General features: G+C 73.5%; 49 protein-coding genes, 1 tRNA gene, 2 rRNA genes and 3 pseudogenes (1 of these 55 running past the window's edge). 16 read left to right on the top strand and 39 right to left on the bottom strand.

Annotated elements, in window-relative coordinates; genetic code table 11:
• Together GA0070560_RS11100 and GA0070560_RS11095 are read left to right on the top strand one after the other, a co-directional pair.
• Positions 1-378, top strand: partial view of a hypothetical protein gene (locus GA0070560_RS11100; RefSeq protein ID WP_139131477.1) — the 3' end only. The gene continues 627 nt to the left of window position 1, outside the view; only the last 378 of its 1,005 coding nucleotides appear in the window; the start codon falls outside the window, past its left edge; the stop codon is at positions 376-378.
• 287 nt (positions 379-665) lie between these two features.
• Positions 666-2,344, top strand: a pseudogene (locus GA0070560_RS11095) (long-chain-fatty-acid--CoA ligase).
• A gap of 188 nt (positions 2,345-2,532) precedes the next feature.
• On the opposite strand, the gene GA0070560_RS11090 reads toward GA0070560_RS11095, so the two are convergent.
• Both GA0070560_RS11090 and GA0070560_RS11085 read right to left on the bottom strand, forming a co-directional pair.
• The gene (locus GA0070560_RS11090; protein ID WP_091294985.1) at positions 2,533-3,120 is read right to left on the bottom strand and encodes a DinB family protein; all 588 of its coding nucleotides are present in this window, start codon (positions 3,118-3,120) and stop codon (positions 2,533-2,535) included.
• The gene (locus tag GA0070560_RS11085) at positions 3,111-4,919 is read right to left on the bottom strand and encodes an acyl-CoA dehydrogenase (RefSeq protein ID WP_245675468.1); all 1,809 of its coding nucleotides are present in this window, start codon (positions 4,917-4,919) and stop codon (positions 3,111-3,113) included. Before GA0070560_RS11085 ends, GA0070560_RS11090 begins: the two co-directional genes overlap by 10 nt.
• A 211-nt stretch (positions 4,920-5,130) precedes the next feature.
• On the opposite strand from GA0070560_RS11085, the gene GA0070560_RS11080 reads away from it, so the two are divergent.
• Together GA0070560_RS11080 and GA0070560_RS11075 are read left to right on the top strand one after the other, a co-directional pair.
• Positions 5,131-5,709, top strand: coding sequence for a dienelactone hydrolase family protein (locus GA0070560_RS11080; protein WP_091294585.1), 579 nt, complete (start codon positions 5,131-5,133; stop codon positions 5,707-5,709).
• A 99-nt stretch (positions 5,710-5,808) separates the two neighbouring features.
• Positions 5,809-6,804, top strand: a complete 996-nt coding sequence (locus tag GA0070560_RS11075; protein ID WP_091294583.1) for an Acg family FMN-binding oxidoreductase — start codon at positions 5,809-5,811, stop codon at positions 6,802-6,804.
• Between the two features lie 18 nt (positions 6,805-6,822).
• On the opposite strand, the gene GA0070560_RS11070 is transcribed toward GA0070560_RS11075, so the two are convergent.
• The 3 genes from GA0070560_RS11070 to GA0070560_RS11060 form a co-directional block, all read right to left on the bottom strand.
• Positions 6,823-7,995 carry an alanine--tRNA ligase-related protein gene (locus GA0070560_RS11070; protein ID WP_091294581.1) on the bottom strand — a complete coding sequence of 391 codons (1,173 nt, stop codon included), beginning with the start codon at positions 7,993-7,995 and terminating at the stop codon, positions 6,823-6,825.
• A 254-nt stretch (positions 7,996-8,249) separates the two neighbouring features.
• Entirely contained in the window at positions 8,250-9,392 is a 1,143-nt protein-coding gene (locus GA0070560_RS11065) for a fatty acid desaturase family protein (RefSeq protein WP_091294578.1), read from the bottom strand.
• A gap of 15 nt (positions 9,393-9,407) precedes the next feature.
• Positions 9,408-10,499, bottom strand: coding sequence for a ferredoxin reductase (locus tag GA0070560_RS11060; protein ID WP_091294575.1), 1,092 nt, complete (start codon positions 10,497-10,499; stop codon positions 9,408-9,410).
• Between the two features lie 83 nt (positions 10,500-10,582).
• On the opposite strand from GA0070560_RS11060, the gene GA0070560_RS11055 reads away from it, so the two are divergent.
• Positions 10,583-11,803: a PucR family transcriptional regulator gene (locus GA0070560_RS11055; protein WP_091294573.1), complete on the top strand. Its 1,221-nt coding sequence runs from the start codon at positions 10,583-10,585 to the stop codon at positions 11,801-11,803.
• A gap of 139 nt (positions 11,804-11,942) precedes the next feature.
• Positions 11,943-12,602 (top strand): HNH endonuclease family protein, encoded by a 660-nt coding sequence (locus GA0070560_RS11050; protein WP_091294570.1) that lies wholly within the window; start codon positions 11,943-11,945, stop codon positions 12,600-12,602.
• A 141-nt stretch (positions 12,603-12,743) separates the two neighbouring features.
• On the opposite strand, the gene GA0070560_RS11045 is transcribed toward GA0070560_RS11050, so the two are convergent.
• The 4 genes from GA0070560_RS11045 to GA0070560_RS11030 form a co-directional block, all read right to left on the bottom strand.
• Entirely contained in the window at positions 12,744-13,643 is a 900-nt protein-coding gene (locus tag GA0070560_RS11045; RefSeq protein ID WP_091294567.1) for a sulfite exporter TauE/SafE family protein, read from the bottom strand.
• On the bottom strand, positions 13,640-14,233 hold the full coding sequence (locus GA0070560_RS11040; protein WP_091294565.1) for a rhodanese-like domain-containing protein: 594 nt from the start codon (positions 14,231-14,233) through the stop codon (positions 13,640-13,642). The genes GA0070560_RS11045 and GA0070560_RS11040 overlap by 4 nt, the downstream gene beginning before the upstream one ends.
• A gap of 69 nt (positions 14,234-14,302) precedes the next feature.
• Entirely contained in the window at positions 14,303-15,697 is a 1,395-nt protein-coding gene (locus GA0070560_RS11035) for an MBL fold metallo-hydrolase (protein WP_091294562.1), read from the bottom strand.
• A gap of 127 nt (positions 15,698-15,824) precedes the next feature.
• Positions 15,825-16,094 carry a metal-sensitive transcriptional regulator gene (locus tag GA0070560_RS11030; protein ID WP_091294559.1) on the bottom strand — a complete coding sequence of 90 codons (270 nt, stop codon included), beginning with the start codon at positions 16,092-16,094 and terminating at the stop codon, positions 15,825-15,827.
• A 306-nt stretch (positions 16,095-16,400) separates the two neighbouring features.
• On the opposite strand from GA0070560_RS11030, the gene GA0070560_RS11025 reads away from it, so the two are divergent.
• The 3 genes from GA0070560_RS11025 (at position 16,401) to GA0070560_RS11010 (ending at position 19,524) form a co-directional block, all read left to right on the top strand.
• Complete coding sequence (locus tag GA0070560_RS11025; protein WP_091294556.1) at positions 16,401-17,780, top strand: MBL fold metallo-hydrolase; 1,380 nt, start codon at positions 16,401-16,403, stop codon at positions 17,778-17,780.
• A gap of 65 nt (positions 17,781-17,845) precedes the next feature.
• Positions 17,846-18,832 (top strand): LacI family DNA-binding transcriptional regulator, encoded by a 987-nt coding sequence (locus GA0070560_RS28120; protein ID WP_170839360.1) that lies wholly within the window; start codon positions 17,846-17,848, stop codon positions 18,830-18,832.
• Between the two features lie 44 nt (positions 18,833-18,876).
• Positions 18,877-19,524: a GNAT family N-acetyltransferase gene (locus tag GA0070560_RS11010; protein WP_091294552.1), complete on the top strand. Its 648-nt coding sequence runs from the start codon at positions 18,877-18,879 to the stop codon at positions 19,522-19,524.
• A 239-nt stretch (positions 19,525-19,763) separates the two neighbouring features.
• Here GA0070560_RS11010 and GA0070560_RS11005 read toward each other — a convergent pair.
• Positions 19,764-19,930, bottom strand: a pseudogene (locus GA0070560_RS11005) (uS14 family ribosomal protein); the annotation flags it as partial.
• A gap of 44 nt (positions 19,931-19,974) precedes the next feature.
• Between GA0070560_RS11005 and GA0070560_RS11000 the strand changes: the two are divergent.
• A pseudogene (locus GA0070560_RS11000) lies at positions 19,975-20,184 on the top strand (GTP-binding protein); the annotation flags it as partial.
• A 125-nt stretch (positions 20,185-20,309) separates the two neighbouring features.
• On the opposite strand, the gene GA0070560_RS10995 reads toward GA0070560_RS11000, so the two are convergent.
• From GA0070560_RS10995 to GA0070560_RS10985, 3 genes are read right to left on the bottom strand one after another with little or no spacing between them, the layout of a single operon-like run.
• Positions 20,310-20,978 carry a response regulator transcription factor gene (locus GA0070560_RS10995; protein WP_211565805.1) on the bottom strand — a complete coding sequence of 223 codons (669 nt, stop codon included), beginning with the start codon at positions 20,976-20,978 and terminating at the stop codon, positions 20,310-20,312.
• Positions 20,975-22,243, bottom strand: a complete 1,269-nt coding sequence (locus tag GA0070560_RS10990) for a sensor histidine kinase (protein ID WP_091294547.1) — start codon at positions 22,241-22,243, stop codon at positions 20,975-20,977. Before GA0070560_RS10990 ends, GA0070560_RS10995 begins: the two co-directional genes overlap by 4 nt.
• 52 nt (positions 22,244-22,295) lie before the next feature.
• A complete protein-coding gene (locus GA0070560_RS10985) occupies positions 22,296-22,883 on the bottom strand; it encodes a class I SAM-dependent methyltransferase (RefSeq protein WP_245675467.1) in 588 nt (195 codons plus the stop codon).
• A gap of 857 nt (positions 22,884-23,740) precedes the next feature.
• Between GA0070560_RS10985 and GA0070560_RS10980 the strand changes: the two genes are divergently transcribed.
• The 3 genes from GA0070560_RS10980 to GA0070560_RS10970 all read left to right on the top strand — a co-directional run bounded on the left by GA0070560_RS10980 (position 23,741) and on the right by GA0070560_RS10970 (position 25,531).
• Positions 23,741-24,682 (top strand): permease, encoded by a 942-nt coding sequence (locus GA0070560_RS10980; RefSeq protein WP_091294976.1) that lies wholly within the window; start codon positions 23,741-23,743, stop codon positions 24,680-24,682.
• Positions 24,679-25,359, top strand: coding sequence for a TIGR03943 family putative permease subunit (locus tag GA0070560_RS10975; RefSeq protein WP_091294544.1), 681 nt, complete (start codon positions 24,679-24,681; stop codon positions 25,357-25,359). Before GA0070560_RS10980 ends, GA0070560_RS10975 begins: the two co-directional genes overlap by 4 nt.
• Before the next feature lie 98 nt (positions 25,360-25,457).
• A tRNA-Pro gene (locus tag GA0070560_RS10970) sits at positions 25,458-25,531 on the top strand.
• 259 nt (positions 25,532-25,790) lie between these two features.
• Here the strand turns inward: GA0070560_RS10970 and GA0070560_RS10965 are convergent.
• The 9 genes from GA0070560_RS10965 to ald form a co-directional block, all read right to left on the bottom strand.
• The gene (locus tag GA0070560_RS10965; protein WP_091294542.1) at positions 25,791-26,618 is read right to left on the bottom strand and encodes a M55 family metallopeptidase; all 828 of its coding nucleotides are present in this window, start codon (positions 26,616-26,618) and stop codon (positions 25,791-25,793) included.
• Positions 26,619-27,536: 918 nt separating this feature from the next.
• On the bottom strand, positions 27,537-28,943 hold the full coding sequence (der, locus tag GA0070560_RS10955) for a ribosome biogenesis GTPase Der (protein WP_091294538.1): 1,407 nt from the start codon (positions 28,941-28,943) through the stop codon (positions 27,537-27,539).
• Positions 28,940-29,620 (bottom strand): (d)CMP kinase, encoded by a 681-nt coding sequence (cmk, locus tag GA0070560_RS10950; RefSeq protein ID WP_091294535.1) that lies wholly within the window; start codon positions 29,618-29,620, stop codon positions 28,940-28,942. The genes der and cmk overlap by 4 nt, the downstream gene beginning before the upstream one ends.
• 195 nt (positions 29,621-29,815) lie before the next feature.
• On the bottom strand, positions 29,816-30,586 hold the full coding sequence (locus GA0070560_RS10945) for a pseudouridine synthase (protein ID WP_091294533.1): 771 nt from the start codon (positions 30,584-30,586) through the stop codon (positions 29,816-29,818).
• The gene (gene scpB / locus GA0070560_RS10940) at positions 30,573-31,355 is read right to left on the bottom strand and encodes an SMC-Scp complex subunit ScpB (RefSeq protein WP_425412636.1); all 783 of its coding nucleotides are present in this window, start codon (positions 31,353-31,355) and stop codon (positions 30,573-30,575) included. The genes GA0070560_RS10945 and scpB overlap by 14 nt, the downstream gene beginning before the upstream one ends.
• 598 nt (positions 31,356-31,953) lie before the next feature.
• Positions 31,954-33,033: a segregation and condensation protein A gene (locus tag GA0070560_RS10935; RefSeq protein ID WP_091294972.1), complete on the bottom strand. Its 1,080-nt coding sequence runs from the start codon at positions 33,031-33,033 to the stop codon at positions 31,954-31,956.
• Between the two features lie 41 nt (positions 33,034-33,074).
• The gene (locus GA0070560_RS10930) at positions 33,075-33,998 is read right to left on the bottom strand and encodes a ParA family protein (protein ID WP_091294527.1); all 924 of its coding nucleotides are present in this window, start codon (positions 33,996-33,998) and stop codon (positions 33,075-33,077) included.
• A gap of 179 nt (positions 33,999-34,177) precedes the next feature.
• Positions 34,178-35,176, bottom strand: a complete 999-nt coding sequence (locus GA0070560_RS10925; RefSeq protein WP_091294969.1) for a site-specific tyrosine recombinase XerD — start codon at positions 35,174-35,176, stop codon at positions 34,178-34,180.
• On the bottom strand, positions 35,173-36,288 hold the full coding sequence (gene ald / locus GA0070560_RS10920) for an alanine dehydrogenase (RefSeq protein WP_091294525.1): 1,116 nt from the start codon (positions 36,286-36,288) through the stop codon (positions 35,173-35,175). Before ald ends, GA0070560_RS10925 begins: the two co-directional genes overlap by 4 nt.
• 226 nt (positions 36,289-36,514) lie before the next feature.
• Between ald and GA0070560_RS10915 the strand changes: the two genes are divergently transcribed.
• Positions 36,515-36,835 (top strand): TM2 domain-containing protein, encoded by a 321-nt coding sequence (locus GA0070560_RS10915; protein ID WP_245675481.1) that lies wholly within the window; start codon positions 36,515-36,517, stop codon positions 36,833-36,835.
• 66 nt (positions 36,836-36,901) lie between these two features.
• On the opposite strand, the gene GA0070560_RS10910 is transcribed toward GA0070560_RS10915, so the two are convergent.
• From GA0070560_RS10910 to GA0070560_RS10850, 13 genes are all read right to left on the bottom strand, one after another.
• The gene (locus GA0070560_RS10910) at positions 36,902-37,543 is read right to left on the bottom strand and encodes an NUDIX domain-containing protein (protein ID WP_091294520.1); all 642 of its coding nucleotides are present in this window, start codon (positions 37,541-37,543) and stop codon (positions 36,902-36,904) included.
• A complete protein-coding gene (locus GA0070560_RS10905; protein WP_091294518.1) occupies positions 37,540-39,300 on the bottom strand; it encodes a CTP synthase in 1,761 nt (586 codons plus the stop codon). The genes GA0070560_RS10910 and GA0070560_RS10905 overlap by 4 nt, the downstream gene beginning before the upstream one ends.
• A 148-nt stretch (positions 39,301-39,448) precedes the next feature.
• Positions 39,449-41,908 (bottom strand): hypothetical protein, encoded by a 2,460-nt coding sequence (locus GA0070560_RS10900; protein ID WP_245675466.1) that lies wholly within the window; start codon positions 41,906-41,908, stop codon positions 39,449-39,451.
• Positions 41,908-43,074 carry a glycosyltransferase family 4 protein gene (locus GA0070560_RS10895; RefSeq protein WP_091294515.1) on the bottom strand — a complete coding sequence of 389 codons (1,167 nt, stop codon included), beginning with the start codon at positions 43,072-43,074 and terminating at the stop codon, positions 41,908-41,910. The genes GA0070560_RS10900 and GA0070560_RS10895 overlap by 1 nt, the downstream gene beginning before the upstream one ends.
• Positions 43,075-43,191: 117 nt before the next feature.
• Positions 43,192-44,880, bottom strand: coding sequence for a murein biosynthesis integral membrane protein MurJ (murJ, locus tag GA0070560_RS10890; protein ID WP_091294513.1), 1,689 nt, complete (start codon positions 44,878-44,880; stop codon positions 43,192-43,194).
• A gap of 1 nt (position 44,881) precedes the next feature.
• Positions 44,882-45,748: a hypothetical protein gene (locus GA0070560_RS10885; RefSeq protein WP_091294511.1), complete on the bottom strand. Its 867-nt coding sequence runs from the start codon at positions 45,746-45,748 to the stop codon at positions 44,882-44,884.
• A gap of 58 nt (positions 45,749-45,806) precedes the next feature.
• Positions 45,807-46,745, bottom strand: coding sequence for a copper transporter (locus GA0070560_RS10880; protein WP_091294508.1), 939 nt, complete (start codon positions 46,743-46,745; stop codon positions 45,807-45,809).
• 27 nt (positions 46,746-46,772) lie between these two features.
• Positions 46,773-47,951 carry a putative cytokinetic ring protein SteA gene (gene steA / locus GA0070560_RS10875; protein WP_091294506.1) on the bottom strand — a complete coding sequence of 393 codons (1,179 nt, stop codon included), beginning with the start codon at positions 47,949-47,951 and terminating at the stop codon, positions 46,773-46,775.
• Between the two features lie 119 nt (positions 47,952-48,070).
• Positions 48,071-49,828, bottom strand: coding sequence for a DNA repair protein RecN (recN, locus tag GA0070560_RS10870; RefSeq protein WP_091294504.1), 1,758 nt, complete (start codon positions 49,826-49,828; stop codon positions 48,071-48,073).
• A gap of 94 nt (positions 49,829-49,922) precedes the next feature.
• Positions 49,923-50,807: an NAD kinase gene (locus GA0070560_RS10865; RefSeq protein ID WP_091294502.1), complete on the bottom strand. Its 885-nt coding sequence runs from the start codon at positions 50,805-50,807 to the stop codon at positions 49,923-49,925.
• A 97-nt stretch (positions 50,808-50,904) separates the two neighbouring features.
• Entirely contained in the window at positions 50,905-51,765 is an 861-nt protein-coding gene (locus GA0070560_RS10860; protein ID WP_091294500.1) for a TlyA family RNA methyltransferase, read from the bottom strand.
• A gap of 19 nt (positions 51,766-51,784) precedes the next feature.
• On the bottom strand, positions 51,785-52,030 hold the full coding sequence (locus tag GA0070560_RS10855) for a hypothetical protein (RefSeq protein WP_091294497.1): 246 nt from the start codon (positions 52,028-52,030) through the stop codon (positions 51,785-51,787).
• Positions 52,031-52,052: 22 nt separating this feature from the next.
• Positions 52,053-52,673: a phasin family protein gene (locus GA0070560_RS10850; protein WP_091294495.1), complete on the bottom strand. Its 621-nt coding sequence runs from the start codon at positions 52,671-52,673 to the stop codon at positions 52,053-52,055.
• Positions 52,674-52,785: 112 nt separating this feature from the next.
• On the opposite strand from GA0070560_RS10850, the gene GA0070560_RS10845 reads away from it, so the two are divergent.
• Positions 52,786-53,121 (top strand): SCP2 sterol-binding domain-containing protein, encoded by a 336-nt coding sequence (locus tag GA0070560_RS10845; RefSeq protein WP_091294493.1) that lies wholly within the window; start codon positions 52,786-52,788, stop codon positions 53,119-53,121.
• A gap of 4 nt (positions 53,122-53,125) precedes the next feature.
• On the opposite strand, the gene GA0070560_RS10840 is transcribed toward GA0070560_RS10845, so the two are convergent.
• The gene (locus GA0070560_RS10840) at positions 53,126-54,145 is read right to left on the bottom strand and encodes an HAD-IIA family hydrolase (protein WP_091294491.1); all 1,020 of its coding nucleotides are present in this window, start codon (positions 54,143-54,145) and stop codon (positions 53,126-53,128) included.
• The gene (locus tag GA0070560_RS10835; RefSeq protein WP_245675480.1) at positions 54,142-55,023 is read right to left on the bottom strand and encodes a tetratricopeptide repeat protein; all 882 of its coding nucleotides are present in this window, start codon (positions 55,021-55,023) and stop codon (positions 54,142-54,144) included. The genes GA0070560_RS10840 and GA0070560_RS10835 overlap by 4 nt, the downstream gene beginning before the upstream one ends.
• Before the next feature lie 3 nt (positions 55,024-55,026).
• Here GA0070560_RS10835 and GA0070560_RS29780 point away from each other — a divergent pair, with 3 nt between their 5' ends.
• Positions 55,027-57,237, top strand: coding sequence for a hypothetical protein (locus tag GA0070560_RS29780; protein ID WP_281183914.1), 2,211 nt, complete (start codon positions 55,027-55,029; stop codon positions 57,235-57,237).
• Between the two features lie 90 nt (positions 57,238-57,327).
• Here the strand turns inward: GA0070560_RS29780 and rrf are convergent.
• Positions 57,328-57,444 (bottom strand): 5S ribosomal RNA (gene rrf, locus GA0070560_RS10830).
• Between the two features lie 83 nt (positions 57,445-57,527).
• A 23S ribosomal RNA gene (locus tag GA0070560_RS10825) occupies positions 57,528-57,671 on the bottom strand; the annotation flags it as partial.

Below are 57,671 nucleotides of genomic sequence, written 5' to 3'. Positions count from 1 at the left end.
TGGGTGCGGTACCCGGACGGCCGGGTGGAGGAGCTGACCGTGCCGGGCGCACGATCGTCGGTCGTCCATGCCGCGGAGGGGCACTGGGCGGTCGGTCGGGTCGACCTCGGTGAGGCGAACACCGTGAAGGTGCGGTGGAACCTGCGGGACCGTTCCTGGTCGCGGCTGGCCGACGAGTTGCCCTGGGTGGTGGACGTCAACGCCCGCGGGGTTGTGGTCGGTGGTGACCGCGTCGTCCGGGGTACCTCCTCCCGGGTCCTGCCCGGCGGTGGTGACCGGGTGGGTGTCGGCACGCGCGCCATCGCCGACACCGGCGCGATCGTCGGGTTCCGCAACGACGACGGCCGGGTGACGCCGGTGCGCTGGACCGGCTGCTGACGCCGGCCTGACGGGCGGCACCGGGCCGGGCATCGCCGACCAGCGACGCCCGGCCCGGTGCGCACCCCGAGGGGTCACCCTCCGCACCGGTGCGGCGACTTGCGGTACGGGCGGTGACGCGCCTCCGGCGCCGTGCGGTGCTGCACCACCGCACGGCGCCGGGGGGCGGGCGACGAGCGCCGACTCGCCGCACCTACGCCACCGTAGGTTACCGGCCCGTAAGTTACGCTGGGAGTACGGCGCCGGTGCACCGGCCGGCGCGGCCACCACCGGCGACAGGAGACCCGATGGACCTGACCGAGCGGCCCTGGCTGCGCAGTTACGCCCCGGACGTCCCGGCCACCATCGCGCCGTCGGACGAGTCGCTGGTCGATCTGCTGCGCTCCGCGGCCCGTCGGTTCGGTCCCCGGGTCGCTCTCGACTTCTTCGGCGCCACCACCACGTACACCGAACTGGACGCCCAGGTGGCGCGCGCCGCCGAGGCGTTGCGCCGGCTCGGGGTGGGCGCGGGCGACCGGGTGGCGCTGGTGCTGCCGAACTGCCCGCAGCACGTGGTGGCCTTCTACGCCGCGCTGCGCCTCGGCGCGGTGGTGGTCGAACACAACCCGCTCTACACCGCGCAGGAGCTGGCCCACCAGCTCGCCGACCACGGCGCCCGCGTCGCCGTGGTCTGGGACAAGGTCGCGCCGCTGGTGCGCGGGGCGGGCGCGGTGCAGACGGTCGTCGCGGTGGACCTGAGCCGGGCACTGCCCCGGCTCAAGCGGTGGGCGCTGCGGCTGCCGCTGCCGAAGGCCCGCGCCGCCCGGTCGGCGATGACCGCCCCAGCGCCGGGCGCGCTGAGCTGGGACACGCTGCTGGCCGACGCCGCACCGCTCGCCGCCGACCATCCCGCGCCGGGTCCGGACGACACGGCGCTGCTGCAGTACACCGGTGGCACCACCGGCACCCCGAAGGGCGCCATCCTCACCCACCGCAACCTGCGGGCCAACGCCGCGCAGGGCCGCGCCTGGGTGCCGGGCCTGCGCGACGGCGAGGAGACGGTGTACGCCGTGCTGCCGCTGTTCCACGCGTACGGGCTGACGCTCTGCCTGACCTTCTCGGTGGACATCGGCGCGACCCTGGTGCTGCTGCCCCGCTTCGACGTCGACCAGGTGCTCGACGCGGTCCGCCGCCGCCCGCCGACGTTCCTGCCCGCCGTCCCGCCGATCTACGAGAAGCTCGCCACGGCGGCCCGGGAGCGGGGCGTCGACCTCACCTCCGTCCGGTACGCGATCTCCGGGGCGATGGCCCTGCCGCCGTCGACCGTCGAGCTGTGGGAGTCGGTGACCGGCGGCCTGCTGGTCGAGGGGTACGGCATGACCGAGACCTCTCCGGTGGCGCTGGGCAACCCGGTCTCCCCGGCCCGCCGGCCGGGCACCGTGGGGGTGCCGTTCCCCTCCACCGAGGTCCGCATCGTCGATCCGGAGGACCCGTCCGTGGACCGGGCCCCGGGCGAGGCCGGCGAACTGCTGATCCGGGGCCCGCAGGTGTTCTCCGGCTACTGGAACCGCCCGGAGGAGACCGAGGCGGTGCTGCTGCCCGGCGGCTGGCTGCGTACCGGCGACGTGGTGGTGATGGACACCGACGGCTTCGTCCGCGTGGTCGACCGGATCAAGGAGCTGATCATCACGGGCGGCTTCAACGTCTACCCGTCCGAGGTGGAGGACGCCCTGCGCCGCGTGCCCGGGGTGCTCGACGCGGCGGCGGTGGGCCTGCCCGGGGAGCACGGCGGCGAGGAGGTCGTGGCGGTCGTGGTGCTGCACGAGGACTGCGTCACCGGCCCGGACGGCCTGCGCACCGCGTGCCGGCAGCACTGACGGCGTACAAGGTGCCGCGCCGGGTGGTGGTGGTCGAAGAGCTGCCCCGCTCGCAGATCGGCAAGATCCTGCGCCGCGAGGTCCGCGAACGGCTGCTCGCGCAGGGCTGAGCATGCCGGCCCAGAACCGCGCCAGGCGAGCCGGATCGCGGGCGTCGCTCAGGACGGCGTCCGCCCATCGCCTGGCCGCGCCGCCCTCGACGCTCGCTCCTCCCTCACCCACGACGTAGGCCGGTGTAGATCGAGACGTGCGCTCTGTGCTTCGGTCAGCGCGCCGACCGTACGCTGAGGAAGGTCCGTCACGCGATGGTGGGATCGGGCGCCTTGGCGGCCCGCTCGATCTCCGCGCGCCTGGCCTGCCAGAAGGACGCGTCGTGCTCCCGGTCGACGTGCGCGGCCACTGTCCCTGCCGACCCGTCGAGCTGTTCGCGCAGGATATCGGCGTGTCCGGCGTGCCGGCTCGTCTCGGTGAGCACGTGGACCAGGATGTTGAACAGCTTGACCTGCGGACGCGGCCACCAGGGCACGTGACCGGGCGCATCGACAGGCAGGGCGGTGATCGTCGCGTCTGAGTGCTGCCACACGCGACGGTAGCGGTCGGTGATCTCCTCGCGCGTCTCGTGCTCGGTCGCCCACATCTCGGTGTCGCTCGCCTGGACGTCGTCCCAACGGGGCAGAGCCTCCGGGAACGGCCGCCCGAAGACCTCGCCGAGGTACCGGGCCTCCCATATCGACAGATGTTTGACCAGACCGAGAAGATTGGTGCCGGTCACGGTCAAAGGGCGACGGATGTCGTACTCACCGAGCCCGTCCAGCTTCCACAGGATCGCTCCGCGCGCGTCTCGCAGATCCTCGTGCAGGAGCGTGCCGCGGACGGTCAGAACCAGTCCTCCCGCATCTCCAGCGTGGTGCGGTCCAGGCTGTCCAGCAGGTCGAACTGCGGCCCGGTCCGGGGCAGCTCGTGGCGGAAGAAGTACCGGGCCGCCTGCCGCTTGCCGGCGTAGAAGTCCGCGTCGACGCCCGCAGGCGCGGCGTCGATGGCCAGGAGCTGTTCCAGCCACATCCAGGCGACCACGACGTGCCCGACGGCCTCCAGGTAGACGCTGGCGTTGGCCAGGGCGAGGGCCGGGTCCCCGCTGCCCCACAGCCGGCGGGTGGTGGCGGCGATCCGGTCCACCGCCGTGCCGAGCCGCGCGGCCAGCTCGGCCGCCTCCCCGTCGGCCTTCCAGGCCCGGCTCACCGTCGCGCCGATCGTCTCCAGCAGCAGGGCCAGCCCGGCGCCGCCGCCCATGGTGGCCTTACGGCCGAGCAGGTCCAGCGCCTGGATACCGTGGGTGCCCTCGTGGATCGGGTTGAGCCGGTTGTCCCGCCAGTGCTGCTCGACGTCGTAGTCGCGGGTGTAGCCGTAGCCGCCGTGCACCTGGATGGCGAGGTCGTTGGCGGCCAGGCACCACTGCGACGGCCAGCTCTTGGCGATCGGGGTGAGCATGTCCAGCAGCAGGTGGGCCCGCTCACGGTCGGTGACCTCCGGGGCGGTCCGCTCCTCGTCGAGCAGCCGCCCGCAGTAGAGCACCAGGGCCAGCGCACCCTCCACGTAGCTCTTCTGGGCCAGCAGCATCCGGCGTACGTCGGTGTGGGCGACGATGGGCACCTGCGGTGCGGTGGGGTCCTTGTCGGCGGTCGGGCGGCCCTGGGGGCGCTGCCGGGCGTACGCCAGCGACTTGAGGTAGCCGGTGTAGCCGAGCGCGGTGGCGCCCGCCCCCACCCCGATGCGGGCCTCGTTCATCATGTGGAACATCTGGGCCAGGCCCTGGTGCGGGGGGCCGACCAGGTGGCCGACCGCGCCGGGGCGGCCGTCGGGCCGGTGCACCCCCTCGCCGAAGTTGAGCAGGGTGTTGGTGGTGCCCCGGTAGCCCATCTTGTGGTTGAGGCCGACCAGCGTCACGTCGTTGCGGGCGCCGAGCGCGCCGTCCGGCCCGACCAGGGTCTTCGGTACGACGAACAGCGAGATGCCCTTCACCCCGGCCGGCCCGCCGGGGATCTTGGCGAGCACCAGGTGCACGATGTTCTCGGCCAGCTCGTGGTCCCCGCCGGAGATCCACATCTTGGTGCCGAAGAGGCGGTACGTCCCGTCGTCCTGCGGCTCGGCCCGGGTGGTGATGTCCGCCAGCGAACTGCCCGCCTGCGGCTCGGACAGGCACATGGTGCCGAAGAACCGGCCCTGCACCATCGGCCGCACGTAGGTGTCGACCTGCTCGGCGCTGCCGTGGGCGAGCAGCAGGTTGGCGTTGCCCAGAGTCAGGAACGGGTACGCCGAGGTGCCGACGTTGGCGGCCTGCAGGAAGCCGAAAGCCGCGGCGGAGACGACGTGCGGCAACTGCATGCCGCCGACGGCCTCGTCCATGCTGGCGGCCAGCAGCCCGGTCCGGGCGAAGACGTCCAGCGCGGCCTTGACCTGCGGGATCATCCGCACCCGCCCGCCGGAGACGGTCGGTTCGCTGGTGTCCGCCGCCCGGTTGTGCGGGGCGAACTGCTCGACGGCCAGCCGCTCGGCGAGGTCCAGCACGTCGTCGAAGGTCTCCCGGGAGTGTTCGGCGTAGCGGGGGCGCTCGGTGAGCCGGCACACGTCGAGCCACTCGTACAGCAGGAAACGCAGGTCACGACGGGACAGCAGGGTGGACGACACGGCTCTCCTTCCGGGCGCGGCGCCGTCAGCCGCGACGCAGCCCGGCGATCGCCTCCGCCAGGTCATCCTGGCTGATCGGGCCGGCCGGCGCACCCTCGGTGGCCTCGCGCATCATCCCGTGTCCCGTCGTACGTCCACGTCCCTCGTCTGTCGGACCCCTGCTCCATGATGGCCGCGAGGCGGGAGCGACCCGCCCGGGAGAGGGGCACCGATGGCCGAGGTCCTGCTGTTCCACCACGCGCTCGGGTTGACGCCCGGGGTCCGCCACTTCGCCGCGACGCTGCGGCGGGCCGGGCACACCGTCCACCTGCCCGACCTGTACGACGGACGGGTCTTCCCCGACCTCGCGCAGGGCATCGCCCACGCCCGGGAGGTGGGGTTCGGCACCCTGCTCGAACGGGGCCGGCGTGCCGCCGACGGGCTGCCCGCCGGGCTCGTGCACGCCGGCTTCTCCCTCGGGGTCGTGCCGGCGCAGGCGCTGGCCCAGACCCGTCCCGGCGCGAAGGGCGCGCTGTTCGTCGATGCCTGCCTGCCGCCCTCGGAGTTCGGCGACGGATGGCCGGCGGGGGTGCCGGTGCAGATTCACGGCATGGACGCGGACACGCTCTTCGTCGACGACGGCGACCTCGACGCCGCCCGCGCCCTGGTCGAGGCGACGCCGCAGGCCGAGCTCTTCCTCTACCCCGGCAAGGAGCACCACTTCGCCGACGACAGCCTCCCGTCGTACGACGCCGCCGCCGCGACGCTGCTGACCACCCGGGTGCTCGGCTTCCTCGCCACGATCGGCTGACCCTCGCCGGTGCGGGTCGGGGGTCCCACCCTCCGGGTCCGTTCGGCCCTGTCGGCGCCCGGCGGGCCGGGGCAGGGTGGGGGGAGGAGGTGTTTCCCGATGACCCAGCCGTCCACCACCACGGGCCAGGCGCCGACCGTCCGCGAGCTCGAGGCCGCCGCCCGGTTGTCCCTGTACGCCCCGTCGGTGTTCAACACCCAACCCTGGCGCTGGCGGGTCACCCCGACCGCGCTGGAGCTGCGCTCCGACGGGTCCCGGCAGCTCGCCACCACCGACCCGGACGGCCGGCTGCTCACCCTGAGCTGCGGCGCGGTGCTGCACCACGCCCGGGTGGCGCTGACCGCCGGCGGCTGGACGGTCACCGTGGAGCGGCTGCCCGACCCGGCCGACCCAGGGCTGCTGGCCCGGGTGCGGGCCACCGGGCGGGGGACGCTCGACCTGGCCGCCGCGCGGCTGATGGACGCCATCCCCCGACGGCGCACCGACCGGCGGGCGTACGGCGACCGCCCGGTGCCGACGGAGCAGCTGTCCCGGCTGCGCGCGGCGGTCGAGGCGGAGGGGTCGCACCTGCATCTGGTCCGGCCGGACCAGATGCCGATGCTGGCCGTGTCCACCGCCCGGGCCGGCGACGCCGAGCTGGCCGACCCGGCGTACCGGGAGGAGCTGCACCGGTGGACGCACCGCCCGGAGTCCAGCGGCGACGGCGTCCCCGCGGCGACCGCTGTGCGCCCGGCGCCCCGCCGGGTGCCGGTACGCGACCACGCCCCGGGTGAGGCGGCGGGCCTACAGGCCGGCGCGGACTTCGACCGGGGCGCGGCGTACGTGATCCTCTTCGGTGACCGGGACGACCCGGCGGGCTGGCTGCGCGGCGGCGAGGCGCTGTCCGCGCTGCTGCTCACCGCGACCGCCGAGGGCCTGTCCACCGCGCCGATCAGCGACACCATCGAGCTCGCCTGGCCGCGCCGGATGATGCGGGAGCTGCTCGCTGACGTCGGGGAGCCCTACCTGGTGGTCCGGGTGGGCTGGGGCCAGCCGGCCGCTGACCTGCCGACGGCACCGCGACGGCAGGCCGACGAGGTCATCGAGGTGGTCTGACCGGCTGCCGCCGGCCGGTCAGCCGGCCCCGCCGAGCAGGCCGTCGACCAGGTCGCGCGGCAGCCCGTGGGTGTCGTGCAGCCAGCGGTAGTCCGCGTCGCCCAGCGGTCCCCGCGACCGCAGCCGCGCCACGATCGGCCGCCCGCGGCCGACCAGTCCGCGGAAGCGGCGCTCCTCGTCGGCGAGGACGTCGCGCAGCGCGGCGATGTCGCCGCGCTGGCGGAACCGGCGCAGCGTGTCCCCGGACAACCCGGGCGGCAGGTCGGTCAGCGTCCGGGACGGGTCGTCGCGCCACAGCACGGTCAACGCCCGGCGGACCAGCCGGCGCAGCACGTACCCCCGTCCGGTGGCCGACGGCCGCACGCCGTCGCCGAGCACCACGACGGCGGAGCGCAGGTGGTCGCAGACGACCCGGAGCGACACCTCGTCCAGGGGCCACCGGTCGCCGACGGCGTCGACCCAGGGCCGCAGCCCCGCGCCCTCGTAGACCGACCGGTCGCCCCGCAGCACCATCTCCAGCCGTTCCAGGCCCATCCCGGTGTCGATGTTCGGCTGCGGCAGTGTCGTGAGCCGGCCGTCGGGGTGCCGGTGGTGGCGCATCTGCACGTGGTTCCACACCTCGGTCCACCGGTCGTCGGTGCCGGGGGTGCCGGTGGGCGGGCCGTCGCCGGTCCACACGAAGATCTCCGAGTCCGGCCCGCACGGCCCGGTCGGGCCGTTGGACCACCAGTTGTCGTCGCCGGTCTCCTCGACCGGGACGCCGAGTTCCGTCCAGGTCCGCCACGCGGTCTCGTCGGGGCCGACCTGGTCGTCGCCGCCGAAGACGGTCGCGTGCAGCCGGCCCGGGTCGAGGCCGAAGCCGTCGACGAGCAGTTCGTGCCCCCAGCGCAGGCTCTCGGCGATGCCGTAGTCCCCGAGCGACCAGGAGCCGAGCATGTCGAAGACGGTCAGGTGGGTGCGGTCGCCGACCTCGTCCAGGTCGGTGGTGCGCAGGCAACGCTGGACGTTGACCAGCCGCCGGCCGCCCGGGTGGGGCCGCCCCTCGAGGTAGGGCGTCAGCGGATGCATCCCGGAGGTGGTGAAGAGCACCGGGTCGCCCGGCGGCGGGACCAGCGTGCTCTCCGGCGCGTCGCGGTGTCCGCGCCGGTGGTGGTGGTCGAGGAAGGTGTGCAGGATCTGCTCGGGTGTCATGGCGGTGGCCTTCCGGTGGGCGCGACCGGAGGCGGTCCGCCGCCCCGGGCAGGACGCCTGGGCAGACAGCACGAAGCCGGCGGACCGTTTCCGGTCGCCGGCTGTCGAGGGTCAGGAGATCAGGCGGCGGCAACCGGCGAGCGGGAAGCTCGCGCGGCCGCGGCGGTGCTGCGCCTGATCTGCATGCCTGCGACGGTACCGCGACGACGGTGCCGCCGCCCACCGGTTTACGGCGGGACGGCGGCGTCGGTGGCTCAGGCCCCGCTGGGGGCGAGGGCGCGGGTGGACAGGTCGTCCACCGGCTGCGCGGTCCCGCGGTTGGGCAGCGAGAGCCGGATGACCTTCCACCAGGCGGAGGCGACCTGCTTGGGCAGCGGCCCGGTGGTGTACCTCAGCCCGTACCGGTCGAACAGCGCCCGCACCTGCGGGGCGATCTCCTGGTAGCGGCAGCTGGGCAGGTCGGGGAAGAGGTGGTGCTCGATCTGGAACGACAGGTTGCCGGTCATGATGTGCATCAGCCGGCTGCCGCTGATGTTGGCCGAACCGAGCATCTGCCGCAGGTACCAGTCGCCGCGCGTCTCGCCCTCGATCGACGTCTTCTCGAAGGTCTCCACGCCCTGCGGGAAGTGCCCGCACATGATCACCGAGTGGCTCCACAGGTTGCGGACCAGGTTGGCGGTGAAGGTGGCGGCCAGGGTGGTGAGGAAGGACGGGCCGGAGAGCAGCGGGTGGATCACGTAGTCCTTGAGCACCTGGCGTCGGATCTTGCGGCCGACCGCGCGGGCCCGGGCCCGGAACTCGGGGGCCTTGTGCCGGCCCTTGCGCAGGTTGCGGCCCAGTTCCAGGTCGTACGCGGCGATGCCGTACTCGAAGAAGCAGGCGTTGACGAGGTTCCACAGCGGCTGGCCGAGGTGCATCGGGTGCCACTTCTGGTCCTCGTCGACCCGCATGATGCCGTACCCGAGGTCGTTGTCCTTGCCGAGCACGTTGGTGTACGTGTGGTGCAGCTCGTTGTGCGAGTGCTTCCACTGGTCGGCCGGGGAGACGTGGTCCCACTCCCAGGTGGTGGAGTGGATCTTCGGGTCCCGCATGAAGTCGTACTGGCCGTGCAGGATGTTGTGGCCGATCTCCATGTTCTCGAGGATCTTGGCGATGGAGAGGCCCAGGGTGCCGACCACCCAGGCCGGCGGGAAGAGCGAGAAGAGCAGCACCGCGCGGCTGCTCATCTCCAGCGTCCGCTGGGTCTTGATGACCTTGCGGATGTAACGGGCGTCCGACTCGCCACGCTCGGCGAGGACCCGGTCCCGGATCGCGTCGAGCTCCTTGCCGATGATCTCGATGTCCTCGGCGCTCAGGTGCGCGATCGGGTTGTCCGGCTTCTTCTGGATGACAGTCACGTCCGGCCTCCGGTCTTACAGATCGATGTCGCAGGTACCGGCCGCCGCCGACACGCAGGTCTGGATGAGGACGCCGTCACCGGGGACGGCGGTGGTGAGCTCACCGTTGCGCAGGTCCCGCACCGCGCCCTGGCGCAGCGGCAGGACACAGCCGTAGCAGATGCCCATCCGGCAGCCGGACGGCATGAGCGCCCCGGCGGCCTCCCCGGCCTCCAGGATCGGGGTGGCGCCGTCGGCCTGCACGGTGAGACCGGCCCGGGTGAAGGTGACGGTGCCGCCCTCCCCCGGCGAGATGACGGTGGGCCGGAACCGTTCGGTGTGCAGCCGGTCACCGGCGCCCGCCGCCTCCCAGTGCGCCTCGACCGCGTCGAGCATCCCCACCGGCCCGCAGGCCCAGGTCTCGCGCTCCAGGTGGTCTCCGACCAGCCCGGCCAGCTCCTCGACGCCGAGCAGCCCGTCGCTGTCGGTGTGCCGTTCGACCAGCCGGATCGCGCCCCGCGCGGCGAGGGCCCGCAGCTCGGCGCCGAAGACCACGTCGGCGCCGGTGGGCGCGGAGTGCACCACGACCACGTCGGAGCGGGTGTGCGCGCCGGCGCGCAGCATCCCCATCACCGGGGTGATGCCGCTGCCGGCGGTGAGGAAGAGGACCCGGGCGGGGGCGGGGTCGGGCAGGACGAAGTCGCCCTGCGCCTGGTCGAGCTGGACGATCGTGCCGGGGCGCAGCCGCCGGACCAGGTGGTTGCTGACCTTGCCGTCTGCGATCGCCTTCACGGTCACGCTGATCCGGCCGTCGGGGCGGCCCGGCGCCGAGGTGAGCGAGTACGCCCGCCACTGCCGGACCCCGTCCACGTCGACACCGAGGCGCACGTACTGGCCAGGGGTGTGCCCGCGCCAGTCGCGGCCGGGCTGGATGGTGAGCGTGGCGGCGTCGGGGGTCTCGGGGTCGACGGCGACGACGCGCCCGCGCAGTGCGGCGCCGGCGCGCAGCGGCGCGACCAGGTCGAGATAGTCCCCCGGCAGCAGCGGGGTGGTGACCGTCTCGGCGAGCCGGAGCAGCCGGTCCCGGACGGAGGTCCGCGCCGGGGGACGCGGGACGGTGGTGGTCATACTCCCAGAGTGCTCGCCGGTGTGGATAAACTCTTGACCAGCGAAGGTGAATTGGGCACGGATTTTTGTTCGGAGAGAACAACATGACCGACCATTCCGCGGGTACGTCCCACCGGGCGGCCCACCTGGAGCTGGACGAGCAGGTGGCCGACCGGCTGCGTGGACGGCTGCCGGTGGTCGCCGAGCGCACCGTCACCGCGATCACCGCCGAGGTCCCCGACTACTCCGGCACCCTCACCGGCCAGATGCGCGACAAGATCGAGAACGCGGTACGCATCGCGCTCGGCACGTTCCTGCAGCTCATCGAACGGGCCGGCGAGTCGGACCCGAGCACCCCGCTGAACCGGGCGCTGGAGGCGGCGTACGCGCTGGGCAGCGGCGAGGCCCGCTCGGGGCGGAGCATGGACGCGCTGCTGGCCGCGTACCGGGTGGGGGCCCGGGTGGCCTGGCGGGAGGTCTCCACCACCACGGTGCGCAGCGGCCTGTCCGCCGAGACCGTCGCCGAGTTCGCCGAGCTGATGTTCGCCTACATCGACGAGCTGTCGGCCGCCAGTGTGGCCGGGCACGCCGACGAGCTGGCCAGCGCCGGGCGGGTCCGGCGCCGCTACCTGGAACGGCTCACCCAGCAACTGCTCGCCGGCGAGCCGGAGGACGTGCTGCACCGCAGCGCCGAGCGGGCCGAGTGGCCACCGCCGCGGACGCTCACCGTGGCGGTGCTGCCCCGCAGCAACCTGCGCTCGGTGCTCGCCCTGCTCAGCCCGCACACGCTGGAGAGCGGCGAGGACCTGCCCGGGATCGAGCTGGCCGAGGAGTCGGCCGTGCTGCTCGTCCCGGACATGCACGGCGCGCGCCGGCGGCGGCTGGTCACCGTGCTGCACGGGCACCGGGCCGCCCTCGGCCCGGCCCGGGGATGGACCCGGGTGGCCGGGTCGTACCAGCGGGTGCTGCGCACGCTGGCGCTCGGGCTGGAGCAGCCGTCTGGCGGGGCCCCGCTGGACACCGAGGCGCACCTGTCCCGGCTGGTGCTCAGCACCGACCCGGAGGCCCTGGCCGACCTGCGCGAGCAGGTGCTGAGCCCGCTGGCCGAGCTACCCCCGGCGACCGCCCAGCGGCTCGCCGAGACGTTGCGCTCGTGGCTGCTGCACCAGGGACGGCGCGACGACGTGGCGGCGGACCTCTTCGTGCACCCGCAGACCGTCCGCTACCGGATGGGCCGCATCCGCGAGCTGTACGGCGAGCGCCTCAACGACCCGGGGACCGTGCTCGACCTGACCCTGGCGCTGGCCCACCTGCCGGCGGAGTAGGGCGGCCCGCCCGGACGCCGGGTGTCATCGGATCGACAACGCTGCGTCGCCCGCTGTTCACAGAGCCAATCTTGATATTCGCATCAATCTCTGTCCATATGTGAGCTGGTACCCACGCCCCCTCACCGGACGGAGCACCATGACCCGCACGCTGCGTACGACGGCACTCACCCTCGCCGCCGCCCTGGCCGTCACCCTCGGCCTCGCCCACCCCGCCTCGGCCGCCGGATACTCCGCCCCGCTGACCACCGCGGTCGCCGGGCTCCCGGTCGCCACCGAGGTCCGCACCGGCTACGGCCGCGACCTGTTCCGGCACTGGATCGACGCCGACGGCGACGGTTGCCACACCCGCAACGAGGTGCTGCTCGCCGAGGCGGTCTCCGCCCCCACCGTGAGCGGCACCTGCACGCTCTCCGGCGGCCGCTGGTACTCCTACTACGACAACGCCTACTGGACCCTCACCAGCGACCTCGACATCGACCACATGGTCCCGCTCGCCGAGGCGTGGGACTCCGGCGCGCGCAACTGGACCAGCAGCCGCCGCCAGGCGTACGCCAACGACCTGGGCGACCGCCGTTCCCTGGTCGCGGTGACGGACAACGTCAACCAGGCCAAGGGCGACCGGGACCCGGCCACCTGGCTCCCGCCGTACGCCTCGGCCCGCTGCCGCTACGTCAACGAGTGGGTCGCCACCAAGATCCGCTGGCGGCTGACCGTCGACAGCGCCGAGAAGAGCGCCCTGACCAGTTGGGCGAACAACTGCCCCAACGTCACCATCTCGGTCACCTACGCCTGGTGACGCCCGTCCGGTCGGCCCGCCACCCGGCGGGCCGACCGGACGCCCGGCACGCCACCGGGCCGGACGTCCCCGGGCACCCGGCCCGGGAACGCCGAAGGGGCGTCGGTGTCACGCACCGGCGCCCCTTCGGGTCGTGGACGGTCAGGCGGGTGGACCGCTCCGGCCGGCCACCTGCTTCTCGCGCTCGGCGGCCGGGGCCTTGCGGCCGTGTCGGGTGGTGAGCGTGACCGACACCGCCACGGCGAGGCCGAGGCCGATCCAGAGCAGCGGGTTTGTGCGCAGCCCGTCGGGCAGTTGCTGGGCGAGGACGAAGACGCCCATCACCACCACGAACCAGCCGAACCCCTTGCGCAGCACGTCCTCGGGGATGCGCCCGGCGAGGCGGCCACCGGCGAAGCTGCCGACGACGGCGGCGGCAGTGACCGCGGCGGCCAGACCCCAGTCGATGCTCACGCTGGAGAGGTAGCCGGCCAGCCCGGCGAAGGACTTCATCGCGATGACCACCAGCGAGGTGCCGACGGCGACGGGCATGGGCAGGCCGCCGAGCAGGGCCAGGGCGGGCACCACCAGGAAGCCGCCGCCGGCACCCACCAGGCCGGTGACCAGACCGACCACGACACCGTCGATGACCACCCGCAGCACGGGCAGCTCGTGCGGGACGGGCTTGCCGGTGCCGGCACGCCGGCCGCGGATCATCGCGATCGCGGTGGCCAGCATCATCAGCGCGAACCCGGTGAGCAGCACGCCGGCCGGGATGTACTCGGCGAGCCGGCCGCCCGCGTACGCGCCGGCCATGCCGGCGACGCCGAAGATCAGCCCGGTACGCCAGCGCACCCGGTGGGCGCGGGCGTGCGGCAGCACCCCGACGGCGCTGGTGACCCCGACGACGAGCAGCGAGGTGGCGATGGCCTCCTTCGCGGGCAGGTCGGCGACGTAGACCAGCAGCGGCACGGCGAGGATGGATCCGCCACCGCCGAGCAGGCCGAGGCTGACCCCGATCAGGACGGCCAGCCCGACGGTCAGCGCCAGGCCGGCGGTCATGCCCGTGCCTTCGCTGCGGGTCCCTCGCGGAGCTGGCCGACGATGGTGTCCAGGTCGCAGCTGGCGCCCCGGTTGTAGGGCAGCTTGCCGAGCATCATGCCCATCGCGCAGGTGTTGGTCAGGGCGGCGAAGGTCAGCCCGGCGCCGATGAACCCGGCGACCCACTTCAGGCCGGGGACGAACACCGAAGCCAGGATGCTGACCAGGACGATCGAACCGGCGACCAGGCGGACCTGCCGCTCCAGGTCCCAGCGCGGGGCGCCCTGCTTGATCGGCGCGTTCGAGGCCTGCCAGGCCATCATCCCGCCGTTGAGCACCTTGAGGTTCGGCAGCCCGACCCCGGCGAGCGCCTGCTCGGCCTGGGTGGCGCGGGCGCCGGAGCGGCAGATCAGCACCACGTCCTCGTCGAGGTGCCGGCGCAGCTCCTCGCGGTGCTCCTTGAGCAGGTCCAGCGGGACGTTGTAGGCGCCCGGGATGTGCGATGTCTCGAACTCGGCCGGGGTACGCACGTCGAGCAGGCGGGGCACCCGGCCGGAGTCGATCAGCTCGCGGAGCTCGGCGGCGTTCAGGGTCGCGGGATTGGTGCTCATGTCTCCTCTTTCGGTGTTCGGGGGGCAGGGTGGGTCGGGGCGGCGCCCAGGCGCCGCCCCGACGAGGTTTCAGTCGGTCAGGGCCACGCCGGCCGCACCGGCCTGGTCGAACTTGTCGTCGATGACGACGACCTCGCGCCCGGCGTTGGCCAGCAGCGACGCGGCGGCGGTGGCACGGTAGCCGGAGCCGCAGTGCACCCAGACCGCGCCGTCGGGCACCTCGGCCAGCCGCTTGGGCAGGTCGGGCAGCGGCACGTGCACCGCGCCCTCGATGTGCCCGGCCTTCCACTCGTTGGTCATCCGCACGTCCAGCACGACCTGCGGGTCGGGCAGGCCGGCCGGGGTGTTGCCGGCGCGGGCGGCGGCCAGCGCGGGGAAGTCGGCCAACCGCAGCTCCCGCAGCCGCTCCGGCTCGGCCGCCCACTGCTCGGGCTGGCCGGTGGCCTGCGCGGCGGGCCGGTCGATGCCGATGCGCACCAGTTCACGCTGGGCGTCGGCGACCTGCTCCGCCGTCTCGGCGAGCAGGGTGATCGGCACACCCCAGTCGATCAGCCAACCGAGCCAGGTCGACATCGGCCCGTCCAGGCCGAGGCTGACCGTGCCGGCGAGGTGCGACGTCGCGTACGCCTTGCGGTGCCGCAGGTCCACCACCCACTGCCCGGCGGCGATCCGCTCCCGCAGCTCGGCGGCGTCGGCCCGGTTCACCGGGGTGAGGTCCACCGGCGCGGGTCCGGCGAAGTTCGCCACGCCCATGTGGGCGTAGTACGCCGGGTAGGCGTCCAGCCCGGCGAGGGTCTCGGTGACGAAGTCGTCCGCGGCCAGCCGCAGCACCGGGTTGGCCTGCTTCTCCCGGCCGATGGTCGACTCGGGCGCGTCGGCCTGGCTGGCCGAGCAGAAGCTGCCGAAGCCGTGGGTCGGCCAGACCTGCGCGCCGTCGGGGAGCAGGTCCGCCAGGCGCTTCGCCGAGGCGTACTGGTGGTGGGCCAGTTCGTGGGCGTGCTGCTGGCCGAGCAGGTCGGTACGACCGGTCGTGCCGAACAGCAACGAACCGCCGGTGAACACGCCGACCGGCCGCCAGTCGCCGCCGTCGACCTCGTCCAGCACGTACGACAGGTGGTGGAAGGTGTGACCCGGCGTGCCGATCACGCGCAACCGCAGGGTGTCCGAGACCGGCACCGTGTCGCCGTCGGAGACCGCGAGACGGTCGAAACCGACCTCGTCGGCCGCGGCGACCAGGTAGTGGGCACCGGTGATCCGGGCCAGTTCCAGCCCACCGGAGACGTAGTCGTTGTGGATGTGCGTCTCCACCACATGGGTGATCCGCACGCCCATCTCCCCCGCCAGATACATGACCCGGTCGATGTCACGTTGCGGATCGACGACGACCGCCACCCGCCCGTCCGTGGCCAGGTAGCTGCGGTCGCCGAGCGACGACGTCGTGATGACGGACACCTCAACTGCCACTGCGTTCTCCCTTCCTCAACCTACATACCCGGGGGGGTATGTAGGTTAGAGACCTCTGCACCCGATCGGGTGCCGCTTACCCGCCCGCGCCGCCGGTAGACGACACGGGCGGACCGTGTTCAGATGTTCAGGCCAGCGCCAGGAAGAGCTTCTCCAGCTCCTCCTCGGTCATCTCCGGCGTGTCGCCGTTCTCCCGCGCGGCGCGGCAGTGCCGCATCCCGGAGGCGATGATCTTGTAGCCGGCCCGGTCGATGGCCTTGGAGACCGCCGCGAGCTGGGTCAGCGCCGCCTGGCAGTCCTCGCCGTTCTCCATCATCTCGATGACGGCGTTGAGCTGCCCCCGGGCCCGCTTGAGCCGGGTCAGCGCCTCACCGGTCATCTCGGGTCGAAGCTTCACCACACACCTCCGTCCGGAAACATACCCTGGGGGGTACATCTTGCACCAGCGTATACCCCCACCGGTATCGTCAACCCTCCCGACCGGCGGGGCATTCCCCGGCAGGGAGCGCACATCCCCTGACGGGAGGGCCGACGGCCGGCCCGCGCCGGCGCCACCCCGACCGGGCGGCGGAGCGGAATCGCCGACCTCGGAGCCGGGAGGGCCGAACGGCCCTCCACTCCGGGACCGACGACCCGGAATATACCCCGGGGGGTATGCGCTACGGTTGGTGTATCGCCCGGCATCACTGCGAAGGAGCGCACCGTGCTGTTCACCCAGTACTACCTGGACTGCCTCTCCCAGGCGTCGTACCTGGTCGCGGACGAGACCACCAAGCGGGCCGTCCTGGTCGACCCCCGCCGCGACATCGACGAGTACCTCGCCGACGCCCGCGCCCGCGGGCTGACCATCGAGGGTGTCATCAACACCCACTTCCACGCCGACTTCCTCGCCGGCCACCTCGAGGTCGCCGCCGCCACCGGCGCCTGGATCGGCTACGGCCAGCGCGCCGAGACCGAGTACCCGATCCGCAAGCTCACCGACGGCGAGCGGATCAGCCTCGGCGACGTCACCCTCCAGATCATGGAGACCCCGGGCCACACCCCGGAGTCGATCAGCGTCCTGGTCTACGAGCACGCCGACGACGCCGTGGCCTACGGCGTGATGACGGGCGACGCGCTGTTCATCGGCGACGTCGGCCGCCCCGACCTGCTCGCCTCCTTCGGCGTCACCGCCGGCGAACTCGGCACGATGCTCTACGACAGCGTGCAGCGCAAGCTGATGGGCCTCCCCGACGAGGTCCGGGTCTTCCCCGCCCACGGCGCCGGCTCCGCCTGCGGCAAGAACCTCTCCACCGAGCGGCAGTCCACCATCGGCGAGCAGCGCCGCACCAACTACGCCTGCGCCCCGATGAGCGAGGCCGAGTTCGTCGCCCTGGTCACCGGCGGCCAGCCCTCCGCACCGGGCTACTTCGCCTTCGACGCCGTGCTCAACCGCAAGGCCCGCGAACTGTTCGACCACACCCGGCCCGCCCGGCCGCTCGACGCCCCCGCGTTCCTCGCCGCCCGAGCCGACGGCGCCGTCGTGATCGACGCCCGCGACCCGCAGGAGTACGCCACCGGCCACCTGCGCGGCGCGGTCAACATCCCCGCCGACGGCCGCTTCGCCGAGACCGCCGGCAGCGTCGTCGCCCCGGACCGCGCCATCCTGGTCGTCGCGCCGCAGGACCGCGAGGAGGAGATCGTGGTACGACTCGCCCGGATCGGCTTCGATCGGGCGATCGGCTACCTCCGCGAGCCCGAGCACGCGTTCCTGGAGATGATCGCCGAACTGACCCCGGCCAGCCGGGTCACCACGGCCCAGCTGCGCGAGGCCCTGGAGCGGCCGGAGCCACCGGTCGTCCTCGACGTGCGCAACATCGGCGAGCGGGAGCAGGGCGCCGTCGCGGGCTCCCTGCACATCCCGCTGGCCGAGCTGCCGCGCCGGCTCGACGAGGTCCCGGCCGACCGGCCGATCGTGGTCCACTGCGCCGGCGGGTACCGGTCCTCGGTGGCGGCCAGCCTGCTGCGCGCCGCCGGCCGGCCGGACGTCTCCGACCTGCTCGGCGGTTACAACGCCTGGCAGGCCAGCCTCGCCGCCGCCTGACGCGTCACCCCCGGGGGAGCGCCACAGGGCGGCGCTCCCCCGATCGGCGGTGCTACACAGGGCACGTGAGGCACCTGCGTACCCCGACCCTCGCCGACGTCGCCCGGGCTGCCGGGGTCTCCGTGGCCACCGCGTCCCGGGCGCTCAGCGGCCGGGGGCCCGTCTCCGCACCGACGCGCGCCGACGTGCTGCGCGCCGCGCGCGCCCTGTCGTACGCGCCGCACCCGCTCGCGGTGTCGCTGGCGCGCGGCGAGGGTCACCGGATCGTGGTGGGGATCGTCGCGCCCGCTGCCCGCATCCTCGCCGACCAGTACGCCACCCGCCTGGTCACGGCGGCGGCGCGGGAGGCCGACCGGCACGACGTCGGGGTGTCGGCGCGCTGGCTGCGCCCCGGCGAACACGCCGTCCTCGACGGTCTGGCCCGGGACCGCAGCGTGCGCGGCCTGCTACTGGTCAACCATGACGAGGCCCTGGTGGCCGCGCTGCCGGCCGGGCTGCGCGGGCGGGTGACCCTGGTCGGACCGGGCTTCGGCGGGGTGCCCTCGCACGACGTCGACACCGCCGCCGCGACGGCCGCCGCCGTACGGCACCTGACCGCGACCGGCCGGCGACGGATCGCCATGCTCACCGGCCCGGCCTGGGTGTCCAGCATGCGCCGCCCGGTGGACGCCTACCGCGCCTGCGTGCGGGAGTACGGGCTGCCCTGCCGCACGGCCACCGGTGGGCTCACTGCGGCCACCGGCGGCGCCGGCGTACGACGGGTGCTGCGCCGCTGGCCGGACACCGACGCGGTCGTCGCCATCACCGACGCGGTGGCGATCGGGGCCCTGCGCGTCCTCGCCGACGAAGGGGTACGGGTGCCCGACGACGTCGCCGTGACCGGCTTCGACGACATCCCACTCGCGGCGCTGGGCCGGCCCGCGCTGACCACCGCCACCCACCCCGTCGAACGGATCGCCGCCGGCGCGGTGCGCACCCTGATGACCGGCAGCGGCCCCGCCGACGAGCGGGTCGTGCACCGGTCGGTGCCGGTGCGGCGGGAGAGCGCCTGAGCGGGGCTTGCGGTGCAAACGCTTCCACCCCGTACGGTCCCGGCATGGAGCGCACATCGACGGCGGAACCCCCGGTCGCCGCCATCCGCCGGTACCGGCCCGAGGACCACGACGCGGTGTACGACATCTGCGTCCGTACCGCCGACGCCGGCGGGGACGCCCGGGGCCGTTACGCCAGCGACGACCTGATGCCCGACCTCTTCGCCGGGCCGTACCTGCATCTCGAGCCGGACCTGGCGTTCGTGCTCACCCAGCACGGGCGGGTCGTCGGCTACGTCATCGGCACCGCCGACACGCCCGCCTTCGTGGCCGGGTACCGGCGGGAGTGGATCCCCCGGCTGGCCCACCGCTACCCGGCGCCGGCCCGACCACCGGCCACGCCCGACGACGAGATGGTCGCCCTGCACCACCGGCCGGAGCGGATGCTCCTGCCGGAACTGGCGGCCTACCCGGCGCACCTGCACATCGACCTGCTCCCCGAGCAGCAGGGTCGGGGGCACGGCCGGCGGCTGGTCGAGACGTTCCTGCGCGCGGCCGCCGACGCCGGAGCGGCCGGACTGCACGTCGGGATGGTGACGGCGAACGTGCGGGCGCGGGGCTTCTATGACCGGCTGGGCTTCCACGAGATCGCCGTGCCGGATCCCGGCCCGGTCACCTACCTCGGCCGCTCGACCGGACTGCCGAGCCGGTAGCCCTCGTTCCTGTCGCCCGCGTGCAGGACCGGACGACGTTCACCCGGCACCCCCACGAGTTCCACCGGCGCAACGCGCGGCCTGGGCCAACGAGCGGGCCGGCGAGGATCTCACCGCCCAGATCGACCCGGACTCCGTCACGGGTCCGACGACGCTCTCCCCCACCCCGGTCTGACCACCTCCGACGGCGACGGCCGGCGCGGCGCCCCACGGGCACTGCGCCGGCCGTCGCCATGAGGTCACCGGGACGCCTTGCGCACCCCCGGCAACTCGCCGCGCAGCGCGAGCTCACGCATCCGCACCCGGGACAGGCCGAAGCGGCGCAGCACACCCCGGGGCCACCGTCGACCTGGTCGCGCCGGCGTAGCCGGACCGTGCTGGAGTCCCGGGGCAGCCGGGCCAGCCGGAGCGGCTGGCCCCCTGGGCCACGCTGGTCCACGTCGAGGGTGACCTCGTCGACGCGACCGGCGCCAGCACCTGGCCTTCATCGGCCTGGACCTCGACCCGGCCGCGCTGCACCGCACCCTCGCCCGGTGCCTGCTCACCAACGCCGAACTCGCCGACGGCGAAGCCGCCTGGCGCGCCCTGCCCGACCCCTTCGCCGGCTGCTTTCCCCTCCCCGACCTCACCGACCTGCATTCCGACACCGACCCCGGATGAGGCAATGGCTCGCACGGCGCGTCGGGGCCGGTCGGGCCCCGACGCGCCGACCACCCCACGCGGGTTCCCGCTGGTTCGCCCCGACGGCGGCGTGAAGCACCGGCGGCCCCCGTGTGACGGGGTGCCTAGCGGCCCGGCACCACGAGGCCGGTCTCGTACGCCAGGACGGTGGCCTGGGTTCGGTCGCGCAGGTTCAGTTTCATCAGAATGCGGCTCACATGGGTCTTCACGGTCTGCTCGGCGACGGTCAGGTGAACGGCGATTTCCGCGTTGGACATGCCGCGCGCAACCAGCCCGAGGACGTTCATCTCCTGATTGGTCAGGGCGGCCAGGCGACCGGAAAGCGACACGGGCGGCACACACCGCTGGGAGAAGTCGTCCATCAGCCGCATCGTCACCGACGGCGCCAGCACGGCACCGCCGGACATGGTGGTGCGGATGGCGTCCGCGAGCTGGTGCGCCGACGAGTCCTTGAGCAGGAAGCCTTTCGCGCCGGCACGGATCGCCTCGTGCACGTACTCGTCCTCGTCGAAAGTGGTCAGCACCAGCACCTTGGTGCCCGGGGCGTGCGCCAGGATCCGCCGGGTCGCCTCCAGGCCGTCGAGGACCGGCATCCGCACGTCCATCAGCACGACGTCCGGGAGCAAATCCCGCGCCTGCCGGACGGCCTCCTTCCCGTTCGAGGCCTCGCCGACGACCTCGATGTCCGGCTGGACGTCGAGCAGGACGGCGAAGCTCTCCCGCAGCATCCGCTGGTCGTCGACGACCAGCACCCGGATCGCCATCGTGCTCATCCTTTCGCCAAGTCCAGCGACATGGTGACCTCGTACCATCCGTCGTCGCGGCGCCCGGCGCGTAGTCTCGCCCCGAGGACCGCCGCCCGTTCCCGCATGCCGGTCAGACCGTGGCCAACGCCTGCCACCGGAGAGGGTTGGCCGGCGGCGGCCGGGGAAGGGCTGTTGGAGACCCGCACGTTCAGTTCAGCCGGACCGTACTCCAGGTCGACCTCGACGTCGGCGCCCGGCGCGTGGCGGATCACGTTGCTCAGCGCCTCCTGGATCACCCGGTAGGCGATCAGCTCGACCTGCTCCGACAGGCCCCGCACGTCTCCCCGGACGCCGGTCTTCAGGATCAGCCCGGCGCTGCGGCAGTTGTCGAACAACTGATTCAGGTCGGCCAGGGTCGGCTGTGGAGCGTACCGATCCGCGTCGTCCTGATCGGAGCGCAGCATGCCGAGAACGTGCCGCATCTCTGTCAGCGCCGCCAGCGCGTTCCGCCGGATCGAGGCGAAGCTCTCGGCCGCGGCCGGGTCGAGCCCGCTCACCCGGTAAGGCGCGGCCTCCGCCTGAACCGCGATCACCGACATGTGGTGGGCGACCACGTCGTGCAGTTCGCGGGCGATGCGGGCGCGTTCCTCCAGCGTGGTCCGCTGGAGGCGTTCCTGCTCGGTGAGACCGACCTGATGCTGTAGTTCCCGCCGGACGTCGCGCAACCAGCGGGCGATCGCGAGGCCGGCGAGCCCAACGGCGTAGAAGCCGGACAGCACCAAGCCGTTGTTGACCTGCGCCCGCCGGAAGAAGATCACCTCGGCGGCGACGGCCACGGCGCCCGTGATCAGCCACTGGGCCAGATAGACCGGGGGCGGCACCTGGTAGGCCACCACCAGTCCGACGAACAGATGCGCGACGATCCCGGCGGCGCTCCACGGCCACAACGCGTCGTCAGTGACCAGCTCGGTGGAAGAGCCGAGCAGGATCAGATACGGCAACGCGGCGATCAGCGAGAGCCACCACGCGGCGATCGGCCGGTAGATCACCAGGACGATCGGTAAAGTCTGCGCCACTGCCAGGAGGCCGATCACTGGTGAACTCTGCGGCAAGGTATCGACGAGCACACCGATGCCGATGGCAGCTGCGTACAGGGCCACCAGCGACACCCCGATGAGCCGCAGCCCGCGCATCAGGGTGGGGCGGTTCGGGGCGGTGGTGCGTACCGGGCGCGCCGACAGGGCGAACAGCCGGCGGCCGGCCGCACCCGCAGCGCGGAGGGAAAGCGCCACCCGTACCTCCTGATCGATGTCCGCGCTGACATGTAAGCACCCGGACGCGAGATCAGGGCATCCGAAAGAACAGCATGGGATCGTCGAGGCCGTCGTGGACAGGCTTCAGCAGGCCGAGGCGCTGCTTCAGTTCCTTGAGCTCTCGGTTGACCCGTGCGGCCGCGAGGCGGGACGGGGTGAAGTATCCGGCGCCGTTGTTCGCGAGCCAGGACAGCACCACCCGGCCCTCGCTGACCGGCCAGGGCCGCCGCCTGTGGAAGACGTCGTGGACGCTCACCGTGGTCCCGGCCCGGACCGTCGGGAAGAGCTCGCCGACGAACCAGCGGGCGAAGGACGCGGTGTGCGCGGCGTCGATGAAGAGGTGGTCGATGCTGTGCCGGTGGCCGCGCAGCGTCTCCCGGGCATCGCCCGGCACGAACGTCCAACGCCCTTCGGCGAGCTCGGCGGGCACGTTGTGCCGGGCGTTGTCGATCAGGTCGTGGGTGACGAGCGCGCCGGCCCGGTTGTCGCGCAGCGCCCGCAGGATCCACGTGGTGGACCACCCGTGCAGCGATCCGATCTCCACCACGGTCGCGGGCCGCTCTTCCCGCATCAGCAGGTAGGTGATCTCCGCCTCGAGGTCGTCAAGTTGGGTCTTCATTTCCGGACACGCGGTCCGCAACTCGCGCTGTTCCTTCCGTACGACTCGGAGGTCGTCCTGGTATCTGCGGTACAGCTGGCAGACGTGCTGCAAGGTGATTTCCGCACGCGACGATCGCGCGGCCACCGATGAACGGATCAACGCATCCTCCTTCTCCGAATGGTTCGTGCCGAATCTAGGCAGCGACGGACCTGCCGTCGTCACTCTCCAATACGATCTCCGGCCGGCGCGTATTCGCTGTTCAGAGCGGGTCGGGTCGGGTTGGTGGGTGTCCCGTAGCTCTCAGGTACTAGGGTTCCGACCCATCTGCGGATGGACGACAGCGGTCCATTCCGCGGAATTCGCCGACGGTGGCCCCCGCATGGGATCACCCGGCCTACCCGTCATCGACGTGGAGTTCTCCCCCGCCAACCACCCATCCTCGACGGGCGGCAGCGGCTGCTCGACACCGAGGGCCGGGTGGAGAGGTTCCGGGTCAGGCAAACCCGGCGCGGACCCCCGCAAGACCGAATGACCCGCGCGGCGCGGTGCGCGCGCACCACTCGGGGCAGACGACGCCGCTGGATACACTGTGGCCCGCACGGCACCGGCGACGCCGCGCGGCGGGCCGACAACCCGCGCGCGCCAGCACCGCGGCAGGTCCGACCGCCCGCCCCGCCGCTCGCAAGAACGGAGACGACGTGGTCGCACCCGAGCGCACCGGTGCCGCCGATCCCGGAACCGCCCGACCCGACGACACCGCGCCGGCACTCGACGCCGGCCCCGGCCCGGCCCTCGCGGCACCCTCGGACAGGACACCAACGAACGGCGACACGCCCGGTCCACCGTCGGCGGAGAGCGGCAGGTTCCCCGGCCGGATCGGCTCGGTCGAGGTGCTCGCCGCAGTGCTGATCCTCCTGATCGTCCTGCGCCAGCCCCTCGCCGGGCTGCTCGCCACGCCCTCGCTCGCCACCTGGACCACCGTCTTCGTCTCGGTGATGGTGCAGGCCGTACCGTTCCTGGTCTTCGGCGTCCTACTCTCGGCAGCCATCGCGGTCTTCGTCCCCCGCTCCTTCTGGGCCCGCGCCCTGCCCCGCCATCCCGCCCTGGCCGTGCCGGTGGCCAGTGCCGCCGGGGTGGTGCTGCCCGGCTGTGAGTGCGGATCGGTGCCGATCGCCGGTTCCCTGATCCGCCGGGGCGTCACCCCGGCCGCCGCGCTGGCCTTCCTGCTCGCCGCCCCGGCGATCAATCCGATCGTGCTGACCGCCACTGCGGTGGCCTTCCCCGCCAACCCGGAGATGGTCGTCGGCCGGGCGGTGGCCAGCCTCGTCGTCGCCATGGTGATGGGCTGGCTTTGGCTGCGCCTCGGCCGGGCCGACTGGATCCGCCTGCCGCGCCGACCCGACCTCGACGACACCTCGCGCGCCAAGGCGTTCTGGTCGGCGGTGCGGCACGACGTCGTGCACGCCGGCGGGTTCCTCGTCATCGGGGCGATGGCCGCCGCCAGCATCAACGTCCTGGTGCCGGAGCGCTGGTTGCAGGCCCTCGCCGACCAGCCGGCGCTCGCGATCCTGGCGCTGGCGGTGCTCGCGGTCCTGCTGTCCATCTGCTCGGAGGCCGACGCCTTCGTCGCCGCCTCGCTGTCGCAGTTCTCGCTCACCGCCCGGCTGGCCTTCCTGGTGGTCGGGCCGATGGTCGACCTCAAGCTGATCGCCATGCAGACCGGGATCTTCGGACGCGGCTTCGCCGCCCGCTTCGCCCCCACCACGTTCGTCGTCGCGGTCGTCGTCGCCGCCGTCACCGGGATGGTGCTGCTGTGAACCGTCAGGCCCAGGCGTGCGTCCTGCTCCTGCTCGGCGGGGCGGTGCTGCGCGCCAGCCTCACCGACCTCTACCTGCGCTACGTCAAGGAGGAACTGCGCCCCGCACTGCACCGGGCCACCCCAGCCGACGCGGCCTCCGACGACGAACACCACGACGACCACGACGGGCACGGGCACCACGAGCCAAGGGTCGCCTGGCTGCTCATCCTGCCGGCGCTGGGCCTGCTGCTGGTCGCCCCACCGGCCCTCGGCGCGTACGCGGCCAACCAGTCCGGCACCTCACTCGCCGCCGGGAAGCTGCCCGAGTACCCGCCGCTGCCCGACGGCGACCCGGCCGTCATCACCGTGTACGACTACGCCGTCCGGGCGGTGTTCGACAAGGGACAGTCGATCGGTGACCGGCGGGTCAAGGTCACCGGCTTCACCGTCGCCGGCCGGGACGGGCGGCCCGTACTGACCCGGATGCGGCTCTCCTGCTGCGCCGCCGACGGCCTGCCCACCAAGGTCGCCCTGAGCGGTAACACGCCGGCCGGCCTCGCCGACGACACCTGGATCGAGGTGACCGGCCGCTACAGCAGCCAGCTCGGGCGGGACCCGGTCAACGACTTCGAGATCCCCTACCTGGAGGTGGAGAGCTGGCGGCAGGTGCCGGCACCCCGCGACCCGTACGAGTGACGCCGGGCCGCCGCGACGCGGCGGGGGGCCCTGCGCGTGGAACGAAGATCCTGCGCTAAGCTGTACCGGCTGTCGCGGCGAGCACCGCGCGGGAGCATCGGGACGTGGCGCAGCTTGGTAGCGCACTTGACTGGGGGTCAAGGGGTCGTCGGTTCGAATCCGGCCGTCCCGACGCAGCTCAGAGGGCTGATCCAACACTTGGATCGGCCCTCGTCCGCATCTGGGGACCAAGATCGGTCAAGTTGGCGGCGGCTGGCGCATCTTGACCAGGGTCAAGCCAAGGGTCAGCATTTGTCCCTGCCAGTTGCTCTCTTCACTTCGTCAAGGCGGCCCGCAAAGCGGGCCGCGCCGGCAGGGCCCGGCCAACTGGCGACCTGCGGCCGGCATCAGCCGGGCCGGCCGGCAGCACGGGCGGAAGGCCGCTTCCCGCGCTAGCCGGGTTTGATAGTGGCGAGTTGGACAAGCAGTTGAACTAGCCGATAGGCGTCGGCGAAGTCAGCGGCGTGGAAGGCGACCGTTTGGCCCCCGCCGACGCGGGTCACACCCGGCACCAGAACGGCGAGGTCGACCATGTAAGGGCCGTACAGGTCGACCTCGACGTCTAACGGCCCGGCTATCTTCGGCGGGGGGATCGATGCGCGCTGGGTGATTGCATCGGCGGCAGCGCGGCGCAGCCGCTCCCGTGCCTCTTGCGGGTGTAGGGCCACCGCGGCGGCCTGACCCAGGGCCTGCTTGACGGCGACGGTGACCGCCGAGGGCACCAGCTCACTGAATTCCATGCAGGCGGTATCGTCCCCGCTGAGCAGAACGACCGGCGTGTCCAGGTGTCCCGCCATGGCGGCGTTGAGGCCGATTTCGCCCAGCGACCGTCCGGCCACCCGCACGTCGAGAATGTCGCCACTCATCGTGTGCGCCAGCACGGCGGGCCCGGCGCTGGCCCGAGCGTGATAGCCGATGAACATAACGGCATCCGTGTGCTCGTCCAGCCCAGCGAGCATGCCCAGCGGACGGGGTTTGCCTCGCACGAGGTGAGCACGCCGGTCGAGGTCCTCCGGCAGGATGTTCCGGAACGGTCCGTGTGCGTCGACGACCCACACCACGGCGTCGGGCTCGGCGTCGAAAACACCGGCAATCACTGCGTTCGCCTCGGCCGTCATCAAGACCCGGCCGCGCTCATAGTCGTACCGATCCGGGTTCGTCTCGGTGGGATGCACGATCCCCGAGATGCCTTCCATGTCTACAGAGATCAGGACCTTCATGGATCCAGGACCCTACGCGTTCTTGGCGCAACGGTCGATCTACGCAGGTCAGAGTCCATTCGGATATCCCGGGTGACCCTTTCTGATCTTGCAACAGCGAAGTACAGCAACCGGTTCTTTGGGGTCGAGACTCAGGACCGCCGTCACGATTCGGGATACACGTCCAGGTCGACCAATTGGGAACACAAGTGCCCCGTGGATCGTGGACCGTGATCTTCGCCGAGCCGGCGCCGGCTCGGCGATGCGGCTGTGGTTCGAAGCGGTTGAGGGTTCGTTCATGGGCATCCGTAACGGATCGCGCAAAGGCCCGCCGGCCTACACAGTCCTCGACGGCACACTGATCCCGATCGACCGGGTCGCTGACCAGCGACCCTCGTCGGAATGGCCTCAGGTCAGGCACACCTGGAGCCCCACACGGGGCAGTACGCCCGCTTGGCATGCGAAATCACCTCGATCTCGCACACTGCGCAGTGGCCGTCCTCCCACAAACCCTGGTCGGGTCCCAGGCCACCGTCGTAATGGTCACGGTCAGGCCAGGCGACCAGAGCCAGGTCTGGCGGTCCGGCTGATCCTCAGCTTGAATCGCGGTCGCCAGGACCCACATCCTTCGTAGGCCGTCTCCCGCTTCCGTGTAGCTCGGCAAGACCCACTGCAAGACGTCAACCAGTTCATGAACCGGCAGCGCCACAGCTGCCCGGCGAAATGTTCGCGGTCTTCGTCCGTGTGACCGACCCTACGCGTCGATGAACTGGCGGCCAGGGTCGGTGGATGCCTTCCGACGGAGACCACCCGCCCCGCCCGGACGGCGTCCCCGTCGTCGACGCGCCGTGTCACCATCCCTAGGGCGTCCTAGGAGGGTGGGCGAAGGGAAACGCCGGGTGGAGCGTGCTGCTCCACCCGGCGTCCGGTGTGCCAGGATCAGCCGTGCGCCTTGCCCCGGCCGCCGGGACCGAGCTTCTTGCGCGGGCGTACGGAGATCTCCACCGGGCTGCCCTCGAAGCCGAACTCCTCGCGCAGCTTGCGCTCGACGAAGCGCTGGTAGCCCGCGTCCAGCGGCGCGGTGGTGAAGAGCACGAACCGGGGCGGGGCGACGCCCGCCTGGGTCGCGAAGAGGATCTTCGGGGCCCGGCCACCACGCACCGGGTGCGGGGTGGCCTGCACCAGCGCGGTGAGCCACTGGTTGAGCTGCGCGGTCGGCACCCGGGTCTCCCAGCTCGCGAGGGCCTTGCGCAGCGCCGGCGCGAGCTTGTCCACCGCCCGGCCGGTCTGGGCCGACAGGTTCAGCCGGATCGCCCACGGGATGCGGCGCAGCTCCCGGTCGATCTCCTTGTCCAGGTAGTACCGGCGGTCGGCGTCGACCAGGTCCCACTTGTTGAAGGCGATCACCAGGGCCCGGCCGGCCTCGACGACCATGGAGAGGATGCGCTGGTCCTGCTCGCTGATGACCTCGCTGGAGTCGAGCAGCACTACGGCGACCTCGGCCGCCTCGATCGCCGAGGCGGTCCGCAGGCTGGCGTAGTACTCGGTGCCGGAGGCCTTGCCGACCCGCTTGCGCAGACCGGCGGTGTCCACCAGCTGCCAGGTCTCCCCGCCGATCTGCACCAGGCTGTCGACCGGGTCGACGGTGGTGCCGGCGACCGAGTCGACCACCGCCCGCTCCTCACCGGAGAAGCGGTTCAGCAGGCTCGACTTGCCGACGTTGGGGCGGCCGACCAGCGCCACCCGGCGCGGGCCGCGCGGGCGGTTCTCGACGATCTTCGGCGCCTCGGGCAGCGCGTCCATGATGGCGTCGAGCAGTTCACCCGAACCCCGGCCGTGCAGCGCGGAGACCGGGTACGGCTCACCGAGGCCGAGCGACCAGAGCGAGGTCGCCTCCATCTCGATGGCGGTGTTGTCGGTCTTGTTGGCCACCAGGATGACCGGCTTGGCGCTCCGGCGCAGCATCTTCACCGCGGCCTCGTCCACATCGGTCGACCCGACCATCGCGTCAACCACGAAGACCACCACGTCGGCGGTGGCGACAGCGATCTCGGCCTGCGCGGCGATCGCCGCGGCGCGGTCCCGGGCGTCGGGCTCCCAGCCACCGGTGTCCACCACGGTGAACGACCGGCCGTTCCACTGCGCGTCGTACGGGACCCGGTCCCGGGTCACCCCGGGAATGTCCTCGACGACCGCCTGGCGGCGGCCGATGATCCGGTTGACCAGGGTGGACTTGCCCACGTTCGGACGGCCGACCACGGCCACCACCGGCTGCGGCCCGGACGGCTCCTCGACGTCGAGATCCGGCTCGCGCAGCTCCACCCAGCCACCGTTGTCGTCGCTCATGCCACTCCCCGCTCGGTGAGCAGCTCGCGCAGCTCGGCGACGACCTCGTCGATGCCCAGCTCGGTGGTGTCCAGCTCCACGGCGTCGGGCGCCTGCTGCAACGGGTTGACCTTGCGGGTCGAGTCGAGCTTGTCCCGACGGGCCAGGTCGGCGGCGGTCGCCGCGACGTCCACCGCGTCCTCCGCGCTGCGCCGTCGGGCACGCGCCGCCTCCGAGGCGGTCAGGTAGACCTTCAGGTCGGCGTCGGGGGCCACCACGGAACCGATGTCGCGGCCCTCGACCACGATCCGGCCCGCGTTGGCGATCATCTGACGCTGCCGGGCGACGAGGAGGGCACGCACCGCCGGCACGGCGGCCACGGCGGACACCGCGCCGGTCACCTCGGGGCCACGGATCTCGGCGTCGACGTTCACGCCGTCGGCGGTCACGCCGTACCCCTGCGGGTCGGTGCCGATGCGCAGGTCGACCTCACCGGCGACCTTGGCCACCGACTCGGCGTCGGTCAGGTCGACCCCGGAGCGCAGCACCGCCCAGGTGATCGCCCGGTACATCGCGCCGGTGTCGAGGTAGCGGGCACCGATGCCGGCAGCGAGCCGGCGCGAGACGGTGGACTTACCCGAACCGGACGGCCCGTCCACAGCGACCACGCAGCGCCCGGTCCGTACGTTTTCCTCCACCGTTGTCCTCCTCAGCCCGTACCTCGCGGGTCACCGTGATCTCCGGTGCCGTTGAGCGGTTGTCCATCGTCGTCCATCATGCCCGCGCCGCGCGGTCCGGCCACGCGTGACACCGCCGGAGGCGACCCCCCGCGCCACCCGCCGGCCCGCCGGCCGCGTCGAAGCCTACCGGCACGGTTACCCCACCCGGCGGGGTCAGTCACCCACGGCCTTGAACAGGGCCGCGACCTCCGCGTTGGTCAGCCGCCGGGTCCGCCCGGCCCGCAGGTCACCGAGGCGGATCGGCCCGATCGAGGTACGGACCAGGCGGGCCACCGGGTGCCCCACCTCGGCCAGCAGCCGCCGGACGATGTGCTTACGCCCCTCGTGCAGGGTCAGCTCCACCTGGGCGGTCTTGCCCAGGGTGTCCACCACCCGGAAGGAGTCGACCGTCACCGGCCCGTCCTCCAGCTCCACCCCGGCCGCGAGCCGCTTGCCCAGGTTGCGCGGGATCGGCCCGGACACCTCGCACAGGTACGTCTTCGGCACCCCGTACGACGGGTGCATCAGCCGGTGCGCCAGGGTGCCGTCGTTGGTGAGCAGCAGCAGGCCCTCGCTGTCCGCGTCGAGCCGCCCGACGTGGTAGACCCGCTGCTCCACCCGGTTGCCGAGGAAGTCGGCGAGCGCCGTACGTCCCTTCTCGTCCGCCATCGTGGAAACCACCCCGCGCGGCTTGTTCATCGCCAGGTAGACCAGGCGGGTGTCGACCTGCAACCGCTCCCCGTCGACGTGGATGACGTCCCGGGTCGGATCGGCCTTGTCGCCGAGCTGCGCGACCCGCCCGTTGACGGTGACCCGACGCCGGAAGATCAGGTCCTCACAGGCACGCCGGGAGCCCACACCGGCGGCGGCGAGCACCTTCTGCAGGCGCTCGGCACCCTCGTACACGGGGGCGTCGGGCTTCGGGGCACGGTCATCGCGTCGCATCGGCAAGCTCTTCTACGTCGTCGGGGAGGAACGGGGCGAGCGGGGGAAGATCGGCGACCGAGTTCAGCCCCAGCTTCTCCAGGAACATCGTGGTGGTCCGGTAGAGGAACGCCCCGCTGTCCGGTTCGGCGCCGCACTCCTCGACCAGCCCGCGGGAGACCAGGGTACGGATCACCCCGTCGGAGTTCACACCCCGGATGGCCGCGATCCGCGAACGGGTCACCGGCTGCCGGTAGGCGATCACCGCGAGCGTCTCCAGAGCGGCCTGGGTCAGCCGCACCGACTGCCCGTCCAGCACGAACCGCTCGACGTAGGTCGCGTATTCCGGCCGGGTGTAGAGACGCCAGCCACCCGCGGCCCGACGCAGCTCGAAGCCGTGCCCGGCTGCGGTGTACCCGGCGGCGATCTCGTCCAGCATCGGGCCGATCCGCTCCGGGGACTGCTCCAGCACCTGGGCGAGGGTCAACTCGCTGACCGGCTCGTCCACCACCAGCAGGATCGCCTCCAACGCGCCGCGCAGCTCGGCGTCGTCCAGCACCGGCGCCGGCTCCGGCGCGGGCGTCACCCGCCGCCGTCCCCGCTTCCCCGGTACGCCCGCCGCGGTGCTCTCCGCCGGCAGGTCCCCGGCCGGCTCGGCGCCGTCGGGGCCGGCGTCGGGCAGCGCAACCAGGTCCCGGCCCACGCCGGCCGGCTCGACGCCGGGCACCCCGGCGTCGGCCGGCTCCGCCGGTTCACCGTCACCGCGCAGCGCAACCCGGTCCGGGCCCACGCCAGCCCGCTCCACGCCGGGCACACCAACGTCGGCAGACTCCACCGGCTCGCCGTCACGGGTCGTGGCGGGCCCGGTGGGCAGCGCTGAGACGGTGGCGGCGGCAAGATCTTGGACAGTTCCTGTTCCTGACGAACGGTAAGTGTCCAAGATCTCAGGCTCGGCCCGCGAGGCGGACGACGAGGCGGCGGTGGCCGGGTCGGGGTTGGCAGCGCCGGCGGCATTGGCGGGGCCGGAGGTGGCAGCATCGCCGGCAGCGGTGTCGGAGTCGCGGGTGGCAGCATCGCCAGCGACGGGGCCGGAGTCGCGGGTGGCAGCGTCGGCGGCGGGGTCGGAGTCGGCAGCGGCGGGGTCGGGGGTGGGCTCTTTCGGCGGAGTGGGGCGCTGCCACGGGGGGATCCAGGCGGCGGCCTGGTCGGCCAGCGAGTTCCGGCGCTCCTCGTCACTGGTCACCCTGTTCCTCCTCCATCGGCTCCTCGGCTGCTGCGCCCCGGGTGAGGCGACATGATCCACTCCAGGTCCGCGATGTGGCGGTGTCCGGGTCGCTCCGACACCGCCACGTCCCCGCAACGGAGTCGATCACGACGACGTCGGCCGGTCACGACGGCGGGACGGCCGGCGGCGGGACGGCCGGCGGCGGGACGGCCGGCGGCGGGACGGCGGACGGCCCGGCACCAGCCGCGTCCACGGCCGACGGGCCGGCGGACGGCCCCGCGGACGGGCCGGCACCAGCCGGGTCCGTGATCAACGGGCCGGCGGCGGGTTCGGCGGGAGCGGGTTCGGCGGGAGCGCCGGCGTACTCGTCGACGTGCAGTTCGGTGTCGCCCTCGGCGGGGCCGGTCCACTGTACGGTCAGCTCCTCCAGAGCCTGCTCCTGGACGAAGACGACCAGCCCTTGCCGGTACAGCTCCAGCAGCGCGAGGAACCGGGCCACCACCTCCAGGGTGATCTCGCAGTCGGCGCAGAGCTGCGAGAAGGTGGCCGTGCCGGCACGGCGCAGCCGCCCGGTGATGATCTCGGCGTGTTCCCGGACACTGACCCGGACCATGTGCACGTGCGCGATGGACACCTCGGGCGTCGGCTTCGGGGTCATCGCCCGCACGGCCAGCGCCCGCAGCCGCTCCGGGCCGATGCCGAGCACCAGGTCCGGCAGCGCCTCGGCGTAGCGGGGCTCCAGGGTGACCGCACGCGGGTACCGGCGGCCGCCGACCGCCTCCAGCGCGGCGATGTGCGCCGCCGCCTCCTTGTACGCCTTGTACTGCAACAGCCGGGCGAAGAGCAGGTCCCGCGCCTCCAGCAGAGCGAGGTCCTCCTCGTCCTCCACCTCGGCGGCGGGCAGCAGCCGGGCCGCCTTCAGGTCCAGCAGGGTGGCCGCGATCAGCAGGAACTCGCTGGTCTCGTCGAGGTCCCACTGGTCGCCCATGGCCCGGATGTAGGCGATGAACTCGTCGGTGACCCGGTGCAGCGCCACCTCGGTGACGTCGAGCTTGTGCTTGCTGATCAGTTGCAGCAGCAGGTCGAAGGGGCCGGTGAAGTTCGCCAGCCGGACGGTGAAACCGCTGCTCTGCTCCGCCGCCGGCACACCTGCCGCGTCCGTCGCCACCTCGGCGGCGGCCTCGGCCGCCACCACGGGCGGCTGCTGCGGCGTCGCGGGCGGGTCGAGGGGTGGCGCGGTCACCGGAAGACCGTAGTCCACGTCGCGGACGTCCAGCGCTCCGGCTACCGGTCGGCTTGGGCGGCGATCACCTCACGGGCCAGCTGCCGGTAGTTGCGGGCACCGGAGGAGGCCGGGTCGAGGGTGGTGATGGGGGCCCCGGCCACGGTGGACTCGGGGAACTTGACCGTCTTGGTGATCACGGTCTGGTAGACCTTGTCGCCGAACGCCTCGACCACCCGCTGGAGCACCTGCCGGCAGTGGGTGGTGCGGCTGTCGTACATGGTGGCGAGGATGCCTTCGAGCTCCAGGTCGAAGTTGAGCCGCTCGCGTACCTTGTCGATGGTGTCCAGCAGCAGCGCCACGCCGCGGAGGCTGAAGAACTCGCACTCCAGCGGGATGAGCACCCCGTGCGCGACGGTCAGCGCGTTGATCGCCAGCAGGCCCAGCGAGGGCTGGCAGTCGATCAGGATGAAGTCGTACTCCTTGCGGACGCTGCGCAGCACCCGCGCCAGGGCCATCTCCCGGGCGACCTCGTTCACCAGCTGGATCTCGGCGGCGGAGAGGTCGATGTTGGCCGGCAGCAGGTGCAGCCCGGCGACGTCGGTCTTGATCAGGACGTCCTCGGCGGTGACGTCGTCCTGCATGAGCAGGTTGTAGACCGACAGGTCGAGGTTGTGCGGGTTGACGCCGAGCCCCACCGAGAGCGCGCCCTGCGGGTCGAAGTCGACCAGCAGCACCTTGCGGCCGTACTCGGCGAGCGCGGCGCCCAGGTTGATGGTGGTGGTGGTCTTGCCGACGCCGCCCTTCTGGTTGGCCATCGCGATGATCCGCGCCGGGCCGTGCCGGTCGGTGGGCATCGGCTCGGGGATCGGCTTGCGCATCGTGTAGGCGGCCGGGTCGGCCGGACCCAGGTCGGCGCCGAGCGACGCCTGCTGCTCGCGGAGCTCCGACGTCCAGGCGTCGGCACGGTCACCGTTGCCAGCCATGTCCTCGTTGCCCCCTCCCGACGACCACCCGGCGTCGGAGCCGTCCGACGTCCTTCGCGGCGCCGCTGCGCACCCCGGATGTCGCTCCCAGGAGGTCCGCGCCGAAACCGACTCTACGCCACCGACCAGCGGCGCGTTCGGTACCGGTCCGGCGTGTCGGCCGGGTGCGCTCCCGCACGTCAGCCGAGGGCGCGGGGGTGCGCGGTGGCGTACACCTCGCGCAGCCGGTCCACGGTCACCAGCGTGTACACCTGGGTGGTGGTCACCGAGGCGTGACCGAGCAGTTCCTGCACGACCCGCACGTCGGCGCCGCCGTCGAGCAGGTGGGTGGCGTACGAGTGGCGCAGGGTGTGCGGGGAGACCGCGTGCGGCCCGTCCACCGGCAGACCGGCCCGCTGGGCGGCCCGGCGCAGGATGGTCCAGGCGCCCTGGCGGGTGAGCGCGCCACCGCGGGCGTTGACGAAGACCGCCGACGTGCCCCGCCCGGCGGCGACAAGTCCGGGACGGGCCCGCACCAGCCAGGCGCGCAGCGCCGCCACGGCGTACCCGCCGATCGGCACCAGCCGGGTACGGCCGCCCTTGCCGCGCAGGGTCGCGGTGCCCTCGTCGACGTCGAGGTCGTCGACCGCCGCGCCGACCGCCTCGGAGATGCGCGCGCCGGTGCCGTACAGGAACTCCAGCAACGCCCGGTCACGCAGCGCGAGTGCCGCGCCGTCGCCGGTGGCGTCCACCGGACCGGCGGTCTCCAGCAGCCGGACCACGTCGTCCACCGGCAGCGCCCGGGGCAGCCGGCGCGGCGGGGTGGGCGGGCGGACGTCCCGGCTGGGGTCCGCGCCGGCCATCCCCTCGCGCAGGGCGAAGCGGTGCAGCCCACGCACGGCGGAGGCGGCCCGGGCGGCGGAGGAGACCGCCAGCGGCGGATGCCCGTCGTCGCCGGCACGCAGCCGGGCCAGGTGCGACTCGACGAGGCCGGGACCGACGACGGCGAGGTCGGTGACGCCGGCCGCCGCCAGGGTGGCCAGGTACCGCTCCAGGTCCCGGCGGTACGACGCCAGCGTGTTCGCCGAGAGGCCGCGCTCGACGGTCAGGTGGTCGAGGTAGCCACGCACGGCACGGCGCAGGGCCGGCGCGGGCTCCCCGCCCCCGCCCTCGCCGGCCCGCTCCTGCGTCGCGGTCAGGCCAGCACCTCGGCCAGCGGCAGGGTCGCCATGCCGTGCGCGTCGGCGACGGGGCCGTAGACGACCTGCCCGTCGTGGGTGTTCAGGCCCAGGGCCAGGGCCGGATCGTTGCGCAGCGCCTGCCGCCAGCCCTGGTTGGCCAGCTCCAGCGCGTACGGCAGGGTGACGTTGGTCAGCGCGTAGGTGCTGGTGTTCGGCACCGCGCCGGGCATGTTCGCCACGCAGTAGAAGATCGAGTCGTGCACCTTGTACACCGGGTCGGCGTGCGTGGTGGGCCGCGAGTCCTCGAAGCAGCCGCCCTGGTCGATGGCGATGTCGACGAGCACGCTGCCCGGCTTCATCCGGGAGACCAGCTCGTTGGAGATGAGCTTCGGGGCCTTCGCGCCCGGCACCAGCACCGCACCGATGACCAGGTCGGCGTCGAGCACCGCCCGCTCGATCTCGTACGCGTTGGAGGCGACCGTCTGCAGGTGCCCCCGGTAAATGGCGTCGGCCTGGCGCAGCCGGGCGACGTTCTTGTCCAGCAGCAGCACCTCGGACTGCAGGCCGAGCGCGATGGCGGCGGCGTTCAGGCCGGAGACACCGGCGCCGATGACGACGGTCTTCGCCGCGTACACGCCGGAGACGCCGCCGGGCAGCACACCCCGACCGCCACCGGTGCGCATCATGTAGAACGCGCCCACCTGCGGGGCGAGCCGGCCGGCCACCTCGGACATCGGGGCGAGCAGCGGCAGGGACCGGTCGGGCAGCTCGACGGTCTCGTACGCGATGCCGGTGACCTTGCGGTCGACCAGCGCGTCGGTGCACTCCTTCGACGCGGCCAGGTGCAGGTAGGTGAAGAGCACCTGCCCCTCGCGCATCCGGTGGTACTCCTCGGCGATCGGCTCCTTGACCTTGAGCACCAGCTCCGCGGTGTCCCACACCTCGTCGGCGGTGGCCAGGATCTTGGCGCCGGCCGCGGCGAACTCGTCATCGGTGATGCTGGACCCGACGCCTGCGCCGGACTCGACGAAGACCTCGTGCCCGTGGCGGGTGAACTCGTTGACGCCCGCCGGCGTGATCGCCACGCGGTACTCGTGGTTCTTGACCTCGCGTGGGATTCCGACCTTCACGATGCAGACACCTCTCTCCGGGGCTGCTCACTCCCCGACTGCTCGGCCCCGCGCCGGCCCCATTGCCGGCGCGGTCGACCGGTCCCGCCGGCGGCAGTCTAGGCGTGCGGGTGCGTCCCAGGAGCCAGCACTGTGACATCCGGTGCCCGGTCGTCCTGACGAAGTGTCAGGCGTCGACCGGGCCGACGGCGGAGACCACCCTCAGCTGTCAGGACAGTGTTTCCCGCTGATCGTCCCAGCGCCGGGGTGGCGCTGCCGACAGGATCGCAGTGGATCACTAAGGTGTCGCTCCATGACCGCTCCTCCTTACCCGCAGTACCCGCAGGGCATCTCCGACAAGAGCAAGGTCGTCGCGGGCATCCTGCAGATCCTCCTCGGCGGCTTCGGCGTCGGCCGGTTCTACATGGGCGACACCAAGACCGGCGTGATTCAGCTCGTCGTGACGCTGGTGACCTGCGGCATCGGCAGCATCTGGGGCCTGATCGACGGGATCCTGATCCTGGTCAACGGCGGCGTCGACGGCCAGGGCCGGCCGCTGCGCGACTGACCGGCGCTCGAGACGGAAGGGGCCGCGCGGTGTCACCGCGCGGCCCCTTCGTCGTCGTACCCCGCCTCAGCGCGGCAGCGGCGCGTCCGAGCGCCGCAGCACCGACCAGCCGGCGTCGCGGGCCCGGGCGGCGGCGAGCAGCCCGGCCACGCAGGAGGCGTTGGTGATCTCCCCGGCCAGCACCATCCCGACCGCCTCGTCGAGGTCGACCCGGACCACCTGGAGGTCGGCCTCCTCGTCGCTGCGCTGGTGCCGCTGCTCCGCCGGCACGTCGGCCAGGTCCCGGGCCAGGAAGACCCGGACCACCTCGTCGGTGAAGCCCGGCGAGCTGTGCAGGTCGGCCAGGACGTCGATGGTGCCGGCGGTCAGGTCGGCCTCCTCGGCCAGCTCCCTCGCCGCCGCGGCGGCGAGATCCTCGCCGCTGACGTCCATCAGGCCGGCCGGCAGCTCCCAGAGGTGCCGGCCGACCGGGTGCCGGTACTGACGGATCAGCACCACCTGGCCGGCGTCGTCCAGCGCCACCACGGCCACCGCGCCGACGTGCTTGACGTAGTCACGGGCCGCCGTGCCGCCGCCGGGCATGTTGACTTCGTCGCTGACCACCGAGAAGATCCGGCCCCGCCAGACCTCCCGGTGCTCGGACACCTCGTACCGGTGCTCGACGACGCCCGCCGCCTCGCTGCTGAGCCGAGCGGTTCGCTCGCTCACGACGCCGATGCCGCCGTCGTCGCCGGGGCGCCGCCGTTGCGGCTCGCCTTCTTCACCGCCGGCGCCTCCGCCGGGGCGGGGTCGATGTCGACCGGGAGCTGGTCCGCCTCCGAGTACGCCACGGCCGCCTTCACGAACGCCGCGAAGAGCGGGTGCGGACGGGTCGGACGGCTCTTCAGCTCCGGGTGCGCCTGGGTGGCCACGAAGAACGGGTGCAGGCTGCGGTCCAGCTCGATGAACTCGACCAGCCGGCCGTCCGGCGAGGTGCCACAGATGTGCAGGCCAGCCCTGGTGAGCTGCTCACGGTAGGCGTTGTTCACCTCGTACCGGTGGCGGTGCCGCTCGCTGACCTCGGTGCTGCCGTACGCCTCGGCGACGACCGACCCCTCGGCCAGCTTCGCCGGGTACGCCCCGAGCCGCATGGTGCCGCCCAGGTCGCCCTTGCCGGCGACGATGTCCTCCTGGTCGGCCATGGTGGCGATGACCGGGTGCTTCGCCTCCTCGTCGAACTCCAGCGAGTTCGCCCCGTCCAGGCCGGCGAGATGACGGGCCACCTCGATGGTCATGCACTGCAGGCCGAGGCAGAGGCCGAGCAGCGGGATGCCGTTCTCCCGGGCGTACCGGGCGGTGCCGATCTTGCCCTCGATGCCGCGTACGCCGAAGCCGCCGGGGATGAGGATGCCGTCCGCGCCGGCCAGGGCGGCCGCCGCGCCGGCCGGGGTGACGCAGTCGTCGCTGGGCACCCAGCGCAGCTGTACCCGGGCCCGGTGGCCGAAGCCGGCGGCCCGGATCGCCTCGCTGACCGACAGGTACGCGTCGGGCAGGTCGACGTACTTGCCGACCACCGCGACGGTGACGGTGTGGTGCGGCTGGTGCACCCGGTCGAGCAGGTCGTCCCAGCTGGTCCAGTCCACGTCGCGGAAGGACAGGCCGAGCCGGCGCACCACGTACGCGTCGAGGCCCTCGCGGTGCAGCACCTTCGGGATGTCGTAGATGCTCGGCGCGTCCGGGGCGGCGACGACCGCCTCGGAGTCGACGTCGCAGTAGAGCGAGAGCTTCTCCTTGAGCTTCTCCGGGATCTCCCGGTCGCAGCGCAGCACGATCGCGTCCGGCTGGATGCCGATGCTGCGCAGCTGCGCCACCGAGTGCTGGGTCGGCTTGGTCTTCAGCTCGCCCGACGGGGCCAGGTACGGCACCAGCGACACGTGCAGGTAGAAGCAGTTGTCCCGGCCCAGGTCGTGGCGGACCTGGCGGATCGCCTCCAGGAACGGCAGCGACTCGATGTCCCCGACCGTGCCACCGACCTCGGTGATCACCACGTCCGGGACCTGGCCGTCGACGTCCGGGTCGGCCATGCCGAGGATCCGGGCCTTGATCTCGTTGGTGATGTGCGGAATGACCTGGACGGTGTCGCCCAGGTACTCGCCGCGCCGTTCCTTGGCGATCACGTCCGAGTAGATCTGGCCGGTGGTGACGTTCGCCTTGCCGGAGAGCGCCCGGTCCAGGAAACGCTCGTAGTGCCCGACGTCGAGGTCGGTCTCCGCGCCGTCCTCGGTGACGAAGACCTCGCCGTGCTGGAACGGGTTCATCGTCCCCGGGTCGACGTTGAGGTACGGGTCGAGCTTCTGCATCACCACGCGCAGCCCGCGCGCGGTCAGCAGGTTGCCGAGGCTGGAGGCGGTGAGGCCCTTACCCAGCGAGGAGGCGACGCCCCCGGTGACGAAAATGTGCCTGGTCGTCCGTGCTGAAGGGGCCAAGGCCTGCTCCCGTGTCGTCCGTAGCGGTCGTGCGAACCGCCGTGCCGATCAGCAAAGTGATCACGCGATCCACGGGATTCCACGGTAACACCTCCCCCGCTCCGACCCGGCGTCGCACCCGACCTGGCACGTCCCGAGCCGGAACCGGTCACCCCGCCGCGACCTCGGTCGACGGATGCGCGACCCGGTCCGGGGTGCGGGCGGCGGGCACGACCGGCCCGCCCGTCCCGGTGTCGCCCTCCCCCGCCGGCCGGCCGCCGGCACCGGGGTTCCCGCCCTCGCGGTTCTCGCCGTCACGGTCCTCGCTGCGCCGGTCGTCCCCGGCCGGCGACGGGCCGGCGGCGTCCTCGGCACGACCGTCGTCGACGCCGGCTCGACCCGGGACCCGCCCGGCGGCGTCCGCGCCGTCGGTCCCCCCGGTGGCCGGGGCGCTGCCGCCGTCCGGGGTGCCGTCCGGGGTGCCGCCGCCGGCCGGCCCGTCCGGCCCGTCGCCGCGCTGCCGGCCGGTCCCCGGCCGGGTGCGGTCGGTGGAGTGGTCGAGCACCCGTAGCGAGGCCAGTGCCGCCATCGGCACCACCAGGGCACCGGCCGCCCCGGCCACGTCCAGGGCCGAGCCACCGAGCACCCCGCCGATCACCGCCGCCACCGCGGTGCCGGCCATCGCGGCGCGCACCGCCGGGTAGATGCCGAACAGCCGCATCAGCCCACCCCAGGGCTGGAGCAGGGCGAACCAGACCAGCAGGGCGCCCACCACGGCCAGCACGGTCAGCGGGCTGTTCACCAGGGTGTCGAAGTTCGCGGTGCTGGACCGGTGCACGGTCAACCCGCCGGTGCCGTCGCCGAGGGCGGCGAGGAAGCGGCCCAGCGCGCCCCGCTCCTCCGCCGGCCGGCGCAGGTCCACCACGGCGTACCCGACGGTCAGTGCGAGGCCGGCCATGCCGGCCCAGACCAGGCGGCTCACGGTCAGCCAGCCGCCGGTGCTGATCGCGGCCGCCACGGCCACCCCGGCGGTCAGCGCCACCGCGCCGATCGGGTCCGCGCCGAGGTACGGGCTGCCGACCACCAGCATCGCCGTGCCGCCGACGGCGACCACCACCATGGGCCGCCAGCCACGGCGGACCCGCTGGGCGAGCCAACCGGCGCTGAGCAGCGAACCGGCGAGGAACACCCCGAGACCCACGGTGCCCAGGCCGGAGAACCGGCCACCCTCCAGGGCCGAGTAGCCGACCACGCTGTTGAGCTGCAACCGGGCGCCGCTGAGCACGTCCGCCCCGACGATCAGCGTGGCCAGCCCGGCGACCGCGCCGAGCGGGCCGAGGGTCCGGTCGTGGCCGGGAGCGAAGCGCACCAGGGCGGTGGTGGCGATGATCAGGGCCACGGTGACCAGCCCGAACCACCAGCCCGCGTCGTCACCGCGCCACCAGGGCACCGCGTCGGCGAGCAGGGCGGCCGGCACCGCGAGCGCGACGGCGATCAGCAGCAACTCGACGATCGCCACCACCCGTCGGGAGACCGGCGGCGGGCTGTGCGGGCCGGCGAGCCGGCGGGCCCGACGCAGCAGCGGCAGCACGGCCACGAAGAGGACCACCTCGGCCAGGGCGAGCAGGGCGAAGAACCAGCCGGCGACCCTCCGTTGGGCGCCGGCCTCCCGGTCGGCGTCGGCGGGGGCGGCGATCGCGGCGGCCAGGTCGTCCGGGCGTTCGGCGACCCGTACCGCCGGACGACCGAGGAAGAGCCGCTCGGGCATCGGCCGGCCCAGCGCGGCCAGCGCCGTCGGCGCCAGGTCGACCAGTTGCAGGTAGCCCTCCCGGGCGGTGCTGGCCGAGGTGAGCCAGCCACCTTCCCAGCCGGGCCCGTCGGCGACCACCACGTGCAGCCGCGACGGCGCCTCGGTGTCGGAGACCCCGGCCACCATGACCAGCGAGCGGGGTGGGCGCGCGGCCAGCACCTTCGCCAGTGCGGCGTCCGCCGCCCGCGCCTCCTCGGCCCGGACCGCCGGGTCGTCGCCGGCCACCGCGCCCAGGTCGACGATGCTGAGCACGCAGGAGCCGAGCAGGTCGGCGGGATCCTCGGGCAGTTCGGCCGCGTACCGGTCGACCCGCCCGAAGGGACGGGCGGCGGCGACGGCGGCGCCCGGACCGACCGCCACCGAGCAGCGCACCGACTCCGACAGCGAACCGGGCACCGCACCCCAGGGCAGCCGGTCGGCGTTGTGGGCGACCACGCCGCCCTGGTCCGGCAGGTTGGCGCCGATCCCGTCGGGCTGCTCGATCGCGACGTTGGCCGGCGGACAGGCGCCCTGCTGCCGGCTGCCGTTCCAGGCGGCGTAACTGCCCGCACCGAGGGTGAGCCAGCCGTCGACGGGGCAGGTGGGGCGGTGCGCGGAGCGGGTGGACAGCGACCCGATCGAGCCCCGCTGGGCCATCCGCCACAACGTCGGCGTGTTCTGCGGGTCGACGTCCTCCCAGCGCAGCCCGGCCACGCCGGCCAGCACCACGAAGTCGGCGGTGCGTCGGGGCACGCCGGTCTCCGGACGCGCCGCCAACGCGGTCACGCCGAGCACCACCACGACGAGGGTGAGCAGGAACGGGGTGAGTCTGCGCAGCATCACCGGCGTCCCGTCGACGGGGTGTCCGCGCCGGGCGTCGCCGGCCCGGCGGGGTCGGGGCCCAGTTCGGCGTAGAGGGCGACCAGCGCGGCGACGGTGTCCTCCTCGGTGGGCCAGGTGGCGGCCCGGGCGGTGCCGCGGTGGACCAGGTCGGCCCGCAGGCTCGGGTCGTCCAGCAGCGTGCGCACCGCCGCGTCGACCGCGTCGACGTCGCCCGCCGGCACCAGCACCGCGGCGTCGCCGACCAGCTCCGGCAGCCCGCCCACGGCCGTCGCCACCAGCGGTACGCCGGCCCGCAGCGCCTCCTGCGCGAAGAGTTGGCGGGCCTCCCAGTCGCTGGTCACCACCGCCACGTCCGCGCCGGCGAGCAGGTCCGCCACGTCGGTGCGGTGGCCCAGCAGGGTCACCGGCGCGCGGGCGGTGGAGATCCGGGCCGCCAGTTGCAGGTACGCCGGCCCGCTGCCGGCGATGACGACCACCGGCGGCGGGGTCCGGCCCCGCCAGCGGGCGGCGGCGTCGACCAGCACGTCGTACCGCTTCTGCGGGTGCAGCCGACCGACCGAGAGGACCAACGGCTGGTCGGCGGCGACACCGAACTCGGCGCGCACGGCGGCCCGGCGGCGACGCGGCGCGGGCAGGGTCGGCGCGGCGACCGGGGCGAGCCGCGCGTCGGCGGCGCCCAGCGCGGCGGCACGCTCGACCAGGTCGGTGGAGGCGCCCAAGGCGACCCGGGCGGAGCGGGCCACCACCCGCTCGGCGAGCCGGGAGAGCTGCCCGCGCAGCCCGCCGGCGAGCACCGCGTTGTGCCAGGTCACGACCAGCGGCGCGGCGGGCCGGGCGAGCGCCGCGACCAGCCCCGCGCGCAGCCCGTGGGCGTGCACGACCTGGACGGTCTCGGCGGCGAGCGTCCGGCGCAGCGCGGAGACGGCCCGCGCGTCGGCCGGCGTGGGGCTGGCCGGGATCTCCACCGGCGCGAAGCGGGCCCCGACGCCGGTGAAGTCGAACTGGTCCTGGGTGGCGGCGGGACCGCAGACCAGCACCGGGGTGCCGGCCGTGGTGAGACCCCGGGCCACGGAGCGTACGTGCTGGCCCACGCCGCCGGTGCTGGAGGCGATCAGCAGGACCACCGTGCCGGGCCGGCCCGTCGCCGGCGTCGCCTCGGTCATCCGTGCTCACCTCTCGTTCGCGACTGCGGGGCTCGCAGACCCGGCTCACTCCTCGCGCTCACCGAACCACCACCGTTCGCGACTGCGGGGCTCGCAGACCCGGCTCACTCCTCGCGCTCACCGGGGCACCGTCTCCTTCCCGTCCCCTGGTCCCGGGGTGCCGCCGTCCTGCCGGTCACGCGGCTTCGCCCGGCGGCGGGCACCGAGGCGGCGCTGCGCCCCGGCCAGCAGCGGCCGCACGTCCGGCCGGTCCGTCAGCCAGGCCACGGCGAGGAACACCACCCCGACCACGGCCCCGGACAGCATGCCCTGCACGAGCGCCCCCGCTGTCGTCGGGGTGCCGTCACCGAACTGTCCCAGCCACCGCGAGGTGGCCGCGCCGGCCGGCGCGGCGAGCACGGCGGCCAGCAGGCCGGCGGTCGCGGCCCGCCCGACCCCGGACAGTGCCGCCCGGCCGGCCGTCCGGAGCACCGCCACGACCAGCAGGACGCCGAGCAGCAGCATGCCGACCGAGTTGGCCAGGGTCACCGCGAGCACCCGGTCGCCGCGCGGCAGCACGGCGGCGAGGGCGACGGCGGCGACGGGCACCGCCAGCCAGCCGGTGGTGATGGCGAGGGTGGCGGCCCGGGTGGCGCCACGGGCGTAGAGGGCGCGGGATAGCACCGCGAACAGCGCGTAGCCGAGCAGACCGGGGGCGAATCCGGCGATCGCCGCGGCGGTCGGGGCGACCGCGTCGCCGCCGAAGAAGAACCGGGCGACCGGTTCGGCGGTGCCGACCAGGGCTGCCGCGCCGAGGAAGCTGAAGAGCAGCACTCCGCGGACCGCCGGGGCGAGGGTACGCCGGTAGCCTTCCTCGTCGCCGGCGGCCGAGGCGGCGGAGAGGGTCGGGTAGGCGGCGATCGCGAGGGGCACCGCGAGCACCGCCCACGGCAGCAGGTACATGGTCTGGGCCAGGTTGAACACCTGCGGCGAGCCGGTCGGCCCACCCGAGACCCGGTTCAGCACGACCACCAGGGCGAGCTGCTGGGCGGCGACGGTGACCGCCCCCGCCACGGCGAGGCCGCCGACCCGGGCCCGGGCGTCGGCCGGAAAGCCGTATCCGGGGCGCAGCCGCAGCCCGAGCCGGCGCAGCGGAACCAGCAACGACAGCGACAGGGCGACCACGCCGAGGGTGGTGCCGCCGGACAGGATCAGCTCCGCACCCCGGCCCACCTCGGCGATCGACGCCCCCCGCCCCTCGGTGAGGCCGAAGGCCAGGTAGACCACGATCACGGTGACGCTGGACAGCAGGGGCGCGATCACCGGCCAGGCGAACCGCCGGTGGGCCTGGAGCACCCCGGTGAGCACGATTCCCACCCCGTAGAGCGGCAGCTGGGGCGCGAAGACCCGCAGCATCCGGGCGCCCGCGGCCAGCTCGGCCGGGGTCCGGGCGTCGCTGATCACGGCGACGATCGGATCGGCGAGCAGCGCGACCAGCGCCGCGAGGGGCACCAGCAGGGTCAGTGTCCAGGTCAACAAGGCCCCGGTGGTGGCGGCCACCACCCGTCGGTCGCCGGCCGCGACCGGGCCGGCCAGCAGCGGTACGACGAGACTGGCCAGCGCCCCACCGGCGACGATCTCGAAGATGATGTTCGGGACGGTGTTCGCGATGACGTACATGCCGCCGAGGTCGCTGCGCTGGACGACCCAGGTGAACACGGCGGTACGCCCGAACCCGGCCAGGCGGGCGACCACGGTGAGCACGGCGATGAGGGCGGCCGCTCCGGCCAGCCGGCCGGCGCCGGCGAGGGGTGCCGGTCTGGTCACGTCAGTCGGATCGCCGGCCCAGCTCGTCGAGCTCACGCAGGCCGGGGGTGCGCTGGATGACGGCCGTGAAGCTGACCTTCTCGCTGGCGGCGGTGAGCCCGGCGAGCACGGCCAGGACAGCGGCCCGCCCGACCGGGCCGGTACGCGCGGCGAGGGCCACGCCGAGCAGCGCGCCGAGCGCGTTGGCGCCGCTGTCGCCGACCATCACCCGCTCGTCGAGGTCCTCGTCGAGCAGCCCGGACGCCGCGCCGACCGCCCCGGCGGCGATGCCACCGTGCGGGCCACGGGCGAGCGGGGCGCCGAGCAGCAGGCCGGACTTCAGCGCCCGGCCGGGGCGCAGGTCGAGCAGGTTGAGCAGGTTGGCGGTGCCGGCCACCACGCCGGCGCCGAGCAGCACGTCGACCGCCCGGCCGAGGGTGCCCTGCCGCTGCCGGCGGCGGTGCGCGGCGACCCGGGGGTCGGCGGCGAGCAGCGCGGCCGCGCCCAGGCCGGCGGCGCCGACCCCGAGCACCTTGACCGTGCCGGCGGTGACCCGGCCCTCGCGCAGCGCGGCGAGGTGGCCGGTGAAGCCCTTGGCGGCCTTCTGCTCCGGGCGGGCGCCCACCACGTCGTCGTAGAGCCCGACCGCGCCGGCGCCGAGTCCGGCGACCAGGGCGGCCGCGCCGGAGGGGACGCTGGACGCGCCGAGCGCCCCGGCGCCGGACGCGCCGACGGCGAGGGCCGGCCCGGCGGCCAGGGTGACCGTACGGCCGCGGAAGTTGGTCCGCTCCAGCGCCGGACCGACCGGGGCGGTGCGGATCTCCCGCAGCGCGTAACGGGCGGCGGCGGCGCCGGCGGCGGCGGCCAGCAGCCGCCCGAGCGCGCTCACGCGACACCCCCGGACGGCGCGGGCGGGCGGGATCCGGTCACCGGGGTACGTCGTTCGCTCACTGGGGCAGTCTAGGCAGCAGGTCGGCGGCGTTGTCGCCGACGCCGTACTGGCCGGCCTTCTTCTCGGTGAGCTGCTGCACCAGGGCGAGGGTGGTGACCAGCTGTCCCTGCACGGTGTTGGCGTTGTCGACGGTGGAGATGGTCTGCGCGAGGACCGGGTCGCCGCGGACGATGGCCACCAGGTTGCCGCCGTCGGAGCCGTTGCCGCCGACGACGATCGCGCCGGTGCGGTCGAACTGCTCGGCGATCTTCACCACCGACTCGTCCTTCTTGGCGGAGTCCTTGTCCACGTACGGCTGCCCGCTGACCACCACGACCGCCTCGGCCGATCCGCTCACCGGCTCCTCGGCGGTCAGATAGCCGCCGTTGGAGTACGCGGCCAGCACCGCCTTGCGGTCGGCCTCGGTCACCGCCGGGGTGCCCTGGGGGCGGTCGAGCAGGACGCTGGCCAGCAGGGCGCTGGAGGTCTCCACGCCGTTGCCGTTGCCGGGCAGCGCGGAGGCGGGGGCGCTGGGGCGGGCGGCGGTGACGGCCAGCTCCATCAGGTTGGTGTTGTTGTCCGGGTTGACGAACTTGTCCTGGATGTCGACCCGGCCGGTGACGTCGGCGCCGGCGGTCTCCAGCATCTTCAACACGCCCTCGGTGTGCTCCCGCCCGGTCGGCGTGGTGAGCACCAGCACCCGCTTGCCGGCGAGCTTGCCCGGCAGGAAGGTCTCCGCCATCTGGGCAGCGAACTCCTCCTCGAGCTCCAGTTCCTTCTGCATGCTGTTGACCGACTGGCGCATCTGCTGGTTGTCCTTGCGCAGCCCGTTGACGGTCTCCCTGAGCGAGTCCGCGACGGGGCCGTTGAGGGCGGCCGTGCCGACCACCAGGCCGATGGCCAGCGCCAGGAAGACCGCGGTCAGGGACACCACGTGGTACCGGAAGTTGATCACGCTTGCAGCCTCTTGATCGGTCGGGAGCTAGAAGAGCTGGCCGAGCTGGAACACGAAATTGTCCCACCACTCGGAGGCCACGCCCAAATACGCCTTCCCGACGGTGGAGACCGCCACCGCGGAGGCCATCGCGGCGACCGCCGAGAGGACCAGCAGCAGCAGCGACGAACCGGAGATGCTCTGCCGGTACAGCCGGCTCACGCCCTTGGCGTCGACCAGCTTGCCGCCGACCTTCAGCCGGGTGAGGAAGGTGGAGGCCATGCCACCGCGCCCCTTGTCCAGGAACTCCACCAGGGTGGCGTGGGTGCCGACGGCGACCAGCAGGGAGGCGCCCTTCTCGTCGGCCAGCAGCATGGCCAGGTCCTCGCTGGTGGCGGCGGCCGGGAAGGTGATCGCCGGCACGTCCAGCCCGGTGACCCGGGCCAGGCCCGGGGCCCGCCCGTCCGGGTACGCGTGCACGATCACCTCGGCCCCGCAGCGCAGCACGTCGTCGGTGACCGAGTCCATGTCGCCGATGATCATGTCGGGGGTGTAGCCCGCCTCGACCAGGGCGTCCGCGCCGCCGTCCACGCCGATCAGCACCGGCTTGAACTCCCGGATGTACGGGCGCAGCACGTCCAGGTCTTCCTTGTAGTCGTAGCCACGGACCACGATGAGGCAGTGCCGGCCCTGGATCTGGGTCTGGATGTCGGGAACACCCACCCCGTCCAGCAGCAGGTCACGCTCCTGCCGGAGGTAGTCCATGGTGTTGGCGGCGAACGCCTCCAGCTGGACCGACAGCCCTTCCCGGGCGTCGGCCATCGCCTTGGCCACCGTCTCGGCGTCCTGGAGCTCACCGTGCGCCACCGGCTCGTCGCCGACGTAGACGGTGTTGCCCTCGATCCGGACGGTGTCGCCCTCACGGACCCGCTCGAAGATCCCCTCGCCGAGGTCGTCCAGGAGCGGGATCCCGGCGGCCACCAGCACCTCGGGGCCGAGGTTGGGGTAGCGGCCGGACACCGACGGCTTGGCGTTGAGCACCGCGGCGACGCCGACGGCGACCAGCGAGTCGGCCGCCACCCGGTCCAGGTCGACGTGATCGATGATCGCGATGTCGCCGGGGCGGAGCCGGCCGACCAGCCGTTTGGTACGACGGTCGAGGCGGGCGGTGCCGAGGACTGAGCCCGGATCCGCGTTCCGGGTCCGGCGCAACGTGGGTAGACGCATCGTGACCATCCTGGCATGGGAGGCAGGCTCAACTGTCGCGACATGCCTGAGCAGGGCCGCCTACCCAGGGAAGCACACCGGAGCGCAGGCTGGTGTGCCTCCGCTCACAATCGTGACGGTCAGGGCCGCCTTTCCTTGGCCGCCACGGCCAGCAGCTCCTCCGCGTGAGCGATACCCAGGTCCGAATCGGGCAAACCGGCGAGCATCCGGGCCAGCTCACGGGCCCGCTCGGTGTCCTCCACCACCCGCACCCCGCTGGTGGTCACCGCTCCCCCCGTGTCCTTCGCCACCACCAGGTGACGATCGGCGAACGCTGCCACCTGCGGCAGGTGGGTGACGACCAGCACCTGGTGGCTGCGGGCCAACCGGGCCAGCCGGCGGCCGATCTCCACCGCCGCCTGCCCGCCGACCCCCGCGTCGACCTCGTCGAAGACCAGGGTGGGCGGGCCACCGGAACCGGCGAAGACCACCTCGATGGCGAGCATCACCCGGGACAGCTCACCGCCGGAGGCGCCCCGCTGCAATGGCAGCGAGGGCGCGCCCGGGTGGGCCAGTAGCCGCAGCTCCACCTCGTCGGCCCCGTCCGGACCGACGCCGACCTGGGCGCCGTCGACGGTCAGCGTGGGCTCGGCCCGCCCCGCCGGGCGTGGCAGGACGGCCACCTCGATCCGGGCGTGCGGCATGGCCAGCCCGGCCAGCTCCACGGTGACCTGCTCGGCGAAGCGGGTCGCCGCCTCCCGCCGCGACGCCGAGACCCGGCCGGCCAGGTCGGCCACCTCGCCGGCCAGGCGCTGAGCCTCCTTGTCCAGCTCGTCCAGCAGCTCGTCGGAGGTGTCCAGGTCGGACAGTCGGGTGCGGGCCCGCTCGGCCCAGGCCACCACGCCGTCGACGTCGTCGGCGTACTTGCGGGTCAACGCGCGCAACGCGGCCCGCCGCTCGTAGACGGTCTGTAACCGGGCCGGGTCGGCGTCCAGCGCCGCCAGGTACGCCGACAGCTCGGCGGAGACGTCCGCGACCAGGGTCGCCGCCTCCTCCAGGCGGGCCGCCAGCTCGCCCAGGGCCGCATCGGTGCCGGCCTGCGCCTCCAGGGTGCGCCGGGCGGTGCCGAGCAGCGTCGTCGCGTCGGGGGTGTCGTCGGCCGTCTCCACCCCACCCGCCACGCACTGCTGGGCGAGCTGGGCCGCGGTGCGCAGCCCTTCGGCGTGCTCCAGCCGCTGCGCCTCGGCCTTCAGCTCGTCGTCCTCGCCCGGCTGCGGGGCGACCCGGGTGATCTCGTCCAACCCCAGCCGCAGCAGGTCGGCCTCCTGGCTGCGCTCCCGGGCGTTGCGCCGCCGGTCGGCCAGGTCGTCGACGACGTGCCGCCACCGCGCGTACGCCTCGCGCAGCGCGTCGAGCAGCTTCTCGTGCGCCGGGCCGGCGAACCGGTCCAGCGCGGCCCGCTGCTCGGCCGGGCGCAGCAGGCGCAGCTGGTCGGACTGGCCGTGCACCGCCACCACCTGCTCACCGACCTCGCCGAGCATCGACACCGGCATGCTCCGCCCGCCGAGGTGGGCCCGGGAGCGACCCTCCACCGTGACCGTACGGCTCATCAGCAGCGAACCGTCCTCGTCGGGCTCACCGCCGGCGTCGACGATCCGGGCGTGCACCGCGTCGGCGACCCGGCCGTCGAGGCGCAGCCGCCCCTCGACCAGCGCCCGGCCCGGCTCGGCCCGGACCCGCCCGGCGTCGGCCCGGCCGCCGAAGAGCAGACCGAGGCCGGTCACCACCATCGTCTTGCCGGCACCGGTCTCGCCGGTGATGACGTTCATCCCGCCGGTCAACGGCAGCGTGGTGTCCTCGATGACGCCCAGTCCGGTGATGCGCAGCTCTTCCAGCACAGCAACCGACAGTAGACGCGGCCCCCGACAGTTGACCAGCCGGCACGGCCCGGCTGTGGACGGCCGGCCCGGCTCACACCCGCCGGGCCGTCGGTCACCTGCGGTTGCCCCGCCAACCCTGGACGGGCAGGTCGAACTTGGCGACCAGCCGGTCGGTGAACGGCCGGTCCCGCAGCCGGACGACACGCACCGGCAGTGCGCCGCGACGCACCGTCACCCGGGCGCCCGGTGGGAGGTCGAAGACCCGCCGACCGTCGCAGCAGAGCACCGCGAGGGTGGTGAACGGGTCCACGGTGATGGCGATGGTGGACGTGGGCGCGGTCACCAGCGGACGGCTGAACAGCGCGTGCGCGCTGATCGGCACCAGCAGCAGCGCCTCCACCTCGGGCCAGACCACCGGCCCGCCACCGGAGAAGGCGTACGCGGTGGAGCCGGTCGGGGTCGCGCAGACCACACCGTCGCAGCCGTACCGGGACAGCGGCCGGCCGTCCACGTCGACGAGGAGCTCCAGCATCTGGGCCCGCTCGCCCTTCTCGACGCTGATCTCGTTGAGCGCCCAGGACTCGATGGTCGGGCCGCCGTCGAACTCGGCGGTCACGTCGAGGGTGAGCCGTTCGTCCACGGTGTAGTTGCGCCCGACCACGTCGCGTACGGCCAGGTCCAGGTCGTCGATCTCCGCCTCGGCGAGAAAGCCGACCTTGCCGAGGTTGATGCCGAGCAGCGGAACCTTCGCCGGGCGGGCCAGTTCGGCCGCGCGCAGGAAGGTGCCGTCGCCGCCGAGGGCGAAGACGATCTCGGCGCCCTCGGCGGCCTCCGGGCCGGTGACCGGCACCACACCGGGCAGGTCGAGGTCGTCGGCCTCCTCGGCGACCACCCGTACCTCGAAACCGGCGGCGATCAGGTCGGCCGCGACGGTGCGGGCGTGCTCGGTGCTGCGCCGGCGGCCGGTGTGCGTCACGAGCAGCGCGGTACGGCTCACCGGTCGACCTCCGCGTGCCTGCCGGCGGGGCTCACCCAGTCGCTGACGCTCACGCCGGTCAGCCTCCCGTACCCGATCACCGGGCTCCGCTCGTCGCTCACCCTGACACCTCCCCGGATTCCGCCTCCGGCAGCGCGCCGGAGGTCGCCAGGCCCTCGGGCCCGGCCGCCACGACGGCGCGCACCCGCTCGGGGTCGGCCGCCGGCGCGCCGCGGCGTAACCATACGAAGAACTCGACGTTGCCGCTCGGCCCCGGCAGCGGGCTGGCCGCCACGTCCGCCAGGCCCAGCCCGAGATCGGCGGCGGCCGCCGCGACGTCGAGCACCGCCTCCGCGCGCAGCGCCGGGTCCCGGACCACGCCACCCGCGCCGACGCGTTCCTTGCCGACCTCGAACTGCGGCTTGACCATCAGCGCCAGGTCGCCGTCGGCCCGGGTGCACCCGGCCAGGGCGGGCAGCACCAGGCGCAGCGAGATGAAGGAGAGGTCCGCCACCGTGAGGTCGACCTCGCCGCCGATCACCTCGGGAGTCAGCGTACGGACGTTGGTGCGCTCGAAGACGCGGACCCGTTCGTCGGTACGCAGCGGCCAGGCGAGCTGGCCGTAGCCGACGTCCACCGCGACCACCTCGGCCGCGTCGGCGCGCAGCAGCACGTCGGTGAAGCCGCCGGTGGAGGCGCCCGCGTCCAGGCAGCGCCGGCCGGCGACGGTCAGCCCGCCCGGGGCGAACGCGGCGAGCGCGCCGGCGAGCTTGTGGCCGCCGCGCGAGACGTACTCGGTCGACGGGTCCTCCCCGGTGACCCGCAGCGGGTCGGCGGGGTCGACCATCGCGGCGGGCTTGCGGGCCGGCACCCCACGCAACTGGACCCGGCCGGCCTCGACCAGCGCGGCGGCCTGTTCCCGGGAGCGGGCCAGCCCGCGACGGACGAGTTCGGCGTCGAGGCGGGTACGACGTGCCATGGGGTGGTTCTCCGGTCGTTCAGGTCTGGTCGATGGTGGCGAGGGTCTCCCGCAGCGTCTGGTACGCCGCCTCGTACTGGGCGATCTGGTCGGCCGGGGGCAACCCCTCCGCGTTGACCATCGCCTGCACGGCGGCGTCCACCGCCGGATGGTGCGCCTCGCCGACCTCCTCGTACGACGCGGCCGACGGCGGACCGGGACGCGGCCCCGGCGACGGCCTCGGACGGGCTCCCGGCGGCGGGCCGGGGCGGAACGGGCCGGTCACGACCGGCTCCCGGGTGCGCCGGTCACTCCGCGCCGCCCGTGGCGCGTCGACGCGGCGCGGCCTTCTTCACCGGCCGGGCGGCGGGGGCGGCCGGCTCGCCCGGCGTGGTCGACACGGCGGCCGGCGGCTTGCGGGCGATGGCCTTCTTCGCGACCGCCTTCTTGGCCACCGCCTTCTTGGCCACCGCCTTCGTCGGCGCGGCCCCGGACGGCCCACCGACCCCGGCCTGCGGCGCCCCGCTCGGGCCGGTCCCGGCTCCGGCCGGGGCGGCGGATGCCGACGCCCCGACGGGCGGCACGGTGGTGTCCGGCGCGGCGGCGCCGAGGTACGCCCCCGGCCCGCCCTTGGCCTCGCGCAGCTCGCGTTCCAGCTCGTGCACCCGGCGGGTCAGCTCGGCGACCTCGTCGGCGGTGGCGAGCCCGACCGCGCCCAGCGCCCGGTCCACCTCGAAGCGGACCAGATTGGTCAGCGCCTCACGGTTGGCCGCGCCGGTGGAGAGGAGCTCCTCGGCGAGCGCCTGGAGCTGGGCGGCCGTCGCGCCGCCCGTGCCGGCCACCCGGCGTACGGCGTCCTGGGCCTTCTTCCGGGGCGCCTCCGTCAGGCCCATGGCCAGCTCGAGGTAGGCGCGCCACGCGTCCTGCATGCCTGAGTCCTTCCGCGGGGCGGGATGTGCGGGTCTCACGCTACCGGGCGCTCCCGACAACCCATTGCGGTACGGTGCCGGGAAACGGCGTGGCGTGCGGTGAGGAGACGATGTGGCCAGCGTGGACGAGTGCCGGCAGGCGTTGCACGACCTGGCGACCCGGCTGGACCGGCACGCCGAGATGCCGGGGAAGATCGACCTGGATCGCACCCTGGCCTGCCGGATCACCGACCTGGACACCGCGTTCCACGGGCGGCTCGTCGGCGGCCGGCTGGTCGACCTGAGCGACGGCGACGACCCGAAAGCCAAGATCGCCCTGATCACGGGCAGCGACGACCTGGTCGCCCTGGTGCACGGCCGGCTCGACATCACCAAGGCGGTCGCCTCCCGCCGAGTGTCCATCAAGGCCAATCCGTTCGACCTGATGAAGCTACGCAAGCTGCTCTGAGCGGTCAGGCCGGCAGGCCGAGCGCCTCCAGGGCCCGCTCCGCCTCCGGCGTCGTGGGCCGCACCTTCGACACCTGGTCGCCGGACCAGGCGGCCGCGCAGAGCGCCGCCAGGGCGTCCAACGGCCGGCCCGCACCGCTCAACTCCACCGCGCCGTCGACCAGGGTGGCGGACCACCCGGCGGTCTCCGGCTCTCCGGGGACGGCGACCACGGCCGCCGGGTCGAAGAGCCCCGCCAGGTCCTCGGAGACGTACGCGGGGCGCCGCGACTCGGGAGCGGCCAGCAGTTCGGGTACGTCGCTGACGCCGGTCAGCACCAGCAGGCTGTCCAGACCGGCTCGCCGGGCACCCTCGATGTCGGTGTCCAGCCGGTCCCCGACCACCAGCGTCCGCCCCTGTCCCGCCCGGCGGGCGGCGGTGGCGAACAGGGCCGGCTCAGGTTTGCCGACGACCACGTCCGGCGCCCGGTCCAGGGCGTGCCGCAGGGCGGCCACCAGGGAGCCGTTGCCGGGCAGCGGGCCCCGACCGCTGGGCAGGGTGCGGTCGGTGTTGGTGGCGATCCAGGTCGCTCCGGCCCGGATGGCGACCGACGCCTCGGCCAGGTCAACCCAGCCCACCTGCGGGCCGTACCCCTGCACGACCGCCACCGGCGACTCGTCGGCCCTGGCGACCGGGGTGAGCCCGACGGCCCGGACCTCGGCGCGCAGCGCCTCCGCGCCGACCACGAGCACCGGGGCGCCGGCGGGGAACCGGTCCCGCAGCAGTTCGGCGGCGGCCCCGGCGGAGGTCAGCACCTCAGCCGGCTCGGCCGGCACACCCATCCCGGTGAGCAGGTCGGCGACCTCGCTGGAGCGGCGTGAGGCGTTGTTCGTCGCGTACGCCACCGCCCGGCCGTCGGCGTGCAGCCGGCCGACCGCCTCGACCGCGCCGGGGATCGGCCGGTCGATCAGGTAGATCACCCCGTCCAGGTCGAAGACGACCAACGAGTACCCGTCGACCAGCCGGTCCCCGGCGACCTCGGTCATCGCCGACCCGGCTCCGACTCGTCGGTGCCCGCCGGCCGCTCGCCGGCAGCCCGGTCTGTCACTGCGGTGGCCTGCCCGTCGGTGTGCTCGTCGTCGGTCAGCCCGTCGCCGTCGAGGTCGTCGTCCTCGTCGTCCTCGTCGTCCTCGTCGTCGAGGTCATCGTCGTCGTCCTCGTCGCTGTCGAGGTCGTCGTCATCCTCGTCGTCGTCAAGGTCGTCGTCGTCATCCTCGTCATCGTCGTCGAGGTCGTCCCCGTCGTCGTCGACGGTGAGGTCGGCGGTGAGGTCGGCGTCCGGCCGGGCCGACACCGCACCCGGCGTGCCCGGACCCGAGGCGGTCTCCTCGGCCGGCTCCTCGTCGGAGTCGTCGCCCTCGATCAGCACGCCGTCGAGCTCCAGCAGCCGCTCCGCGGCATCGGTCTCGCCGTCGGTGTCCACGTCGGCGGCACGGGAGAACCACTCCCGGGCCTCCTCGCGCCGGCCCACCGCCAGCAGCGCGTCCGCGTACGCGTAGCGCAGCCGACCCGTCCACGGCTCGATCGAGTCGGCGGTCAGCTCCGGGACCTGGAGCATCGCCACGGCGGCGTCCTTCTGCCCGAGGTCACCCCGAGCGCCGGCCGCCACGATCAGCAGCTCGATGGCGACGGCCTGGTCGAGCTTCTCCCGGTCGGCACCCCGGAACAGGTCGATCGCCCGCTCCGGACGCCCCAGGGCCCGCTCGCAGTCGGCCAGCACCGCCAGGTGGCTCTGCAACCCGGTCATCCGGTGGTACGTGCGCAGCTCGGCGATCGCCGTCTGCCACTCCCCCGCGTGGTACGCGGCCAGCCCGACCGCCTCCCGCACCGCGGAGATCCGCGAGGCCAGCCGCCGGGCCGCCATCGCGTGGGCGAGTGCCTCGGCCGGGTCCTCGTCGATCAGCTGGCCGGTGGCGACCAGATGCCGGGCGACGGTCTCGGCGACCGGCTTGTTCAGCGAGAGCAGCTCGGCACGGACCGCCGTGTCCAGGTCGCTCGCGGAGATCTCGTCCGGCAGCGCCGGCGCGGCACCCCGGGCTCCCTCGGCCTCGTCCTGGCGCTCCCGGTCGGTGCCGAAGCCGCCCTCCGGACGCCGGTCGTCGAAGCCACGCCGGTCGTCGTGACGCGGCCGGTCACCGTAGCCACCGCGCTCGCCGCCCCGCTCCGGACGCGGCCGGTCGCCGCCCCGGAAGCCACCCTCGCGGCGGTCACCGTCCCGGCGGAAGCCGCCCTCACGCGGTGCCTCGCCGTCCCGGCGGAAGCCGCCCTCACGGCGGTCGCCACCACGGAAGCCACCCTCACGGGAGTCACCACCACGGGGGCCGCCTTCGCGGCGGTCGCCGCCGCGGAAGCCACCCTCACGCGGGCCGGAACGGAAACCGCCCTCGCGGCGGTCACCGTCGCGGCGGAAGCCGCCCTCCTGGCGGTCGCCACCACGGAAGCCACCCTCACGGGACTCACCGCCGCGGAAACCGCCTTCGCGGCGGTCGCCCCCACGGAAGCCACCCTCGCGACGCTCAGCGCCACCGAAGCCACCCTCGCGCGGACCGGAACGGAAACCGCCCTCACGACGGTCGCCACCACGGAAGCCGCCCTCACGACGGTCGCCGCCCCGGAAGCCACCCTCACGCGGAGCCTCCCCGTCACGGCGGAAGCCACCCTCACGACGGTCGCCACCACGGAAGCCACCCTCACGACGGTCGCCACCACGGAAGCCACCCTCACGACGGTCACCGCCGCGGAAGCCACCCTCACGCGGAGCCTCCCCGTCACGGCGGAAGCCACCCTCACGACGGTCGCCACCACGGAAGCCACCCTCACGACGGTCGCCACCACGGAAGCCACCCTCACGACGGTCGCCACCACGGAAGCCACCCTCACGACGGTCACCGCCGCGGAAGCCACCCTCACGCGGAGCCTCCCCGTCACGGCGGAAGCCACCTTCACGCGGACCGGAACGGAAACCGCCCTCACGACGGTCGCCACCACGGAAGCCGCCCTCACGCGGTGCCTCGCCGCCGCGACGGAAGCCACCCTCACGGCGGTCACCGCCCCTGGGACCGCTGTCACCGTCGCGGCGGAAACCACGCTCGCGGTCGCCCCCGCCGTGCTCGCGCCGGTCGCCGCCCCGGAAGCCACCCTCACGCGGCGCGTCACCGTCCCGGCGGAAACCGCCGCCGCGGGAGTCACCCTCACGGGAGTCGCCGCCACGGAAGCCACCCTCACGACGGTCACCGCCGCGGAAGCCACCCTCACGCGGAGCCTCCCCGTCACGGCGGAAGCCACCTTCACGCGCACGGTCGCCGACACCGCCCTCGCGCCGGTCGCCGCCCCGGAAGCCACCCTCACGCGGCGCGTCACCGTCCCGGCGGAAACCGCCGCCGCGGGAGTCACCCTCACGGGAGTCGCCGCCACGGAAGCCACCCTCGCGACGGTCACCGCCGCGGAAGCCGCCCTCGCGACGCTCACCGCCCCGGGGACCGCTGTCACCGTCGCGGCGGAAACCACGCTCGCGGTCGCCACCACGGAAACCGCCCTCGCGCGGCGCGTCACCGTCCCGGCGGAAACCGCCGCCCCGGGAGTCACCGTCTCGGGGGCCCGATCGGAAGCCGCCCTCACGACGGTCACCACCCCGGGACCCAGCGCCACGGAACCCACCGTCACGGGAGCCTTCGCCGTCCCGCCGGAAGCCACCCTCACGACGGTCACCGCCGCGGAAGCCGCCGTCGTTGTCCCGGCGGAAACCGCCCTCACGCGGGCCGGAACGGAAGCCACCCTCACGACGGTCGCCACCACGGAAGCCACCCTCACGCGGCGCGTCACCGTCCCGGCGGAAACCGCCGCCGCGGGAGTCACCGTCGCGGGAACCGGAACGGAAGCCACCCTCACGACGGTCACCGCCGCGGAAACCCCCGCCGTCGCGACCACGGTCGCCGCTGCCACCGCGCTGGCCGCCCCGGTCGTCACGATCTCCCTGGTACGGGGGACGGTCGTCCCGACGCGGGCCAGCACCCCGCCCCTGCGGGCGGTCCGAACGGTCCTCGTAACGGCGCGGACGATCTCCGCCCTGCGGTCCTGAACTCACAGGTACATCCTTCCTCATTGCGCCACCAACGGCGCTACGCAGTCGAGGGCCGACCCGGATGGGGCGGCCCTCGACTGGAAGATTGTCCGGCGGTGTCCTACTCTCCCACACCCTCCCGAGTGCAGTACCATCGGCGCTGGAGGGCTTAGCTTCCGGGTTCGGAATGTGACCGGGCGTTTCCCCTCCGCCATGACCGCCGTAACTCTATCGACATATCAAACAACACCACCACATGGTGTGTTGTTCGTTTGTCGGGAGTTGCACAGTGGACGCGTAGCAGCTTGGTAGTCAAGTCCTCGGCCTATTAGTACCGGTCAACTGAACCCGTTACCGGGCTTACATTTCCGGCCTATCAACCCAGTCGTCTAGCTGGGGGCCTTACCCCACAAAGTGGGTGGGATACCTCATCTTGAAGCGAGCTTCCCGCT

Source organism: Micromonospora halophytica (assembly GCF_900090245.1).
Taxonomy (GTDB): Bacteria; Actinomycetota; Actinomycetes; order Mycobacteriales; family Micromonosporaceae; genus Micromonospora; species Micromonospora halophytica.
The sequence above is the reverse complement of the archived record's forward strand: the minus strand, read 5'-3'. Positions and strand labels throughout refer to the sequence as shown.

Bases quoted from the DNA above. Each gene is read 5' to 3' on its own strand.
- GA0070560_RS11080 (WP_091294585.1), top strand. From the start codon at position 5,131: ATGGCCGAGGTCCTGCTGTTCCACCACGCGCTCGGGTTGACGCCCGGG.
- GA0070560_RS11075 (WP_091294583.1), top strand. From the start codon at position 5,809: ATGACCCAGCCGTCCACCACCACGGGCCAGGCGCCGACCGTCCGCGAG.
- GA0070560_RS11070 (WP_091294581.1), bottom strand. From the start codon at position 7,995: ATGACACCCGAGCAGATCCTGCACACCTTCCTCGACCACCACCACCGG.
- GA0070560_RS11060 (WP_091294575.1), bottom strand. From the start codon at position 10,499: ATGACCACCACCGTCCCGCGTCCCCCGGCGCGGACCTCCGTCCGGGAC.
- GA0070560_RS11055 (WP_091294573.1), top strand. From the start codon at position 10,583: ATGACCGACCATTCCGCGGGTACGTCCCACCGGGCGGCCCACCTGGAG.
- GA0070560_RS11050 (WP_091294570.1), top strand. From the start codon at position 11,943: ATGACCCGCACGCTGCGTACGACGGCACTCACCCTCGCCGCCGCCCTG.
- GA0070560_RS11045 (WP_091294567.1), bottom strand. From the start codon at position 13,643: ATGACCGCCGGCCTGGCGCTGACCGTCGGGCTGGCCGTCCTGATCGGG.
- GA0070560_RS11040 (WP_091294565.1), bottom strand. From the start codon at position 14,233: ATGAGCACCAATCCCGCGACCCTGAACGCCGCCGAGCTCCGCGAGCTG.
- GA0070560_RS11010 (WP_091294552.1), top strand. From the start codon at position 18,877: ATGGAGCGCACATCGACGGCGGAACCCCCGGTCGCCGCCATCCGCCGG.
- GA0070560_RS10995 (WP_211565805.1), bottom strand. From the start codon at position 20,978: ATGAGCACGATGGCGATCCGGGTGCTGGTCGTCGACGACCAGCGGATG.
- GA0070560_RS10985 (WP_245675467.1), bottom strand. From the start codon at position 22,883: ATGAAGACCCAACTTGACGACCTCGAGGCGGAGATCACCTACCTGCTG.
- GA0070560_RS10965 (WP_091294542.1), bottom strand. From the start codon at position 26,618: ATGAAGGTCCTGATCTCTGTAGACATGGAAGGCATCTCGGGGATCGTG.
- der (WP_091294538.1), bottom strand. From the start codon at position 28,943: ATGAGCGACGACAACGGTGGCTGGGTGGAGCTGCGCGAGCCGGATCTC.
- GA0070560_RS10945 (WP_091294533.1), bottom strand. From the start codon at position 30,586: ATGCGACGCGATGACCGTGCCCCGAAGCCCGACGCCCCCGTGTACGAG.
- GA0070560_RS10930 (WP_091294527.1), bottom strand. From the start codon at position 33,998: ATGGCTGGCAACGGTGACCGTGCCGACGCCTGGACGTCGGAGCTCCGC.
- GA0070560_RS10900 (WP_245675466.1), bottom strand. From the start codon at position 41,908: ATGCTGCGCAGACTCACCCCGTTCCTGCTCACCCTCGTCGTGGTGGTG.
- GA0070560_RS10895 (WP_091294515.1), bottom strand. From the start codon at position 43,074: ATGACCGAGGCGACGCCGGCGACGGGCCGGCCCGGCACGGTGGTCCTG.
- steA (WP_091294506.1), bottom strand. From the start codon at position 47,951: ATGCGTCTACCCACGTTGCGCCGGACCCGGAACGCGGATCCGGGCTCA.
- GA0070560_RS10860 (WP_091294500.1), bottom strand. From the start codon at position 51,765: ATGGCACGTCGTACCCGCCTCGACGCCGAACTCGTCCGTCGCGGGCTG.
- GA0070560_RS10850 (WP_091294495.1), bottom strand. From the start codon at position 52,673: ATGCAGGACGCGTGGCGCGCCTACCTCGAGCTGGCCATGGGCCTGACG.
- GA0070560_RS10840 (WP_091294491.1), bottom strand. From the start codon at position 54,145: ATGACCGAGGTCGCCGGGGACCGGCTGGTCGACGGGTACTCGTTGGTC.
- GA0070560_RS10835 (WP_245675480.1), bottom strand. From the start codon at position 55,023: ATGGCGGCCCGGCGGCTGGCCTCGCGGATCTCCGCGGTGCGGGAGGCG.